General features: G+C 40.4%; 61 protein-coding genes and 1 riboswitch (1 of these 62 running past the window's edge). Of the genes, 19 read left to right on the forward strand and 42 right to left on the reverse strand.

What is annotated here, in order from left to right:
• Positions 1 to 209 precede the first annotated feature (209 nt).
• The 14 genes from AC1TPB_RS19545 to ftsY all read right to left on the reverse strand — a co-directional run bounded on the left by AC1TPB_RS19545 (position 210) and on the right by ftsY (position 10,038).
• Entirely contained in the window at positions 210 to 851 is a 642-nt protein-coding gene (locus AC1TPB_RS19545) for a ribonuclease HII (RefSeq protein WP_482078070.1), read from the reverse strand.
• Complete coding sequence (gene ylqF, locus AC1TPB_RS19550; protein ID WP_482078071.1) at positions 852 to 1,748, reverse strand: ribosome biogenesis GTPase YlqF; 897 nt, start codon at positions 1,746 to 1,748, stop codon at positions 852 to 854.
• Between the two features lie 14 nt (positions 1,749 to 1,762).
• Complete coding sequence (lepB, locus tag AC1TPB_RS19555) at positions 1,763 to 2,476, reverse strand: signal peptidase I (RefSeq protein ID WP_482078072.1); 714 nt, start codon at positions 2,474 to 2,476, stop codon at positions 1,763 to 1,765.
• An 83-nt stretch (positions 2,477 to 2,559) separates the two neighbouring features.
• Positions 2,560 to 2,901 (reverse strand): 50S ribosomal protein L19, encoded by a 342-nt coding sequence (gene rplS / locus AC1TPB_RS19560; RefSeq protein WP_482061071.1) that lies wholly within the window; start codon positions 2,899 to 2,901, stop codon positions 2,560 to 2,562.
• A 324-nt stretch (positions 2,902 to 3,225) separates the two neighbouring features.
• On the reverse strand, positions 3,226 to 3,993 hold the full coding sequence (trmD, locus tag AC1TPB_RS19565; protein ID WP_482078073.1) for a tRNA (guanosine(37)-N1)-methyltransferase TrmD: 768 nt from the start codon (positions 3,991 to 3,993) through the stop codon (positions 3,226 to 3,228).
• A 1-nt stretch (position 3,994) separates the two neighbouring features.
• A complete protein-coding gene (gene rimM, locus AC1TPB_RS19570) occupies positions 3,995 to 4,519 on the reverse strand; it encodes a ribosome maturation factor RimM (RefSeq protein ID WP_482078074.1) in 525 nt (174 codons plus the stop codon).
• A gap of 91 nt (positions 4,520 to 4,610) precedes the next feature.
• On the reverse strand, positions 4,611 to 4,838 hold the full coding sequence (locus AC1TPB_RS19575) for a KH domain-containing protein (protein WP_258199625.1): 228 nt from the start codon (positions 4,836 to 4,838) through the stop codon (positions 4,611 to 4,613).
• 42 nt (positions 4,839 to 4,880) lie between these two features.
• Positions 4,881 to 5,153 carry a 30S ribosomal protein S16 gene (gene rpsP / locus AC1TPB_RS19580; RefSeq protein WP_482078075.1) on the reverse strand — a complete coding sequence of 91 codons (273 nt, stop codon included), beginning with the start codon at positions 5,151 to 5,153 and terminating at the stop codon, positions 4,881 to 4,883.
• Positions 5,154 to 5,210: 57 nt separating this feature from the next.
• Complete coding sequence (ffh, locus tag AC1TPB_RS19585; RefSeq protein WP_482078076.1) at positions 5,211 to 6,608, reverse strand: signal recognition particle protein; 1,398 nt, start codon at positions 6,606 to 6,608, stop codon at positions 5,211 to 5,213.
• Positions 6,595 to 6,996: a YlxM family DNA-binding protein gene (gene ylxM / locus AC1TPB_RS19590; RefSeq protein ID WP_482078077.1), complete on the reverse strand. Its 402-nt coding sequence runs from the start codon at positions 6,994 to 6,996 to the stop codon at positions 6,595 to 6,597. The genes ffh and ylxM overlap by 14 nt, the downstream gene beginning before the upstream one ends.
• 204 nt (positions 6,997 to 7,200) lie before the next feature.
• Positions 7,201 to 7,848, reverse strand: a complete 648-nt coding sequence (locus tag AC1TPB_RS19595) for a DUF6036 family nucleotidyltransferase (protein WP_482078078.1) — start codon at positions 7,846 to 7,848, stop codon at positions 7,201 to 7,203.
• Positions 7,832 to 8,056 carry a hypothetical protein gene (locus tag AC1TPB_RS19600; RefSeq protein WP_482078079.1) on the reverse strand — a complete coding sequence of 75 codons (225 nt, stop codon included), beginning with the start codon at positions 8,054 to 8,056 and terminating at the stop codon, positions 7,832 to 7,834. Before AC1TPB_RS19600 ends, AC1TPB_RS19595 begins: the two co-directional genes overlap by 17 nt.
• Before the next feature lie 288 nt (positions 8,057 to 8,344).
• The gene (locus tag AC1TPB_RS19605; RefSeq protein WP_482078080.1) at positions 8,345 to 8,875 is read right to left on the reverse strand and encodes a hypothetical protein; all 531 of its coding nucleotides are present in this window, start codon (positions 8,873 to 8,875) and stop codon (positions 8,345 to 8,347) included.
• A gap of 164 nt (positions 8,876 to 9,039) precedes the next feature.
• Positions 9,040 to 10,038: a signal recognition particle-docking protein FtsY gene (ftsY, locus tag AC1TPB_RS19610; protein WP_482078081.1), complete on the reverse strand. Its 999-nt coding sequence runs from the start codon at positions 10,036 to 10,038 to the stop codon at positions 9,040 to 9,042.
• A 168-nt stretch (positions 10,039 to 10,206) separates the two neighbouring features.
• Between ftsY and AC1TPB_RS19615 the strand changes: the two genes are divergently transcribed.
• Positions 10,207 to 10,350 (forward strand): hypothetical protein, encoded by a 144-nt coding sequence (locus tag AC1TPB_RS19615; protein WP_482078082.1) that lies wholly within the window; start codon positions 10,207 to 10,209, stop codon positions 10,348 to 10,350.
• Here AC1TPB_RS19615 and smc read toward each other — a convergent pair.
• From smc to AC1TPB_RS19635, 4 genes are all read right to left on the reverse strand, one after another.
• Complete coding sequence (smc, locus tag AC1TPB_RS19620) at positions 10,347 to 13,931, reverse strand: chromosome segregation protein SMC (RefSeq protein WP_482078083.1); 3,585 nt, start codon at positions 13,929 to 13,931, stop codon at positions 10,347 to 10,349. The genes AC1TPB_RS19615 and smc overlap by 4 nt on opposite strands.
• A gap of 153 nt (positions 13,932 to 14,084) precedes the next feature.
• Positions 14,085 to 14,798 carry a ribonuclease III gene (gene rnc, locus AC1TPB_RS19625; RefSeq protein ID WP_482061080.1) on the reverse strand — a complete coding sequence of 238 codons (714 nt, stop codon included), beginning with the start codon at positions 14,796 to 14,798 and terminating at the stop codon, positions 14,085 to 14,087.
• Complete coding sequence (gene fabF / locus AC1TPB_RS19630) at positions 14,788 to 16,029, reverse strand: beta-ketoacyl-ACP synthase II (protein WP_482078084.1); 1,242 nt, start codon at positions 16,027 to 16,029, stop codon at positions 14,788 to 14,790. Before fabF ends, rnc begins: the two co-directional genes overlap by 11 nt.
• Before the next feature lie 145 nt (positions 16,030 to 16,174).
• A complete protein-coding gene (locus tag AC1TPB_RS19635) occupies positions 16,175 to 16,408 on the reverse strand; it encodes an acyl carrier protein (protein WP_482061082.1) in 234 nt (77 codons plus the stop codon).
• Positions 16,409 to 16,583: 175 nt separating this feature from the next.
• Here AC1TPB_RS19635 and AC1TPB_RS19640 point away from each other — a divergent pair, with 175 nt between their 5' ends.
• A complete protein-coding gene (locus AC1TPB_RS19640) occupies positions 16,584 to 16,823 on the forward strand; it encodes a hypothetical protein (protein WP_482078085.1) in 240 nt (79 codons plus the stop codon).
• A 6-nt stretch (positions 16,824 to 16,829) separates the two neighbouring features.
• Here AC1TPB_RS19640 and fabG read toward each other — a convergent pair whose 3' ends face one another.
• Positions 16,830 to 17,579, reverse strand: coding sequence for a 3-oxoacyl-[acyl-carrier-protein] reductase (gene fabG / locus AC1TPB_RS19645; protein WP_482078086.1), 750 nt, complete (start codon positions 17,577 to 17,579; stop codon positions 16,830 to 16,832).
• Between the two features lie 160 nt (positions 17,580 to 17,739).
• Between fabG and AC1TPB_RS19650 the strand changes: the two genes are divergently transcribed.
• A complete protein-coding gene (locus AC1TPB_RS19650; RefSeq protein ID WP_482078087.1) occupies positions 17,740 to 17,886 on the forward strand; it encodes a hypothetical protein in 147 nt (48 codons plus the stop codon).
• Between the two features lie 8 nt (positions 17,887 to 17,894).
• Here the strand turns inward: AC1TPB_RS19650 and fabD are convergent, their stop codons facing one another.
• From fabD to AC1TPB_RS19680, 6 genes are all read right to left on the reverse strand, one after another.
• Positions 17,895 to 18,839 (reverse strand): ACP S-malonyltransferase, encoded by a 945-nt coding sequence (fabD, locus tag AC1TPB_RS19655; RefSeq protein WP_482078088.1) that lies wholly within the window; start codon positions 18,837 to 18,839, stop codon positions 17,895 to 17,897.
• Between the two features lie 487 nt (positions 18,840 to 19,326).
• Entirely contained in the window at positions 19,327 to 20,310 is a 984-nt protein-coding gene (locus AC1TPB_RS19660) for a beta-ketoacyl-ACP synthase III (protein WP_482061085.1), read from the reverse strand.
• 8 nt (positions 20,311 to 20,318) lie between these two features.
• Positions 20,319 to 21,308, reverse strand: coding sequence for a phosphate acyltransferase PlsX (gene plsX, locus AC1TPB_RS19665; RefSeq protein ID WP_482078089.1), 990 nt, complete (start codon positions 21,306 to 21,308; stop codon positions 20,319 to 20,321).
• Between the two features lie 14 nt (positions 21,309 to 21,322).
• On the reverse strand, positions 21,323 to 21,895 hold the full coding sequence (gene fapR, locus AC1TPB_RS19670; RefSeq protein WP_482061087.1) for a transcription factor FapR: 573 nt from the start codon (positions 21,893 to 21,895) through the stop codon (positions 21,323 to 21,325).
• Between the two features lie 202 nt (positions 21,896 to 22,097).
• Entirely contained in the window at positions 22,098 to 22,271 is a 174-nt protein-coding gene (gene rpmF, locus AC1TPB_RS19675; RefSeq protein ID WP_482061088.1) for a 50S ribosomal protein L32, read from the reverse strand.
• A gap of 32 nt (positions 22,272 to 22,303) precedes the next feature.
• Positions 22,304 to 22,822 (reverse strand): YceD family protein, encoded by a 519-nt coding sequence (locus AC1TPB_RS19680; protein WP_482078090.1) that lies wholly within the window; start codon positions 22,820 to 22,822, stop codon positions 22,304 to 22,306.
• 161 nt (positions 22,823 to 22,983) lie between these two features.
• Here AC1TPB_RS19680 and AC1TPB_RS19685 point away from each other — a divergent pair, with 161 nt between their 5' ends.
• On the forward strand, positions 22,984 to 24,237 hold the full coding sequence (locus tag AC1TPB_RS19685) for a nucleotidyltransferase (RefSeq protein WP_482078091.1): 1,254 nt from the start codon (positions 22,984 to 22,986) through the stop codon (positions 24,235 to 24,237).
• Here the strand turns inward: AC1TPB_RS19685 and AC1TPB_RS19690 are convergent.
• A complete protein-coding gene (locus AC1TPB_RS19690) occupies positions 24,224 to 25,333 on the reverse strand; it encodes a S16 family serine protease (RefSeq protein WP_482078092.1) in 1,110 nt (369 codons plus the stop codon). The genes AC1TPB_RS19685 and AC1TPB_RS19690 overlap by 14 nt on opposite strands.
• Positions 25,334 to 25,429: 96 nt before the next feature.
• Between AC1TPB_RS19690 and AC1TPB_RS19695 the strand changes: the two genes are divergently transcribed.
• Positions 25,430 to 26,620, forward strand: a complete 1,191-nt coding sequence (locus AC1TPB_RS19695) for a hypothetical protein (protein ID WP_482078093.1) — start codon at positions 25,430 to 25,432, stop codon at positions 26,618 to 26,620.
• A gap of 40 nt (positions 26,621 to 26,660) precedes the next feature.
• Here AC1TPB_RS19695 and coaD read toward each other — a convergent pair whose 3' ends face one another.
• The 10 genes from coaD to AC1TPB_RS19745 all read right to left on the reverse strand — a co-directional run bounded on the left by coaD (position 26,661) and on the right by AC1TPB_RS19745 (position 34,194).
• Positions 26,661 to 27,173 carry a pantetheine-phosphate adenylyltransferase gene (gene coaD, locus AC1TPB_RS19700; protein WP_482061093.1) on the reverse strand — a complete coding sequence of 171 codons (513 nt, stop codon included), beginning with the start codon at positions 27,171 to 27,173 and terminating at the stop codon, positions 26,661 to 26,663.
• A gap of 86 nt (positions 27,174 to 27,259) precedes the next feature.
• The gene (gene rsmD / locus AC1TPB_RS19705; protein WP_482078094.1) at positions 27,260 to 27,832 is read right to left on the reverse strand and encodes a 16S rRNA (guanine(966)-N(2))-methyltransferase RsmD; all 573 of its coding nucleotides are present in this window, start codon (positions 27,830 to 27,832) and stop codon (positions 27,260 to 27,262) included.
• A 381-nt stretch (positions 27,833 to 28,213) separates the two neighbouring features.
• Positions 28,214 to 28,384 carry a hypothetical protein gene (locus AC1TPB_RS19710; RefSeq protein ID WP_482078095.1) on the reverse strand — a complete coding sequence of 57 codons (171 nt, stop codon included), beginning with the start codon at positions 28,382 to 28,384 and terminating at the stop codon, positions 28,214 to 28,216.
• Positions 28,385 to 28,666: 282 nt separating this feature from the next.
• A complete protein-coding gene (locus AC1TPB_RS19715; RefSeq protein ID WP_482078096.1) occupies positions 28,667 to 29,473 on the reverse strand; it encodes a peptidoglycan recognition protein family protein in 807 nt (268 codons plus the stop codon).
• Positions 29,448 to 30,218 carry a glucosaminidase domain-containing protein gene (locus AC1TPB_RS19720; protein WP_482078097.1) on the reverse strand — a complete coding sequence of 257 codons (771 nt, stop codon included), beginning with the start codon at positions 30,216 to 30,218 and terminating at the stop codon, positions 29,448 to 29,450. Before AC1TPB_RS19720 ends, AC1TPB_RS19715 begins: the two co-directional genes overlap by 26 nt.
• A 137-nt stretch (positions 30,219 to 30,355) precedes the next feature.
• On the reverse strand, positions 30,356 to 31,189 hold the full coding sequence (locus AC1TPB_RS19725; protein WP_482078098.1) for a TatD family hydrolase: 834 nt from the start codon (positions 31,187 to 31,189) through the stop codon (positions 30,356 to 30,358).
• A gap of 134 nt (positions 31,190 to 31,323) precedes the next feature.
• Entirely contained in the window at positions 31,324 to 32,076 is a 753-nt protein-coding gene (locus AC1TPB_RS19730) for an ABC transporter ATP-binding protein (RefSeq protein WP_482078099.1), read from the reverse strand.
• On the reverse strand, positions 32,076 to 32,852 hold the full coding sequence (locus tag AC1TPB_RS19735) for an ABC transporter permease (protein ID WP_482078100.1): 777 nt from the start codon (positions 32,850 to 32,852) through the stop codon (positions 32,076 to 32,078). Before AC1TPB_RS19735 ends, AC1TPB_RS19730 begins: the two co-directional genes overlap by 1 nt.
• Positions 32,842 to 33,144: an MTH1187 family thiamine-binding protein gene (locus AC1TPB_RS19740; protein WP_482078101.1), complete on the reverse strand. Its 303-nt coding sequence runs from the start codon at positions 33,142 to 33,144 to the stop codon at positions 32,842 to 32,844. The genes AC1TPB_RS19735 and AC1TPB_RS19740 overlap by 11 nt, the downstream gene beginning before the upstream one ends.
• Positions 33,145 to 33,168: 24 nt before the next feature.
• Positions 33,169 to 34,194, reverse strand: a complete 1,026-nt coding sequence (locus tag AC1TPB_RS19745; RefSeq protein ID WP_482078102.1) for an ABC transporter substrate-binding protein — start codon at positions 34,192 to 34,194, stop codon at positions 33,169 to 33,171.
• A 171-nt stretch (positions 34,195 to 34,365) separates the two neighbouring features.
• A riboswitch (TPP riboswitch) is annotated at positions 34,366 to 34,472 on the reverse strand.
• A 79-nt stretch (positions 34,473 to 34,551) separates the two neighbouring features.
• Here AC1TPB_RS19745 and AC1TPB_RS19750 point away from each other — a divergent pair.
• On the forward strand, positions 34,552 to 35,631 hold the full coding sequence (locus AC1TPB_RS19750) for a glycosyltransferase family 2 protein (RefSeq protein ID WP_482078103.1): 1,080 nt from the start codon (positions 34,552 to 34,554) through the stop codon (positions 35,629 to 35,631).
• Between the two features lie 104 nt (positions 35,632 to 35,735).
• Here the strand turns inward: AC1TPB_RS19750 and AC1TPB_RS19755 are convergent, their stop codons facing one another.
• Positions 35,736 to 36,752 carry a S66 family peptidase gene (locus AC1TPB_RS19755; protein WP_482078104.1) on the reverse strand — a complete coding sequence of 339 codons (1,017 nt, stop codon included), beginning with the start codon at positions 36,750 to 36,752 and terminating at the stop codon, positions 35,736 to 35,738.
• Between the two features lie 14 nt (positions 36,753 to 36,766).
• Positions 36,767 to 37,762, reverse strand: coding sequence for an NADPH:quinone oxidoreductase family protein (locus tag AC1TPB_RS19760; protein WP_482078105.1), 996 nt, complete (start codon positions 37,760 to 37,762; stop codon positions 36,767 to 36,769).
• Between the two features lie 267 nt (positions 37,763 to 38,029).
• Here AC1TPB_RS19760 and AC1TPB_RS19765 point away from each other — a divergent pair, with 267 nt between their 5' ends.
• A complete protein-coding gene (locus tag AC1TPB_RS19765) occupies positions 38,030 to 38,158 on the forward strand; it encodes a hypothetical protein (RefSeq protein WP_482078106.1) in 129 nt (42 codons plus the stop codon).
• Positions 38,159 to 38,172: 14 nt separating this feature from the next.
• On the opposite strand, the gene AC1TPB_RS19770 is transcribed toward AC1TPB_RS19765, so the two are convergent.
• Positions 38,173 to 39,867: a glycosyl hydrolase family 18 protein gene (locus AC1TPB_RS19770; RefSeq protein WP_482078107.1), complete on the reverse strand. Its 1,695-nt coding sequence runs from the start codon at positions 39,865 to 39,867 to the stop codon at positions 38,173 to 38,175.
• Between the two features lie 213 nt (positions 39,868 to 40,080).
• Here AC1TPB_RS19770 and AC1TPB_RS19775 point away from each other — a divergent pair, with 213 nt between their 5' ends.
• Positions 40,081 to 40,587, forward strand: coding sequence for a hypothetical protein (locus AC1TPB_RS19775; RefSeq protein WP_482078108.1), 507 nt, complete (start codon positions 40,081 to 40,083; stop codon positions 40,585 to 40,587).
• A 118-nt stretch (positions 40,588 to 40,705) separates the two neighbouring features.
• Here the strand turns inward: AC1TPB_RS19775 and AC1TPB_RS19780 are convergent, their stop codons facing one another.
• Complete coding sequence (locus tag AC1TPB_RS19780; protein WP_482078109.1) at positions 40,706 to 41,725, reverse strand: HAAS signaling domain-containing protein; 1,020 nt, start codon at positions 41,723 to 41,725, stop codon at positions 40,706 to 40,708.
• A 14-nt stretch (positions 41,726 to 41,739) separates the two neighbouring features.
• Positions 41,740 to 42,072, reverse strand: coding sequence for a PadR family transcriptional regulator (locus AC1TPB_RS19785; RefSeq protein ID WP_482078110.1), 333 nt, complete (start codon positions 42,070 to 42,072; stop codon positions 41,740 to 41,742).
• Positions 42,073 to 42,320: 248 nt separating this feature from the next.
• Between AC1TPB_RS19785 and AC1TPB_RS19790 the strand changes: the two genes are divergently transcribed.
• From AC1TPB_RS19790 to AC1TPB_RS19815, 6 genes are all read left to right on the forward strand, one after another.
• Positions 42,321 to 43,028 (forward strand): response regulator transcription factor, encoded by a 708-nt coding sequence (locus tag AC1TPB_RS19790; RefSeq protein WP_482078147.1) that lies wholly within the window; start codon positions 42,321 to 42,323, stop codon positions 43,026 to 43,028.
• The gene (locus AC1TPB_RS19795; protein ID WP_482078111.1) at positions 43,022 to 44,293 is read left to right on the forward strand and encodes a sensor histidine kinase; all 1,272 of its coding nucleotides are present in this window, start codon (positions 43,022 to 43,024) and stop codon (positions 44,291 to 44,293) included. Before AC1TPB_RS19790 ends, AC1TPB_RS19795 begins: the two co-directional genes overlap by 7 nt.
• Before the next feature lie 151 nt (positions 44,294 to 44,444).
• Complete coding sequence (locus tag AC1TPB_RS19800; protein WP_482078112.1) at positions 44,445 to 45,128, forward strand: ABC transporter ATP-binding protein; 684 nt, start codon at positions 44,445 to 44,447, stop codon at positions 45,126 to 45,128.
• Entirely contained in the window at positions 45,125 to 47,596 is a 2,472-nt protein-coding gene (locus AC1TPB_RS19805) for an FtsX-like permease family protein (protein WP_482078113.1), read from the forward strand. The genes AC1TPB_RS19800 and AC1TPB_RS19805 overlap by 4 nt, the downstream gene beginning before the upstream one ends.
• Positions 47,597 to 47,705: 109 nt before the next feature.
• A complete protein-coding gene (locus tag AC1TPB_RS19810; RefSeq protein ID WP_482078114.1) occupies positions 47,706 to 48,296 on the forward strand; it encodes a TetR/AcrR family transcriptional regulator in 591 nt (196 codons plus the stop codon).
• Positions 48,297 to 48,321: 25 nt separating this feature from the next.
• Entirely contained in the window at positions 48,322 to 49,524 is a 1,203-nt protein-coding gene (locus AC1TPB_RS19815; RefSeq protein ID WP_482078115.1) for an MFS transporter, read from the forward strand.
• Positions 49,525 to 49,678: 154 nt separating this feature from the next.
• Here AC1TPB_RS19815 and AC1TPB_RS19820 read toward each other — a convergent pair whose 3' ends face one another.
• On the reverse strand, positions 49,679 to 50,710 hold the full coding sequence (locus AC1TPB_RS19820) for a LacI family DNA-binding transcriptional regulator (RefSeq protein ID WP_482078116.1): 1,032 nt from the start codon (positions 50,708 to 50,710) through the stop codon (positions 49,679 to 49,681).
• Positions 50,711 to 50,985: 275 nt separating this feature from the next.
• On the opposite strand from AC1TPB_RS19820, the gene AC1TPB_RS19825 reads away from it, so the two are divergent.
• From AC1TPB_RS19825 to AC1TPB_RS19845, 5 genes are all read left to right on the forward strand, one after another.
• The gene (locus tag AC1TPB_RS19825; RefSeq protein WP_482078117.1) at positions 50,986 to 53,058 is read left to right on the forward strand and encodes a sugar-binding protein; all 2,073 of its coding nucleotides are present in this window, start codon (positions 50,986 to 50,988) and stop codon (positions 53,056 to 53,058) included.
• 436 nt (positions 53,059 to 53,494) lie between these two features.
• A complete protein-coding gene (locus AC1TPB_RS19830; protein ID WP_482078118.1) occupies positions 53,495 to 54,394 on the forward strand; it encodes an ABC transporter permease subunit in 900 nt (299 codons plus the stop codon).
• Positions 54,391 to 55,296, forward strand: coding sequence for a carbohydrate ABC transporter permease (locus AC1TPB_RS19835; RefSeq protein WP_482078119.1), 906 nt, complete (start codon positions 54,391 to 54,393; stop codon positions 55,294 to 55,296). The genes AC1TPB_RS19830 and AC1TPB_RS19835 overlap by 4 nt, the downstream gene beginning before the upstream one ends.
• Before the next feature lie 41 nt (positions 55,297 to 55,337).
• Positions 55,338 to 57,089, forward strand: coding sequence for a type 2 periplasmic-binding domain-containing protein (locus AC1TPB_RS19840; protein WP_482078120.1), 1,752 nt, complete (start codon positions 55,338 to 55,340; stop codon positions 57,087 to 57,089).
• A gap of 115 nt (positions 57,090 to 57,204) precedes the next feature.
• A protein-coding gene (locus AC1TPB_RS19845; protein WP_482078121.1) for a carboxylesterase/lipase family protein crosses the window boundary here: on the forward strand, positions 57,205 to 57,671 show its 5' portion. It continues 1,051 nt past the right edge of the window; only the first 467 of its 1,518 coding nucleotides appear in the window; its start codon is at positions 57,205 to 57,207; its stop codon lies off the right edge, out of view.

The raw sequence follows: 57,671 nt of genomic DNA on the forward strand, positions 1-57,671 counted from the left end.
TCGATACGCTTCTACGCACAGATTTCGCCATACGCAGGTATCCCAGCTACGAAGGTGGCTTGGTCCCTCCTTCGGTTGGACTTTCACCAACTAGATAATGCGTGCCTCTGGGCACGCCTCATATAAAAAGCGACCTGCATCCCATCCATTAAGTTAGGGCACACGTCGCTTCTATTATTTATACTATACATTTAATCATTGCTAGTTAATTATTGCTTGGGCCAAACACTCTCTAACTGATCACCAAGTAGCTTCTTCAAAAATGTTTTACGATGCATAATTGTAGGTCCATATTGTAAAATTGCGGCATTATGTACTTTAGTACCATAGCCTTTATGCTTAGATAATTCATATTGCGGATATAAGTCATTCCACTCTTGTTCGCAAAGACGATCACGAGTGACTTTCGCTAATATTGATGCGGCTCCGATCGATTGACTACGAGCATCACCTTTCACAATACCTTCTTGCGGAATATCGAGATCAATGACCTCGGCATCGACGAGTAAAAATTGCGCGGCAACCTGTAGACCTTCAATTGCTTGCTTCATCGCTAGACGCGAAGCTTGCTTAATATTCAGTTCATCAATGATTGGTGCTGGAATGCGCGCGATGCAATAAGCTACTGCTTGTTCAGTAATCTCTGAATATAACAGCTCACGTTTCTTTTCCGTAAGTTTTTTGGAATCATTGATCCCGTCGATGATGCAACCAGGCGGTAAGATGACCGCTGCGGCAACGACATCACCGAACAGACAGCCTCTACCTACCTCGTCCACACCAGCAATATGTTCAATCCCCTGTGACCATAACGCCTTTTCAAAAGCTAACAAATCGATGACATCAGACATCTATTTCTTAACCTCTCTTATAGGCATATCATCAAATGGAGCTTCTAACGTAATCCGTCCTAACTTCGCAGCACGAAGATCACGTAATATAACGCCCGATGCTTTATCAAGATCAACTCGATTACCACTCATCAAGCAACCACGTTTGCGGCCGATTTCCTCCATAACACGAACGATCTCTTCGTTGTCATTAAGATCTTTCGGAGCTTCGATCGTTAAGCTGTAACGTTCAGCAATCGTATCCCAGTATCTGCCTGCCAATGTTTTAATAGCATAATAGCCGACCTCATCAATATTCAATATTTGCTCACGAATCGCACCAGTCATCGCTAGACGATATCCGACAACTTGATCATCGAATCTCGGCCATAATATCCCTGGAGTATCTAGTAGTTCTAGCTCGCCACCCGCTTTAATCCATTGTTGCCCTTTCGTAACCCCTGGCTTGTCACCAGTGATCGCAATATTACGGCCAGCAAGTCGATTAATTAGTGTGGATTTCCCTACGTTCGGAATACCGACAATCAGTCCTCGATTCGCGCGTGGATTCATGCCTTTAGCAATTTGTCGATCGATCTTAGCTTTCAATATTTGCTTCGTCAAAATCGGAATTTCATTGACCCGCGTACCTGTATTAGAATCTACAATAGCAACGGTATGACCTTCGTTCTCAAAATATTGCTTCCATTGCTCATTCATTACGGGATCAGCCAAATCAGATTTATTCAAAATAATGAGTCTTGGCTTGCCTTGCAAAATATCATCGATCATTGGATTACGACTAGAAATTGGTACTCGTGCATCTAGCAGTTCAATCGCAATATCAATTAATTTCAGCTTTTCTTGTATTTGACGCTTGGCACGGGTCATATGCCCCGGGAACCATTGAATCGCCATATAAGTCACCTCATCTAGTTGTAATGCTTAACCAACTCTAATTTATTTAATGGCCACATTACGACATCAGCACGTCCAATAATTTCGTCCTCTGATACGTAACCTATAGCTCTACTATCCTTACTATAACCTCGATTGTCGCCCATCACATAATACATTCCTTCAGGGACAACATTATCTGGGTATCTTTCATTAGGGAAACTGAACGAATCTCCAATCCCATTATATGTTAATCCGTCAGCCATACTCTCTGCAATAACTTTTGTAAGATAAGGCTCAATAATCAATTGATCATTAATATACAATTGATCACCTTCAACTTTTATAGTGTCACCTGGTACACCAATAATACGCTTAATGAAACGTCTATCCTCTTCAGGTACATCGAATACGACAACATCACCATATTCAGGCTTGCTAATATTATATATAAGTAAATTTACAATAACACGTTCATGAGTATGAAAGTTCGGTTCCATTGAATCACCATCAACAATAAACGGTGAAAACAGAAAAATACGTACAATGGCAACAAGTATAATAGCGATCGCAATCGACTTAATCCAATCGATAATCTCTTTGTAAGTCTTATCTTTTTGTTGTTTCCTACTTGATCTTGTAGAGCCGGATGCCAATACACTATCTTCATTTTGAGAGCTTCCATTCTGCTCAGCTACGTCTTCTGTCGAAGCTTTTGGTTGATCGAGTAACTCATCTTTAGGTTCCATTGTACAGCCCTCCTCTTGACTCTAGCAGATGTAAAAAAAACGAAAAGGAGCTTGATAGAACAAGCTCCTCTTGATGATTCATTTTAGCGAATTTCTTTAATTCTCGCAGCTTTACCACGAAGGTCACGAAGGTAGTACAACTTAGCGCGGCGAACTTTACCACGACGAGCTACTTCGATTTTTTCAAGCTTTGGTGAATTAAGAGGGAAAGTTCTTTCCACACCAACACCATAAGAAATTTTACGTACAGTAAAAGTTTCACTAATTCCGCCACCGCGACGTTTAATTACTACGCCTTCGAATAACTGAACACGTTCACGAGTTCCCTCGATTACTTTTACATATACTTTTAGCGTGTCACCAGGACGGAAATTAGGTGTGTCTTGGCGAAGATTTTCCTGAGCAATTGCTTGTAGGATATTCAAAATATTCAACTCCTTTCACCATAGATGTTCTTATAAACTTCCTATTCCTCTGAATAGATCATCATTTATAGCGGACCACCCGTTATACGAACAACATTTACTATTTTATCATATAAAGAGTACCAATACAATGATAACTTATAGGCTTGTCTTAATTGTTCATTTCTAAATACAAGTTCAAAAAGCGGACTTTCAGAATCGAGAAGATGACGCGTTAGTTGAGAAAGGCGGAAGCGCAAGTGTACGTGGTTGGTACACGCGAACCGTACTTTCCAAGTTCGCTTCATATTCGATGCCGACTAAGCTCCATGCATTACTTCGTTATCAAAGTCCGCTTTTTGAACAACCTCTTTTGTTACTCAACAATTTGCGCTGCTGGTCTAGCCATTGCTTCTCTTTTTTGGACAACTCAATATGCTCAAGCAGATCCGGTCGACGTTGTAGTGTACGTAATAGCGATTGTTCACGTCTCCACTTCTCGATATTAGCATGATGCCCAGATAACAATTCATCTGGAACCGACCATTCGCGGAATTGAGCGGGTCTTGTATAGTGAGGATATTCCAGTAATCCAGTACTGAAAGAATCCGTAATTGCACTTGTCTCATTGCCAAGTACACCTGGCAATAGCCTTACCACACTATCGATCACCGTCATCGCAGGAATTTCTCCACCTGTGAGCACATAATCGCCTACAGATATTTCATCTGTAACTAGATGCTGACGAATACGCTCATCATAACCCTCATAATGACCGCAAATGAAAACGAGATGACTAGACGTACTTAATTCCTCTGCTTTACGCTGTGTGAAACTTTCCCCTTGCGGACACATCAATATGACACGTGGCGGTTCTATCGCCTGAGCTTGTAATTCCTCGACAGCAGAAAATACAGGTTCAGCCTTCAAGACCATACCACCGCCACCACCGTAAGGATAATCGTCTACTGTATTATGCTTATTATTGGCATATTTACGAAAATTAATCGCGTTAAGCTCAACAATTCCTTTTTGGTGAGCTTTTCCCAAAATGCTACTATTAAATACACCAGTAAACATCTCGGGAAATAAAGTTAACACATCAATTTTCATATTAGACCAATCCTTCTAGCAAATGAACAGTAATTCGCTTACTTACCACATCAACATTAAGCACGACAGGATCAATAACTGGCAATAAAATCTGCTTACCTTTGCCTTTTTCCGGTTCTACAACCCACACATCATTCGCACCTGGAGATAGAATTTCTGTCACTACGCCAAGCATTTCATTCGCATCGCTGTATACTTCACAGCCGATAATTTGATGATAAAAATATTCGCCATCATCTAATGAGCCTTGATCTTCTGCAGCTACTTTAATAAGCCAACCCTTAAATTTCTCGACTTCATTAATGTCGTTATAACCTTTTAACTTAATAAAGTACATTCCCTTTTGCTCACGTGAGTTCACAACCTCAATATTTTGAGACTGACCTGTTTCTTCATTGAACATAACGAGCTTGCTACCTACAGCAAAGCGCTCCTCTGGGAAGTCTGTACGTGACATTACTTTCAGGTCACCTTTTAGCCCGTGTGTATTCACAATTTGACCAACGTTATACCAAGTTCCACTCATTTTATCATCCCTTACTTAGCAATCTTTTTCGCATTTCCATGCCAAAAGAGGGTCAGGATTTTCATCCTAACCCTCCTGACGGCGCATTCACTTATGATTGAATGTTAACGATCACACGCTCGTTAGACTTAGTTGCAGCCGAGTTCACCACAGTTCGTATCGCCTTCGCAATACGACCTTGCTTACCGATAATTTTACCGACATCAGATGGATGAACCGAAAGCTCGTAAATCGTACTGCGTTCATCTTTAACATGAACGCGCACATCTTCCGGATGATCCACTAAAGCCTTCGCTATGACAAGAATTAATTCCTTCATCAACAAAGCCCTCCGCTTCTCAACAGTATTAGCTAAAAGCTATTACTTCTGTTGTTTAAGCTCATGGAATTTTTTCATTACACCTGCTCTTGAAAGCAAGTCACGAACTGTATCAGATGCTTGAGCACCTGTTTGTAGCCATTTCAACGCTTTTTCTTCGTTGATAGATACTACTGCAGGTTGCGCAATTGGATTATAAGTACCGATTTCTTCAATAAAACGACCATCACGTGGAGAACGAGAATCAGATACTACTACACGGTAGAATGGAGCTTTATGAGCACCCACACGTTTCAAACGAATACGAACTGCCATTAGAAATTCACCTCCTTCGATAAATCAAACTATGTTTTGCTTCAGTACTACTTATAGTTAGAATGGAAACTTCATATTTTTGCCTAGAAGCCCTTTCATACCCTTCATACCTTTTTTGCCACCTTTAAGACCTTTAGGTCCATTCGGGCCCATCATCGAACTAAATTGCTTCATCATTTTACGCATATCATCAAACTGCTTGATCAGTCGATTAACTTCAACAATAGAAGCACCACTACCAGTAGCAATACGTTTACGACGGCTATGATTAAGCAATTCTGGCTTTTGCTTTTCTTCCTTTGTCATCGATTTGACAATGGCTTCCACGCGATCCAGTTGCTTTTCATCAACCTTCATATCTTTCATATTACCTTTCATCTTACCCATGCCTGGCAACATATCCATAATTTGATCCAAAGGACCCATTTTCTTGACTTGCTCCATTTGCTCTAGGAAATCATCAAAGGTAAATTCCGCATTACGCATTTTCCGTTCCATCTCAGCAGCTTTATCTGCATCGATTCCCGATTGCGCCTTCTCGATTAGAGAAAGCATATCACCCATACCAAGGATACGAGAGGCCATACGTTCAGGATGGAATGGCTCCAAAGAATCAATCTTCTCGCCCATTGCCGCGAACTTGATAGGTTGTCCAGTTACAGCTTTTACAGAAAGAGCCGCACCACCACGTGTATCCCCATCGAGCTTAGTTAGAACGACACCTGTAAGTTCCAATTGTTCATGGAAGCTTTGTGCGACGTTAACTGCATCCTGTCCAGTCATTGCATCAACGACTAAGAGCACTTCATCAGGCTTAACAATGGCATGAATATCTTTCAACTCACCCATTAAAGCTTCATCGATATGTAATCGACCAGCTGTATCGAAAATAACATAATCATTACCGTTATCTTTGGCTTGTTGCAAACCGTTACGAGCAATTTCAACAGGAGATACTTGATCACCCATTGCAAATACTGGCGCATTGATCTGCTCACCTAGAACTTGAAGTTGTTTAATCGCCGCAGGACGGTAAATATCACAAGCAACAAGTAATGGTTTATGGTTTCCCTTTTGCAATAACCTTGCAAGCTTACCAGAGGATGTTGTTTTACCTGCCCCCTGTAAACCGACCATCATAATAACTGTTGGAGGTTTATTAGCTTTTGCAAGCTTTGCTTGAGTTCCGCCCATAAGCTCAGTAAGTTCTTTATTAACAATATCAATAATGACCATGCCTGGCGTAAAGCTTTTTGATACATCGAGTCCAATAGCTTGCTCTTTCACCTTGGCTATAAAGTCTTTCACGACTTTGAAGTTAACGTCCGCCTCAAGTAGAGCAAGTCGTACTTCGCGCATCGCTTCAGCGACATCATTTTCAGAAACTTTTCCTTTGCCCTTTAGCTTGCTAAAAACATTTTGCAGCCGACTAGACAAACTCTCAAATGCTGCCATCCTTTATCGCCTCCATTTGTGTCATAATTTCTATAGAACGTAGCTGTTCAACGACAGTTTGTAAATGTTGTCGTTGCTCTAGCGGAAGCTGTAGTTGATCCAACTGATCTTCTAATTGCTCCGTCAGGTGAACTGTTTGCTCATGTCGAGTTAGCAGTCCTAACTTTCGTTCATACGATTCCAGCGACTGCTGGGCACGTTTTATATTATCATACACTGCTTGGCGACTAATGCCAAATTCAGTAGCGATTTCACCCAATGAAAAATCATCATGGTAATAATAGATTACAATAGTACGTTGCTTATCTGTTAATAACTCTTCATAGAAATCTAACAGCAAATTAATGCGTGTTGTTTTGGCTAGGGCATCTGGCTCTATATGTTGCATTCCATTCCCCTCCATTACTTCCTTTGAAGCATGTACCAATAGGCTTTCACTGTAAAGTAGATTACCTTTACACCTGGCAACGAATATTATCATAACGCAATCACATTCATGTGTCAAGTAGTTTTACTTGTCACTTGTTCTTTAGATTAATCCAGATCGAAAATCGTACTGGGCTTCTTAATATGCGAATGATATCTTCTAGTCTTAAAATAGTTTAAGGTAAACTCCAGGAGTATTATCATTATTGTCCTCAAGGAACTTTTCAAAATCCTTACGCATCCGTTTTACCTTCTTTTGAAACTCAACCGTAGGTTCGCCTATACCTCTCCTATGGGCTTCACCTTGTAAATATGAGAAGTCGATCATATCATACGAAGCCAATAGTAACCTCTGCGCCCATTCCTTGCTCCTAGAATCATTTGTAGAGAAATGAGACTCCAGTCTATCCAGTATCAGATCTTCCAACCCAATTATATAAACATTAAGATTAGTTTCCTCGCACCGATAAGAAACTATTCTACTTCTATCCCCGGACAAAGGCCCTGTTGGAAACTCCGTAAGAGAATCAGTACCTTTATGATATAAGTTCTTTCCGAGTCTAACAAAACCTAACTCCTCTACTACCTCATATTCTTGTCCACTCAAATCATTAACAAAATCAATATCAGAAGTGGTATAGTTTCCCGCAGTATATATCTCCACCGCAGAACCGCCTACAAGAATAGGATAAGGTAACCCTTTTTTAACAAAGGCTTCTGTAATAATACTAGCTACAGCAATACGCTTACTCAAAAGCTCCGTTATATTATTACACTCATCCAACATCAGTTTCAAATCACTTTGTTCTCTCACCTCTTACCCTCCCTATCGGCTTACCCGTAGTAACTCTAACCAACTTGCTAGGGTCTACCTGCTTGTAAATCTTCACTGAATCCGTAATAACTAGAACTCTTCTTGAGTTTGGATCTCTAAGCTTCAGATCCGCCCCCGCTTCAATCTTTCCCCATAATTCAATATTTTTTACATTCCCTCTGATTTTTTTTATATCTAGGCGTCTCACTCGAAAGCACTTCCTTCCTATTCGTATGTTATGTATTGTAATTAATATCCACAATGTGCTTAATTCCCGCAATAGCCCACTAACCAAAGTTAATGAGCTATAACTGAGTTATATATTATGCTGTATGATCAAAAATTCGTTAATTAATACGGTCTATTGTTGAATTCTAAGGCTGTCATTCCCCTTCGAACTATCATATCTTCATTATAGAAATATAAGAGATTAATGTCTAGAGCTCTGCTAATGTTACATTATTTTTTCAGAAATGATATTTTTGATTTTATACATCTATATAAAAATCTTCTCTAGTTGATCAATGCCCCGCTTCGCACGAATATTAAGTGACTTCTTATCCGTTAATTGATGAAGATTCAATTCATGACCAGGGTCAACGACTAATTGCCCCTTCATTACATTATCAAATAGTAGTAGCGTCTTCTTGATCGCATCAATCAGCTGCTCCTTCGTTAATACGTCTTTCAATACAATAATAATATGACTCATATATTCTGCATATTTGAGCTTAACAATACTATCAGCGCTGTTCAAATGTTTTGAAGAAAACAACAAAATATTTGTAATAATAGTACTATCCTTATAATTGTTTGCGATTACGTCTAGATGATGCACAGCATCCCAATCTCGAATAGATAATTGAGCCGAATAGTGGTCAATTAATTGTTTAATCCACTCAGTCTCTTGCTCTAGTGCAATATTGTAATCTTTGTATTCATCAAGTTGACCTTCACGGAACATTTGTAGCTTATTCCCATAATGATGATCAAACAGTTCTTTCGCTCGTAACTGTTCTTCTAGCATAACATCACCTTCTATTTCTCATTACTGTATGCAGCTTTGTAATCAACCAACCATATTGTGTTCGTCGTATGAAGAAAAGCCACCTAGCAGAACATGTAATCCGGAATCCCAGACAACACCTCTTCTAGGTGGCTTTCTATCTTATATAGTAGTTAATTAATTTTCTACGCTTCTTCTAGATCTGCTTCCTTCTGAATGAGACCAGCGAATAACGCATGTACAAACTGATCGGAATCGAATTCTTGAAGATCGCCCATTTTTTCGCCTAGACCAACCAGCTTCACTGGAATATTCAATTCATTGCGAATCGCAATAACAATACCACCTTTAGCTGTACCATCAAGCTTCGTTAGGACAAGTCCCGTTACGCCACTTTTTTCACCGAACAATTTTGCTTGGCTAAGCGCATTTTGACCCGTCGTAGCATCAAGCACTAGTAGTACTTCATGAGGAGCTGTCGGCAATTCACGCTGAATAACACGGAATATTTTATTCAATTCTTCCATTAAATTCGATTTATTTTGCAAGCGACCAGCAGTATCACAGATCAACACATCTACTTGACGTTGCTTTGCAGCTTGAACGGCATCAAAGATTACAGCAGCAGGATCAGAACCAGGAGATTGCTTGATTACATCAACACCAACACGTTCTCCCCATACTTCAAGCTGTTCAATCGCCCCAGCACGGAATGTATCGCCGGCAGCTAGTAATACGTTTTTACCTTCGCTTTTCAGCTTATGTGCTAGCTTACCGATCGTCGTTGTTTTACCTACCCCATTAACACCGACAAATAGGTACACCGTAATTTCTCCAGCAGGTGCAACGTTTAGATATGAAATTTCATCACCTTTAAGCATCCCCACAAGCTTCTCAGATAATATAGGTTGCAACTCTGCAGCACTTTCGATTTTACGCTTCTTCACTTCCTCACGTAGCTCATCGATTAATTGCATAACTGTAGTTACACCTACATCAGCGCCGATTAGAATCTCTTCAAGCTCCTCATAGAACTCTTCATCGATTTTTTTTCGGCGAGTAATTAGTTCTTCAACCTTCTCCACAAGAGCTGTTCTAGTTTTAGCCAGCCCTTCCTTAAATACATTAGTTACCGCTTCTGTTTTCGAAGCAATCGTTTCTTTCAACTTTTTGAAAAAACTCATAATTGTATACATCCTCTCAAAACTTTTCATGACATACTCGATTGACTTCCTCGCTGATGAAAAGCTACGTTAGCATACCCATCGCTATCAAAGTCCGCTGTTCGAAGCATCCTATTACAATCGAGGTTCAATAAGCGGGCTTTCAGAACCGAGCAGGTGATACGTTACTTGAGAAAGGCGGAAGCGCAAGTGTACGTAGTTGGTACACGCGAACCGCACTTTCCAAGTTCGCTTCAGATGCGATGCCGACTAAGCTACAACGCACCACATCGTTATCAAAGTCCGCTTATTGAAGCTTCCTCTCAAACTTAAGCAGTTACACCGTCTAGCTCACGACTCTCTTCAAGACGAACAGAGACTAGCTTAGATACGCCGCCTTCCTCCATCGTCACACCATACAGCACATCAGCTTCTTCCATTGTACCTTTACGATGTGTTACGACAATGAATTGCGTCAGCTCAGAAAATTCACGTAAGTACTGAGCAAAGCGTGATACGTTAGCTTCATCAAGCGCTGCTTCTACCTCATCCAATACGCAGAATGGAACAGGCTTCACTTGTAAAATTGCGAATAAAAGTGCAATAGCAGTTAAAGCACGCTCTCCACCAGAAAGCAATTGTAAATTTTGCAGCTTTTTACCTGGTGGCTGAGCAACGATATCGATCCCTGTCTCCAAAATATTGCTAGTGTCAACTAGAATGAGATCCGCGCGACCGCCGCCGAATAATTTACTAAACACAACGATAAAATGTTTACGAATTTCATCAAATGTCGATTTGAACCGTTTCGACATTTCATCATCCATCTCTTTAATGACTTCATATAATGTAGTTTTGGCTTCCATCAGATCATCCTTTTGTTCCGATAAGAAGTCAAAACGCTCTTTTACTCGCTCATATTCTTCGATTGCACCTAGATTAATATCACCTAATGAGCTAATTTGACGTTTCAGATCTTTCACATCAAGCTGCATCGGGGCGATCTCTTCTGGTGGAGGATATTGTTCTTTCGCCATTTCATAGCTATAGCTATATTCCTCACTTAGCTTACGAATCGTATGATCTAATTCAACATCTTGGCGGTTAAGCACGATTTCTGTTTGACGCATTTGCTCTTCAATATTACGAAGACTGATGCGTTGATCCTTCGTCTCGCTTTCCCCTTGTTCCAAGCCTGTTGATTTTTGAGATCGTTGCATACGATAATGATCGGTCTTTTCGCTACATTGCAGCTTAGCATCTTTCAAATTAACAAGTTGCCCTGCCTGTTCAATAGCTTCATGATCCAAATTAGCTCGAGCTTCAGTTAGTTGAGTCTCCTGTTGTTGCTGTTGACGAAGCTCATGCTTAGTCCGAGCGATCTCATCTCTAAGACGACCAGCTTGATCCTCATAATTACTATACTCTTGATCAAGCTTAGCAACAGCAATTTTCAGATCAGTCAGTTGAACTTGCAGTTCTTCTTTCTGACTTTCATTCACTTTACGCGTCTGTTCAGCAAGTCTAATCGCTTCTTGCAGTATTTTATCCCGCATCGATAATTGCTCTAACTGTTGCTCTGCAACCTTAATTGACTGTTCGGCAGCTACACTCTCGGAAGTTTGAGAATTTTTATCGGAGGAAGATAATGCTTGCTGCTCATTCAAAAACTTCATCTCTTGCTGGAGCTGTTGAAGTTCACCTTTAAGCTGCTGCTCTTCGACTCGTTTCTGCTCAAGCTTCTCACGCGCTTGCTCAGCATTTTGTGTGCGAATTGATATTTCTTTGCGATTGTCTACGATTTGCGCGCGCAATTGCTCTATTTGTTGTTTCGTTTGTGCAATGACTTCATCGAGCTGTTCGATCTGACGATGTCTACCGAGTAAGCTTGCGCCTTTCTTCTGCTGACTACCACCTGTCATCGAACCACCAGCATTAACAACATCGCCTTCGAGCGTTACGATACGATAGCGATACTGACAGCGTGAAGCAATGCGGTTTGCTTGTTCCAAATTCTCAGCTAAAAGCACATTACCTAATAGGCTATAGACAATCTCCTCATACTGCCCCTCACTTTTTACTAGATCAGCAGCAATACCAACAAATCCTTCGAGTTCATTGATCATACGCTTATCAGATTCATTCAAGCGTCGACCACGAATAACATCAAGTGGTAAAAATGTTGCACGACCTAGTTGACGCTGCTTCAAATATGCAATAGCAGTACGCGCACTTCGCTCATCTTGCATAACGATATGTTGCAGCGCTCCACCTAATGCTGTTTCTATAGCTGTTTCAATACGCTGTGGTACTTGTATCAGCTCTGCAACAGCACCATGTACGCCGCTAACACCTGATTGCTGACTGCGAGATGCTTTCAAAATTTCTTTGACACCATGCATGAAACCATCCATTGCATCTTGCATTTCTTTCATCGTATCTCTACGAGATAAGTCACTATCTATTTTTTGTTCTAATTTTCGTAAATTAGCACTTTCTTGCTCAAGTGAAACATTCAACTTACGAGCTTCGTCAGCTTCCGTAAGCATTTTCGTACGTAGCTTATTAATATCAGCAACAACGACAGCTAATGACTGATTCAGCTCGTACTCCTTCGCTTCTAACGTACGTTGCTGCCCAGTCCATTTCACTTCATCTTCTTGGATACGTTCCATTCGGCGCTGTAATGATTGTTGCTGTTGCTGTGTATAACGCACTTCATTACGAAGCTGTGCCATTGAGCTGAAAACGTCCAGTAATTCACCTTTCAAACGTTCTTCTTCATCTTGGGCACTACCACTCGTCACGCCTTGCATCCGAATTTCTTCAGCAGCTAGCTTAATCCGATAATCATTCAATTGTTCTTCGATCTCAGCTGCCTTACTGCGAAGAGAAACTTCCTCTTGCGATAAGGACATAATTTTCGCATCCGTTACTTGAATAGATTGAGTTACCGTCAGCTTTGTTGCCTCGTTATGAAGAATTCGTTCTTTAATAATCTCGCCATAGCTTTCGCATTTTTCAACATCTTCACTAATTTGTAGCATCGCTTGATGCAGTTCATCGAGCTGAGCTTCTATTTCACGTAATTGCAAGCGATCACTTTCTAATACAGCGTCATGCTTACTTACGACAGATGACAGTTTAAGTTGTTCTTCTTGTAGCTTTTCTAACTTATTCGTCGAGTCAGACCATGCACTATGTAGCGTTTCAATCTGATGCACATAAAGCGAAATCTCTTTGGATTTCAATTGTTCTTTAAGCTGCTTGAAATGAATAGCTACTTCAGATTGCTTGCGCAGCGGCTCTACTTGATCCTCAAGCTCCGTTACTAGATCGTGAATACGTAACAAGTTTTGCTCCGTATCGTCTAACTTGCGTTTTGCTTCTTTTTTGCGAGACTTATACTTTACAATACCTGATGCTTCTTCAAATATCCCCCGTCGATCTTCAGAACGAGTACTTAATATTTCCTCGATACGGCCTTGTCCTATAATCGAGTAAGCTTCTTTACCGATTCCTGTGTCCATGAACAACTCTGTAATATCCTTTAAGCGACAAGCTTGCTTATTGATCATATACTCGCTATCACCACTACGATGAACACGACGTGTAACGGTTACTTCATTATATTCGAGCGGTAGCGCACCATCGGAGTTATCCAGCGTTAAGCTAACTTCTCCATAGTTCACTGCACGCCTGGCATCGCTACCTGCAAAGATGATATCTTCCATCTTGCCACCACGGAGACTTTTCGCGCTTTGCTCCCCAAGAACCCAACGGATTCCATCTGATATATTACTTTTACCAGATCCATTAGGTCCAACAACGGCTGTAATACCGTTCACAAATTCTAACTCGGTTTTGTCAGCGAAAGATTTAAATCCCGCTAATTCGATTCTTTTCAAGAACATAGTTTGGCTTTCACCTCCCGAATATTGTACCACATTTTAAGCTGTCTCGATATGACATTGCTAGAAATTCACCACATACAAAAAGCATCCCTTTGGACAATCCAGTCCACCGGAATGCTTTTTGTATGTACGAGCTCTAAGATGTTACCAGCCTTACGCGTTTCTCATTTCCTGCTCAGCTAGTTTACTCCATGCCTCTGCAGCTGCACGTTGTTCGGCCTCTTTCTTAGAACGCCCAACACCTACACCATAACATGTATCATCTAGTACAACTTCGATTACAAATTCACGATCATGCGCTGGTCCACGTTCTTCGATAATGCGATAATCGATTGCTCCAAGACCAATATGTTGTGCACGCTCTTGTAATTTCGATTTTGCATCTTTCATTAGCAAACCATAATTATTCGAATCAATGTAAGGGAACATATACTGTTCTAGAAATTGCTTTGTCACTTCAATTCCTGCATCCAAATACAATGAACCAACAAATGATTCAAATAGATCAGCTAGTAACGCTTGACGCTGACGACCACCAAGCTGTTCTTCCCCGCGTCCCAACAATACATATCTACCAAAATCTAATCGTTCTGCAAAATGAGCTAATGACGGCTCACAAACAACGGAGGCACGCATACGCGTTAATTCGCCTTCAGGTCGTTTGGTGTACGTTTTGTACAAGTATTCAGATACGAGTAATTGCAATACCGCATCACCCAAAAATTCAAGCCGCTCATTATCCTGGACTGAGCCGCGCTTGTGTTCGTTCACATAAGAAGTATGTGTAAATGCTTGGCGTAGAAGTTTCACCCTTGTAAAATTGAGCTGCAGTTTAAGCTGCAGCTCATCAAATAAATCATGCTTCATATTTTCTCATCATGATGGATGCATTATGTCCACCAAAACCGAATGAGTTAGATAATGCGACCTTAACATCCGCTTTACGAGGCGTATTAGGCACATAATCAAGATCAAGTGCTGGATCTTGATTATCAAGATTGATTGTTGGAATAATTATTCCATTTTGCAGGGTTAGGGCTAATATTACGGCTTCTACACCGCCAGCTGCACCAAGTAAATGACCAGTCATTGACTTCGTAGAGCTTACTGCTAATTTATAAGCGTGATCACCAAATGTCATTTTCACAGCTGTTGATTCAGAAATATCACCAACTGGAGTAGACGTACCGTGTGCGTTAATATAATCCACTTCAGAGGGATCAATACCAGCATCTTTCACCGCATTCGTCATACAACGAGAGGCACCAGATGGATCTGGCTCAGTCATATGATGAGCATCTCCACTCATTCCATAACCGATCACTTCAGCATAAATTTTCGCACCACGTGCCTCTGCATGTTCAAGCGATTCAAGAATTAGAATGCCTGATCCTTCGCCCATTACAAATCCATCACGATCTACATCGAAAGGACGACTTGCTTTTTCAGGCTCATCGTTACGGGTAGACATTGCTCTCATCGAGCAGAATCCTGCCATACCAGTCGGACGAATCGTTGCTTCTGCTCCACCAGCGATCATAACTTCAGCATCGCCTTGTTGAATTAGTCGGAACGAATCACCAATCGAATGTGTACCTGAAGCACACGCTGTCACTGATGTAGAGTTAGGTCCTTTTGCTCCAGTAATCATGGAAACTTGACCAGAAGCCATATTGGCAATCATCATCGGAATAAAGAATGGATTAACACGCTTTGGTCCTTTTTCTAGAAGAATCTTATGCTGATCCTCAAAAGTTCCAAGACCACCGATACCAGAACCGACAATTACACCCATGCGCTCTGCATCGACATTTTCACCGATTTTCAAGCCGGAATCTTCAATTGCTTTCAAGGTTGCTGCAACAGCGAATTGTACGAAACGATCCATACGACGAGCTTCTTTCTTTTCTATACCATAGGTTTCAAGATCAAAGTCTTTGACCTCAGCAGCAATACGCGTTGGATATTCCGAGCAATCAAATTGCTCAACTAACGACACACCTGACTTTCCTTCCATCAGGTTGCCCCAAAACTGATCTATTTCGGAACCTAATGAAGTTAAAATACCCATTCCAGTTACTACAACTCTGCGTTTCATATTGTTCACCCCTAGTACTATTGAATTACCTTTATCTATATCAAAAAGAATTGATTGTCATCAGTTCTCATTTTCGTCTGTTAAGATCACATTTGTGAGGGAGATGGAGTTAAGTCCCGTTAATATTAACGGGACTCGTCCAAACCTAGGTATGAGATTGTATGTAACTTAATACATCTCCTACCGTAGAAATTTTTTCAGCATCTTCATCAGAAATTTCAATGTTGAACTCGTCTTCAAGCTCCATAATAAGTTCAACTACATCTAGTGAGTCAGCATTTAAATCTTCTTTGAAAGAAGCTTCAGCTACTACTTTATCTTGCTCTACACCTAAGCGATCAACAATAATGTTGGTTACGCGTTCTTGTACATCGGACATCCGATTCACCTCCTTATCGTATTATACGAAAACCGATAATAAAATGCTATCTTTCCGTAAAAGTTCTTACAATTTTCTCACGCCAAACGATGAAACCAAGCCCAGCAACGTGTACGGTACGAGTACACAAGCGGTCAATTGCTCGAGACTTCAAATAGAGGTTCAAAACCAAACTTTGAAACAAAGCCCAGCAACGTGTACGGTACGAGTACACAAGCGGGTCAATTGCTCGAAACTTCAAATAGAGGCTCAAAAAGCGGGCGTTCAGAACCGAGCAGGTGGAGCGTTACTTGAGAAAGGCGGAAGCGCAAGTGTACGTGGTTGGTACACGCGAACCGTACTTTCCAAGTTCGCTCCAGATGCGATGCCGAATATGCTACAACGCTACACTTCGTTATCAACGTCCGCTTTTTGAGCTACCTTACATGTACATGCCGCCATCTACGTGGATCGTCTGGCCCGTCATATACGAAGCTTCGTTTGAAGCCAAGAAGCGAACGGCATTGGCAATATCTTCGACATTTCCAAGCTTAGCAAGTGGTATTTGAACTTCCAATGCTTGCTTCATTTCTTCTGGTAATTTATCCGTCATTTCTGTTTGGATAAATCCTGGTGCGATGCAGTTAACTGTAATGTTACGAGACGCTAGTTCTTTGGCACTTGCCTTCGTTAAGCCGATAACACCAGCTTTCGCCGCAACATAATTTGCTTGACCAGGGTTACCTAACACACCAACTACAGATGAAATATTAATTATCCGACCAAAACGTTGTTTCATCATTGGACGAGTCACCGCTTTAATCCCATTGAACACGCCTTTTAGATTCGTTTCGATGACTTGATCAAATTCTTCTTCCTTCATGCGCATAATTAGATTATCACGAGTAATGCCTGCATTATTGACTAAAATATCGATAGTACCAAATTGTTCAACAACTTGCTTCACCATATTGTCAAATTCAGCAACAATACCAACATTTGCTTTAATCAAAATCGCTTCACGACCAAGCGCGCGAACTGCTTCTGCCGTCTGTGCTGCAGCCTCTTCGCTACCTGAGTAGTTAATCGCAACATCCGCGCCAGCTTCCGCTAAAGAAATAGCGATTGCACGGCCAATACCACGAGATGCACCAGTAACTAATGCTTTCTTACCTTCTAAGCTAGCAAACATAGTATACCTCCTACAACTTTTTGTAGCTTCGAGATTGACTTCTTAGTAACAAAAAGTCACTTCGAAAGCATAATCCAAACTTTTCATTTCAACCACTTGATACACTTCTTGGAAATGAAAAGTATATCGAAAGCATATTTTCTACGAAGAAACTGTTAAAGTGTACGTTCAAAAAGTAGGATTTCAGAACCGAGAAGATGAAACGCTACTTGTGAAAGGTGGAAGCGCAAGTGTACGTTATTGGTACACGCGAACCGCACTTTCCAAGTTCGTTTCATATTCGATGTCGACTCTGCTTCATGCATGACTTCGTTATCAAAGTCTGCTTTTTGAACTTCCCCTTAAAGACTCTAATGCCTCTAACTTGTTAATCGTAATCACTTGAACACTACGATCAATTTTCTTAATTAAACCTGTTAGCACAGAACCTGAACCTATTTCAACAAATGTATCTACACCAAGCTCAATTAATTTCAATACCGTATCTTCCCAAAGCACTGAAGCGCATACTTGACGTTCAAGTAATGATTTAATCTCCACTGCATCAACAACAGGCTCAGCCGTTACATTTGCAATAACTGGAATTTGCGCGTCTTGCATCGCTACATTAGCAAGTTCAGCTGCAAGCATCGTTGCTGCATTACCCATTAAAGAAGAATGGAATGGACCACTCACTTCAAGAGGAATAACACGTTTCGCGCCAATCTCTTTGCCACGAGCAACAACTTCATTCACACCAGCAACTGAACCAGATACAACAATTTGTCCTGGGCAGTTAACGTTAGCAAGCTCAACCGCATGACCTTCAGCAGTAACAGCTTCACATAGCCGTTGAAGCGCTACACGTTCCGCACCTAACACCGCTGCCATAGCACCTTGACCACTTGGTACAGCTTGTTCCATATATTGACCACGTGAACGAACCGTACGTACAGCATCTTCAAAGTTAATTGCGCCAGCAGCTACAAGAGCGCTATATTCACCAAGGCTATGCCCTGCAACATAATCAGCTTTCAATCCTGCTTTCTCAACTAATTTCAAGAACGCTGTGCTAACCGTTAGCAGTGCTGGTTGCGTATTTACCGTTTGTTTCAAGTCACTATCTGGACCCTCAAAGATTAAGTTGCTTAACGAAAAACCAAGCGCCGCATCCGCTTGCTCAAAAATCAAGCGTGCATCTGCATCATGCTCATAAATATCTTTCCCCATTCCAACAACCTGAGCACCTTGCCCAGGAAACACGAAAGCTATTTTGCCCACCTAATAACCTCCTAAAACTTTTTGTTAACTTCTCGATCAGCCTCTTAGCAACAAAAAGTCACATCGAAAGCATATACAGTCAATTTATTACTTATCCAATTAGCTCCAAGGATATCGCAGAAGACATCCAGCGAGTAGCACAACGTACATGAAATGTACGTAAGCACGATACTAATCAATGAATGTGATCTTTAACGTCGACTAAGCTACGTCAGCGTTACATCGTGATCACAGTCCTACATTTTAATAACCTCTTCCAATCAAAATTCAAAATATTCGGCTGTCAGAACCGAGAAGATGGAGCTAATTTTCGAAAGACGGAAGCGCAAGTGTACGTTCCTGGTACACGCGAACCTACAATGTTTCTGCAAGAAACATACATCGGAAGCTTATGCTATACTTTCCAAATTCGCTTCATATTCGACGCCGACTACGCTACGTTAGCATACTCATCGTTATCACAGTCGGATATTTTGAATCTCCCCTATTACCAGACGATTACAGTGGCTCCCCATGTGAGCCCCCCACCAAACCCAACCAAACAAAGTTTGTCGCCCTCTTTGACTCTACCTTGCTCAACTGCTTCTGCTAAAGCGACTGGAATCGACGCTGCAGACATATTACCGTATTTATCTAAGTTGATCATCGCTTTATCTTCTGACAATTCCAATCGATTAAGTGATGATTGAATAATACGAATGTTCGCTTGATGCGGAACAAGTAGATCGATATCAGCCTTCGTCAATCCAGCTTTCGCAATCGCTTCTTCAGCTGCATTCCCCATAATACGAACTGCAAACTTAAACACTTCATTGCCCGCCATATAGATAGAATGCTCTTTATTCGCAATAGTCTCAGCAGATGCTGGGTTGCGAGAACCACCAGCGCTTACTTTCAACAATTCGCCACCAGTGCCATCTGCTCCAATTTCAAACGATTGGAAGCCACGACCCGCCGGAACTTCGCCGATAACTACTGCACCCGCTCCATCTCCGAATAAAATACAAGTGTTGCGATCGGTATAATCTGTAATGCGAGACAATGTCTCTGCTCCAACAATAAGTATACGACGATACATTCCACTTTGAATTAATGCATTCCCTGTTACTAAGCTATAAATGAATCCTGAGCAAGCAGCTGATAAGTCAAATGCTGGACATTTCGCACCGAGTCGCGCTTGTACTAGACACGCCGTTGATGGAAATGACATATCAGGAGTAACCGTTGCAATAATAATTAGATCAATATCGTCCACTGTAAGCCCTGCATTAGCAATAGCTTGCTCTGCTGCTTTGAAGGCAAGATCAGAAGTAGCCTCGTCGCTCGCAGCAATGCGACGTTCTTTAATACCTGTACGCGTTACAATCCATTCATCATTTGTATCGACCATTTGTTCTAATTGCTGATTTGTTAATACTTGTTCAGGTACATATTTACCCGTACCAAGAATACCTACTGGAATAGCATTCATAACTACGATCACTCCTTATTGATTTCTGCTTTTATTGATGTAATAAGTCCACTGCTTACTGCTGTTTTCGCTTGCTTCACTGCTGCTTGAACTGCTCTTGAATCCGAAGATCCATGAATTTTCAGCACTAACCCATTAAGACCTAACAATGGTGCACCACCAAATTCATTCGGATCAAGTGTCTTTTTCAAGCCTTTAAGCTTAGGTAACATAATAGCCGCAGCTAGTTTCGTTAAGAAATTCAATTTAAATGCCTTTTTCAATTCATCAAAAATGGTAGATGCTGCACCTTCATACGATTTCAACATAATATTTCCTGAGAAACCATCACATACAAGTACGTCGCATTCGCGATTAAGAATCGCCTTCGACTCCACATTACCAATAAAGTTCAGATTGCTCTCTTTAATAAGTGAGTATGCAGCCTTCGTGACTTCATTCCCCTTCATTTCTTCCGAACCAATGTTCAATAAGCCAATTCGAGGATTTTTCAGTCCTTCTACTTTTTCGCGATAGATGCTGCCCATCACAGCATATTGCCTAAGCTGCTCAGCAGTAGCGTCCATATTCGCACCGAGATCTAGAGCAAGCATTCCAACTTTATCAAGTGTCGGTAATAGCGGTGCTAAGGCAGGACGTTCAATACCAGCAATTCTACCTACAACAAGTAGTCCTGTTGTCATTAACGCTCCCGTATTTCCAGCTGATAGCATCGCATCAGCTTCACCATCTTTCACTAGCTTCCCTGCCATAACCATCGAAGAATTCTTCTTACGACGAACAGCTTTTACAGGTTCGTCATCAGCTTCAATGACTTCATCAGCATGAATAACTGACAGATTACTTAGTTTTAGATCACCAATTAGAGCGTTAATAACTTGCTCATTACCCACTAGAACAAGTTCAATATCTTGATTTTCTTGTGCTGCTGCAATAGCGCCCGCAACAATTTCTTTCGGGGCATTATCACCGCCCATAGCATCAATTGCAATTTTCATAATCATTCTCCTCCTCAGCTGCTTGTCACATCTGAACGATAGATCACGAAGGTACCTTGAAACACCAATTCATCGCTCACATAGGTGTTAAGTTCTACTTTTGACTTGCTTCGTTCTTCATTATTTAAGCGAACATAAGCCTTCGCTATACATTTTTCCCCAAGCTTCACTGGTCTAACAAATCGTATGTCTGATGTAGCAGTAAGTGCGATTGGACAATCAATAACTGCAACAGCTAATGAATTAGCTTGTGCGAATAAGTGATGTCCCCTAGCAATTCCTGTTCGAGAAAATACATGCTCTTCTCGAATTTCAAAAATAGATATTCCACTACGATCAAGCTGCAGATCTACGATATCGCCAATAACTTCATCAAGTGGTAAAGATCGAATTGAATCATGGGAACGTTCAGCCATTTCTTTCATACGCTCACGCAATTCCGGAATTCCTAATTCCAAACGATCAAGTCGAATCGTCTGAATACTAACTTTCAACACCTTCGTTAATTCACGATCAGTCACAAACGGATTATCCACTATATATTGAGTCAGCAGTTGATGCCGTTCACGTTTTGTTAATTTCGCCATGTCGGCACCACTCTCCTGTCATATTGATTCATTACGTAAAACTCTTTTTACCTTTAGTATCAAATTTTAATACCTGGTACTAAAATAGTATAATTGAGATTTATGCGAAGTGCAATCTATTTATTCACAGCCAAACTCTTGGACCATCCTTTAAAAACAAAATAGCACCTTATCCGAAGATAAAGTGCTATTAGGAAAAAAATTATTGAGAAATAATCTCTTTTGTTTTGTAATATCCACAAACTTTACATACGTGGTGACCTAGTTTTAGCTCTCCACATTGCTCACATTTCACCATACCTGGAACAACTAGTTTAAAATGCGTACGACGTTTATCACGGCGAGTCTTAGATGTTCTACGTTGAGGTACTGCCATATTTCCCACCTCCTTCACAAATTTAAGGAATATTATTCCTTAAAGAAATCTTTCAACGACTCTAGTCGAGGATCGATTCTCTCTTTACTACATGTACATTGATTTTCATTAAGATTACTACCACATTGCGCACATAAGCCTTGACATTCGGTTTTACATAACGGAGCAAAAGGCATAAATAATTGCAAATACTCCTCCACAAATGGCTGCAAATCTAATCGTTCAGTGGCAATCTCAATAAGATCACTTTCTTCGTCTTCACCTGCACTGTTCTTGTCATCAGGTGAAACGGGCTTGAATTGCTCAGCGAATGGAATACTTGAGTGAGTATGAGTCGACTCAAGACAACGAGAGCAAGCTAATTCCATATCTATTTCAAGATTTCCCTCAACGATAACGATTTCACCTTCCGGTTTAACTGTTAATTGAATATGTAAAGGGCCAGTAGAAATTACATCCTGACGATTACGAAATAGCTCTGTTACATCTAGTTGTGTATTCACGATCTCAGTTTGATCTTTTGCTAACAATTCTTTCAAACGAAACTGCATAATATCACCCCAAACAGACAAAGTTTATTATATCCATCTAGCTCATGTTTTGTCAAGAATATCACGATCTATTTCTTCTGTCGAATGTCAACTTTGTCCACTAGTTCACCATTGTGCTATATTAACATTATAAGAGATCGTTTAGAAAGGAAATTTAAGCCATGAATGCAGTCGGCCTAATCGTTGAATACAATCCTTTTCATAATGGACATCTGCATCACCTACAACAATCAAAGCAGATCGCGCAGCGTGACGCTGTCGTAGCTGTGATGAGCGGACATTTTTTGCAGCGCGGTGAACCTGCACTACTCGATAAATGGACACGCACCAAAATGGCATTAGAAGGCGGTTGTGACCTCGTAATCGAGTTACCTGTTGCCTATGCTACATCATCCGCAGAATGGTTTGCACATGGTGCTATCGCTTTACTACAAGCTACAGGAGTAGTAGACAGCTTCTGCTTCGGCACAGAGAGTGGTCAACTGACACCTCTATTGCAAGCAGCTAAGCTTGTCTCAGAAGAATCGCCACAATTCAAACAACAGCTCGAATCCTATCTTACGCTTGGATTAAGTTATCCGCAAGCCTATAGCTCTGCGCTCCATCAGTTATATGATCAACAGTCGTCTGTCGATGACGCTCACCAAGATGAGCCATTTCGCTTCGACTTACCTAATCATACACTAGGTCTTCATTATCTGATTGCCAAGGAACGTATGAAAAGTTCAATGACTCCTTATACAATCATTCGTGAAAAAGCACAATATCATGATGAGCTACCTACTGACCTTGCCATTGCTAGCGCTACAGCGATTCGCAAACTATTATTGGAGCATTCCTCGCTGGATATGATTAAGCCATATATGCCAAGCAGTACATACGAGCTACTAATAGAGCAGCAACAACAAGGTATTTCACCTATGCACTGGGAGTCTTTCGCTACACCATTATTCCATACGCTTGCCGTTAGCTCTAGCGATCACTTAGCGACTCATCGTGAAATTGCAGAAGGATTACAACATCGCATTAAATATTGTTTACGTTCATTGCCACACTATACTTTAGAGCAGTTACTCTTGCAATTGAAAACAAAGCGTTACACGAGAACTAAGCTACAAAGAGCGTTATTAGCTATCTTACTGCAACACCAGAAGCAGCATTTTCAGCGTGATCAGCTTGCAAGCGGTATTCAATATATCCGTGTATTAGGTTTTACGGAGCGTGGTCAATCCTTACTCAAGCAGATGAAGCAAACAGCAACCGTTCCTGTCATTCACTCCCCCGCTGCTGTCGCTAAGCCTTCTACTTATCTTGAACTGGATATTGCAGCTACTGCTGCTTACATGCTTGCAAGATCACCAGACCAACCAGAACTAAGTCTTCTCGATTACACACAGCCACCTATTCGGTTATAGAAGCGATGACATCCATCGCTTCTTCTAATGTTGAAACTGCGATAATTTCCATCTCACTTCGTAATTTACTTACTTTCTCGCTGGCCTCATCTTGGTTTCCTTGTGGGACGATAAAAATTTCGGCACCTTGCTCATCTGTGGAGAATACCTTTTGCTTAATCCCCCCAATTGCGCCAACATAACCTTCGGCATCAATTGTGCCTGTTACAGCAATTGTACGCCCTTTCGTTAGATCACCGTCTGTCAGCTGATCGATAATCGTCAACGTCAGGACAAGCCCTGCTGACGGCCCTCCGATCGAACTTGAGTCAAACTCTATTTTATACTTGTCCTCTTCAGGAACAATATTGCTTATTTGCATAAAACCATCGATAGCTAGCCCCTTAGCAATGGTTACGTCATCCCAATTGTGTCCATTATTATCTAATGTTATAACTATCCGAAGCAACTCAGATATTCGCTCAACCTGTAACTCGATCGATGCAGCTTCTTCATGTTCATTCAACCATACAGCTATATCCTCAACTGACTTTACTGGCAGAATACCCTCATCACTAAATATGCCATCGATACGATCACCCGATAGGAGCTGATCACTCGAATTGGATTCTATTAAAGATGATGCTGTATTGACAAAAAGTTGTTGAGGTTCATTGTGGTAAGCAATATTTAAGTAACGATAAGCTGCTTCTAGTGCCTGATCATACGATCCTTGCATCATTGTCATCGCGCGCTTTGCATATTGCCCAGCAGACTCTCCACCTAACACTTCATACTTCCACATTACAGTTCTATTCGCTTGAAAAACGGATAACAATGAATCCCATATATTAGGTGTTTGCATCAAAACCGCAGTCAACAGAAATGTACCTCGCTTCTGCTGCTCTAACTCCGACGAAGAATCCATTGGGGCTGAATTGGTATCATTACTTCCATCTATAACGGTTACAAATGAATGTGATGAAACGGCAAGTCCTGGCTTAAGTACGACGAAAGGTGAAGGTGCGTATAGTAAAATCGCCATCGCTACAATCGTAATAAGTGCTGTTTTCACCATCGTTTTATATTGTATTTCAAAATTGTTCTTCTTCAACATAACATCTCCTTACATATAAAGGTCTATTCTGACAAGCTCTCGCGTAAAAATAAGTGATGAATAAACCATTCACATGTTTGTAAAGGAGGGATTCGCTTGCATAAAACATTCATTATCGCTGGATTATTATTAACTATTGTACTCTCCGTCGTGTTATCTCCCCATATTGCACTACAAGCTTCACTTGGTGGATTGAATATATGGTGGAAATTAGTTTTCCCTGGTTTACTACCATTTTTAATATTATACGAAATCATATTAGCATTTGGCTTAATTCACGGTATTCAAGCAGTATTATCACCATTCACTTCAAAACTATTGAAAATGCCACGAGTAGCAAGTCTGCCATTCATTATGAGTCTGCTAAGTGGATTTCCTGCCGGTGTAGAACCTACATTGAAGCTATTACAAGATAACCAACTATCCAAGCAACAAGCACAGCGTCTACTAGGCTATATGCATTTTCCTAATCCCATTTTCGTTACCGTAATTATCGGTGCTGGCTTTTTCCACGCACCAATTATTGGACTAATTATAATTAGCACTATCTGGATTTCAGCATTTATTCTGATGACCGCACATAGTTATCTTGCTACGCGAAAATCCAAAGCTCAGTCTGATGTCAACAACTACCAGCATGCTCAAGTTAACTTCGCAGCTAGTATGGAGCTTGGTCGTAAGCTTGATGGGCGCGGACTAGGAAAAGTGCTCGGTGATAGTGTAGCTGTAAGTGTGCAAAAGCTTTTTATGATCGGAGGCTTCATCATTTTCGCTTCTGTCATTGCCGCTTTCGCCACTTCTTTGCTCGACGTGATTCGTTTACAGCTGCCATTTTTGTCACAAGCAATACTTGAATTACATATTGGAAGTTACGCCATTAGTTCATGGACGATGAGCCAACAGTCCGTCTTACTCGGCTGCGCGCTGCTCGTTGCTTGTCTTACCTTCAGTGGACTTAGCGGCATTTTGCAAGTTAGTTTCTATACTGCTGGTCAGGCACTACATATGTTTCCATTCATTAAATACCGATTCATCCATGCCATCTTCGGTTTTTTCATGACGTATATATTATGGAAGCCACTTAGCTGGGTATTTAGCAAGTGGCTTCGTATCGAATATCAAACTGTATTTTTTACTTCAGCAGAAAGTTACGTCCCTGCATCCTATCAAGCACAACAGCTTCCATTTATATGGAAGGAAAGTCTCGTAATATGTAGTCTGTTCATTATCGTCATAACGGTTATTACGTTATGGAGAAAGCTTTATGTGAAGGATCACTTGTTCTAATCTTGTTAACGAAGCTACCATTCATTCGTTGTTGAACAATTTACGGGCGCTGTGGGCCGCATTTTTCGCGTAATCGTTGCTCCACCTTTGGCGGTACCAATTGTGAAACATCACCTTGGAATTGGGCAATTTCTTTGACAATGCTTGAACTAAGATACGAGTATTTCGGATTAGTCATCATAAATACAGTATCGATACCATCATCAAGCATATAGTTCGTTGATGCTAGCTGTAACTCATATTCAAAATCAGTTACGGAACGAATGCCACGTACGATAACACTTGCTTGCTTCAAGCGCATAAATCTAACGAGCAGATCACGGAAGCTATCTATCTCGACATTTGGAAAATCCTTGGTCGCTTCAGCTAGTAGTTCTTTGCGTTCATCGACTGTAAATAATGGGTTTTTACTTGAATTATTCAGTACCGCCACAATTAGACGATCATATTGACGTGCTGATCGTTGAATGATATCTAAGTGACCATATGTAACAGGATCGAAAGTTCCGGGATATACGGCAACTCTTTCGGGACGCTGTAGTGTATTGCTCATCCTTTTCACTCCTAAAACTTTTTGTTAGCTTCTTGATTTTCCACTTTCCAACAAAAAGTAGCTTCATAAGCATTATATTGTATAAATTATTCGGTAGTTTTCATTGCAGCTACATGTCGATAAATCGTTACAGCGATATCGCCATACTGATTGGTACGTAGTTGTTCAAAGCCATTCAATTGATGTGAATATTGCATTTTGACATCATGCTCCACAACGATCGTTGCATCTTCCGCCACTAAGCCCATCTCCACCATTTGCAACATCCATGCATCCATATCAACGATGCGATAAGGCGGATCGAGAAATATTAGATCGAATTGTATGTCGCGTTTCGCTAGTACCTTCATCGCTCTAGCTGCATCATTACGATAGATTTCGATCGCTTCACCGGCACCAACTAGTTGAACATTACTACGAATAATATCAACGCTTACCTTTTCTTTATCAACACATATAACCTGTTCAATACCTCGACTCCACGCTTCAATCCCTAGTCCGCCAGTTCCTGCGAATAAATCAAGCGCTTTACCTCCGTCAAAGTATGGTCCGATCATACTGAATATTGCTTCCTTCACCTTATCGGTAGTCGGTCTAGTACCTTGGCCTGGTACGGCCTGCAATGCTCTTCCCTTTGCTTTACCAGCAATTACTCTCACCGTATGTCCCTCCCTAATGCAAGTCTTATTAATCGTACCATACAACGATTATCGATGAAAGATTACTCTTCCGTATTTTTTTTGAATCACAAGTATATTTTCGAATGATCTTGTCCACAATATAATTATCGGCGTCTAAGATGTCGTAGATAACCGCGGAGAAGGCTTACGTTTCCCCATAAGTTCTTCATCCGGTTTCTCCTCTCCCATTTTTTTGGATAGAGGCCCTATTTATAGGGCCTCGCTATTTTTATTTTAAACTATGCTGCATCAATAATTAGTAAGTCCGAAGCAGCTGTTCTTGAGAAATCAGGCGCTTTAATACGATAAATGTAATTGTAAACTAAAATAAGTCACTTTCTCAACATTCGAGAAAGTGACTTATTGATCGTAATATCTCATTACCAATTCTCCATCAAAGCGTTCATTATATTCCTTAACCTTTTCAGCGGCATGATTTTTCATGAATTTTTCATTTTTCTTCGCATTCAACAAAAATCTTTCCAAATCCTTACCTTGTAATTTGGGTCTTTCTCTCATGCTTACTGCCATCTTCTTCACTCTCCTCTATTTTTCCATGAAATATTGACAAACCATGGATAAAATAAATGCCATTGTATATTAAATAATAGGGACGACTGTCACTATTACTCGAATACCTCTACCATCGTGTTTTTATTCATTCTTTTTCCCTAATATTAGCATTTTTTGTTGGAGACTATCAATCCAAATTTCAAAATTTTCTGTCCAATTTAAAGATCAAGCTGTCTTTCAATCATTGGTTCAATGACTGAAGACAGCCTATTATCTATCCAACTAGCGAATTTTGCTAGCTTAACTACTAGCAGGTTTTTGACCACTAGCTTTACGTAGCTCATTGGCTAATCGATTAAACTCACTACGCGCTTCTTTGTTTTCAGTAGCGAAATATGCTGCGCTTAAAAACTTTATTACTTTATTTGCATCTTCAATACTCATCTTGTGAGCCTCACTTTCTACTGACCCATTTCCATGTTCATCGTTATCCGTATCAGTACCTTTGGGTGGTTCGCTACTATTTTCTTGCTTCAACAATTGTAGCTTTTCATTAACTTTATCAACAAATGCCGTCCAACCAGACCATTTACCATCTGCATTCATAAGTCTTGGACAGTTTTTCCCGCTCCAATCATAATGACGGCGTAAGCGATCTATCCCCCAGCTACGCTCATATAGCATTTTAGCTACTAGCTCAATGGCATGATTGAGCGTGATACTATAGTTACCACTTTCACAGATCTCGATTCCAATGGATGTACGATTTCCACTTTTCACACCACTGCCATCGCCAGCATGCCATGCTACCTCATTCAGCGGTAACACTTCAATTGCTTCTTTCTCGTCAATAACGATATGAAAAGATGCTACCCGAGTATTTGAAGTATTTGTAAGCCATGCACGCTCATTTTTCGCCGTACTTGAAGGATTTCCAGTGTTGTGAATCGTAATGGTCGTTGGTTCTAATGCAAGTGATGGTCTTCGGTTATGTGGAGTAGTTTGCGGAATATAATCTCGTCTGTACTCGTAGTTCATTAAAAAATCACTTTCCTCATCACAAATTTTGAACTCCACATAATTAATTGATAAATAGAACTTTTGCATAGTTGTCCCACTCTAATCTGATTTTTAATAGACTCATAACATCCCTCGGTTTAACAAAGCTAGTTGAGCCGCCTAGCCGTGTTTCTACAAGCTCTCCATTGACGTAGACCTGCTTACTTTTCCAATCTACTTTAGCACCATATAATTCAGCAATTTTACGAACAGGGATATACGTAATTCCTCTTTCCAAATAAGCAGCACAATATAATAGCTGATCGACCATTACAGGTACAAGGCTTGCCTTTTCAAACCCACTTTGCGGCTTGAATTTGACCGTAGCCGAATCAAATGGTCCTAGATTGTATTTGGTAATAAGCGACATAATTTTAGCTGAATAGTTCGGGTCTGTTGCATAACCCGCTAACCGAATTTGCTCGGCTTGTTCTATTGCCGTTTTGGCCTCCAGCACTTTAGCGTACCTTGTATTGTTGAACAACTCATCCTGGTCCTTATAATAATGATATAATGTGCGATATGCTCGAAATGCAGCTTTCTCCTTCACTTCTTGACCGCCGATAAATTCCCATGTCCCTTTTGTTACTGCATCTCCGCGCCAATATGGAGTTAGCTTTCCACCACCTACTTTAATACCGCCAAGATTATTCCAGGCGTGAAGAACTCCACCCGTTTCTAATAAGCTTTGTGCTAATCTAACCGAAGGTAATATGGGAGAACCTTGCTGACGAATCAATACAATTGTAGGTGCTATTGCAGCAAAAAACTGTTGTCTCGTTAACTCGCTCAAGTTCTCATTCACTCCCTTTTTGCTCATAGTTTGAATTCTAGTAATTCTATTATTTATGCTTTAAATGAGTAGAAGGAAACGGCTATTTATCCAATGGACAAATATTCGTTTCCTTCTACTGATTCTAGCGATTGCTTCTAAAGGTATAATCGTAATGTATTGTTGTAAACAGCCTCTGCCACAATCTGCGGAGAAATCCCTTTCAAACGAGCAATCTCATTAACGACATCAATAACCATCGTTGGTTCCGTCATCTTCCCTGCAAATGGACCTTCGAACGGCCATGGTCCATCGGTCTCTACCATCATTTGACCCAATGGGTATATGCGAACAAGTTCACGAATTTCCTCTTCGACAAATACATCAGGTGTGATGGATATATAATAACCATTCTCAATCATTCTCTTAATTGTATCCATCGGTCCCTTGAACCAATGAAAATGAACCTTTTCGATTTGATGCTTTTCGAGCAGGTCACATGTGATGCTCGCATCTTCATATACAGCATGTAATACTACCGGACGATCCAGTATTTTGGCAAATGCAAGCATTCGATCAAGAAATGCAATGTAAGGTTCTGTTGCAAATTCCCTTCCCTTCTCCCTCGCTTCAAGCGCACTATAATAAGGTAAGCCGATTTCGCCAACTGCAAATCGTTGCTTCGCATTATGGCATTCCAGCATCCAGTTCATCAGTTGCTGCTCTTCTTGCAATGTTGGCAATGGCTGCTCAGGGTGATATCCATAAGCCGGAAAAATAACCTCACCATACTTTTGAATAAGCTCATACGTCCGTTTAGATGAGAAGAGATCCATCGAAACCGCTACAATATGGTTGACTGATTGTTGCAACGAACGTTCAATGATCGCTTCACATTGTTGTTCATTATATTGCTCTAAATGAATATGCGCATCGATATACTTCAAATTTCCATTAGCCATCGTAACGTCTCCCCAAACTTTTTGTAACATCTCGAAGAACTTCTTGTAAACAAAAAGTAGCATCGAAAGCATAAGCTATTGCTTTCGAATATAACAAAACAGTATATTAACGGAAGTACGCCCCAATAGTTAGTGGAACCTAACCATTGGGGCGCACTGCCTAACTAGCTGTTCGTATGAAGTTGATCATAAATACGCTGCTTCAATTCATTAAAAGTTGGTGTACTCCATAAGTCACTTGCTCTAGGTCTGGCAAATGGCACGATGATTTCATCAACAATTGTAGCAGGCGAAGCTGACAACACTATAATGCGATCTGACAGCAATAAAGCTTCCTCGATACTATGCGTGACGAGCAATACCGAACGACGATTTTCTTCCCAGATGGAAAGTAACCATTGCTGCATATGTAGTCTAGTTAAGGCATCCAATGCACCAAACGGCTCGTCAAGTAGCATTAAAGTCTGAGGTGATAACAATGCCCGTAGAAACGAGACACGTTGGCTCATTCCTCCTGAAAGCATATGAGGATAAGCATCCGCATACTCCGCTAATCCGACTTTTTGCAGCCATTCATTCGCTTGCGTCTGCGCTTGCTGTTTACTAACACCTGCTACCTGTAGCGCCAGCGCTATATTACGTTTCACACTATACCATGGCATTAACGATGCTTGCTGTGGCATATAGGCAACATGACCGCGCTGCCCCGTTGTCTGCTGCCCATTGATCCAAACTTCACCTTCATTAATTGGCTCTAACCCACCAATAATTTGAAATAGCGTTGTTTTCCCGCTTCCCGAAGGACCAATAACAGATACAAACTCCCCTTCGTCTACACGCAGACTAATGTTTTGCAGAATTTGTTTGTCTTGTTTTTTATGTGTAAATGACTTAGAAACCCCGTTCAATTCAAGCATTAGCCTTCACTTCCTTTCTTCGGACGCCAATGAACAAAGCGCGACTCAATAAAGGAGATAATCCAAAATAGGAAAAGGCTTAGTAGTACAATTAAGAGCACCGAAGCGAACACTCGATCCGGCATATATCCTCTGGAAGATAAGATCAAGTAACTACCTAAACCAACTTTTGGTGATAACCATTCCGCTACGACTGCACTTAGTACACTATACGAAACAGCAATTCTCAAGCCACTGAATAAATTAGTAAGCGCACTCGGTAGCTCCAAATGAATAAACAGATGCCATTTCGATGCTCCGATCATACTCAAATAATTTTTAAGCTGATGATCTGCTTGAGCGAGTCCTCCCAGTGTAGCAATACATATTGGGAAGAAACAAACTAAAATAATAAGAAATATTTTCGGCATCATTCCATATCCAAGTAGCATCGTAAGAATAGGAGCAATAACAATGACAGGAATCGTTTGTGATAAGATCAATACCGGATAAAACCCTTTCCTAACAATAGGAAGAAAATGTAGCACTGCTGCAAGCACGAACCCGGCGATAGCTCCACCTGCAAAGCCAATAAGCGATAACTTAGTTGTAGCAGCAAAATGCTCCATCAAGCGTGACCAATCCGCGATCATACCTTGAAATACACCAATTGGAGAAGGAATAAGCCAACTATAGACAAGCTCCATCCTTACAATTAACTCCCAGACGATGCCAATAAATAAAAGTGTCACCACTGGGGGCCATATATTACTCCAACGAGATTGCTTATTTGCCATCCGGATATTTCTCCAGCAATCTATCCATCGATGCTCCAGCAATTGGATTATATGAAATTTTGATTTGTGATAAAGCGCCTGGACAACCAACTTCAATCATTGCCTCGTGCATACGTTGGACAATTTGCAATAGCTCTGGAAGATCACCTTCCATTGTCGTTTCCATTGGTGCAACACGGTAAGGTAGACCAGATTGCTTAATAATTGCAATCGCTTGATCTACATATGGAATGACACTTTCGCCATTATGTGTTTTCGGAATCATCTGAATACTTAATAATGCATTAGCCATTTGTAATATCCCCTTAGTATTGGTTTATTGTGGTAAAAACTCATTTGTAAATGCTGCTTCTGCATCTAGCTCGCCGTTTAACAATTCATTGCTATACATCCAATCGGCATAGCCTTTCCATACCGACAACTTCTGTTCACCAAAGCGGGGTGCATCATCCTGATATTTCGGGCTTAACCATTGTTGACTCGCTCTTACAAGCTCCGCATTCAAATCTGGCTCAGCAGCAATTAATACTTCCGCCGCATCCGCTGGATTGTCAATACTATATTGATAACCTTTCGCAACTGCCGCGAGGAATGAACGAACTAGCTCAGGATCTTCTTTAACGAGTTTTTCACCTGTTACAACAACTGGCGTATAGTAATCTAAGTTCTCATTGTATTCGTTCATATACACCATATTCAAATCGACACCACGCAGCTCAGCTTCAATACCTGTCCAAGCATAGAAAATCCATGCGAAATCAACATCGCGCTCAACTGCTGTGAAGAAGTCGCTATCACCCATGTTTACAATTTCTAATTTATCAAAATCTGCATTATCCGTTCTCATTAAAGAATCAATGATTGACGTTTCAATTGGGGAACCCCAACCGCCATAACGCATACCTTCGAATTTATTAGGTGAATCAATGCCTTTGTCCTTCTTAGATGCAAATCCCGATGTATTATGTTGAATGATCGCCGCCAATGACACAACAGGAACACCCGCTACTCTTGCTACCGTTACATTCTCTTGATAACTAATACCAAATTCAACATTGTTTGAGCCTACTGCTGCATCTGCTCCGCCTTGTACTGGAGAAATAATTTCAACTTCAAGACCTTGCTGGGCAAAATAGCCTTTATCACGCGCCACATATAACCCGGTATGATTCGTGTTCGGTGTGTAATCAAGTACGAGCTGAACCTTTCGAAGCGTCTCTGTTTTGTCGCCTGCGCCAGTCGTCCCAGCTTGATTACCTTCCTTCACCTGTTCATTGCCACATGCCGTTACTACATACAATAATGCGATAACTAATAACCATTTCAATCCATTTACTTTCATGTCTTCCTCTCCCATTCATCTCTCTAATTATGATCGTCCAAGAAGAACACGCTGATTTACATAGGTAAATAAAAAGACGCCCTTCTATAAATTAGGAAGGGCGCCGTCAATTTCGGCTGTTACTTCGCATAGAATAGATTATGTATAGTTTTCCACTATAACTTCATCTCATGCAAAAGTATGCTCTCATTCCTACGCTGGCATTATCCAGATCAGGTCACGGGTCGGAATTGGTTCATTCCCTCTCAGCCAGCTTACTAGCTCCCCAAAGCGTATTCACTTGGTCAATCTATTGGTCATTATAGCAAAGTCATTTCTCTTTGACTACCCCTTTTCATAAAATCAAAAAAAGGATGGATGAATGTGTTTACAATAAGTCTATGTATGATTGTCAAAAATGAAGAAAATGTACTTGCTCGTTGTCTTGCTAGCGTACAACAAGCAGTAGATGAAATCATCATCGTTGATACAGGATCAACAGATCGTACAAAGGAAATTGCCGCTAGTTTTGATGCAAAAGTATATGATTTTGCATGGATTAATCACTTTGCAGATGCACGTAATTATAGCTTTGAGCAAGCAACCTCTAATTATATTATGTGGCTTGATGCCGATGATGTTATTCAACCAGCAGATCTAGAACGTCTACTGCAATTAAAACAAACACCAGATTTCAATTACGATACGGTAACGATGAAATACCATCTTTCTTTTGACGATAATGGTAACCCAACATACAGTTACCGTCGCAATCGTCTTGTAAAACGAAGTAATAACTTTCGCTGGATCGGTGCCGTTCATGAGTACTTGGCAGTATCAGGTGCAAGTTTTAGCTCCGAAGTTGCCGTTACGCACCGCAAAGAGCGTCAATCTAGTGATCGTAACTTGAATATTTATTTGGCACGACATGAAGCTAGGGAACAGTTTTCTCCACGCGATCAATTCTATTTCGCTAACGAATTGCGTGATCATCAAAGATACGAGGAAGCGATTCAATGGTATGACACTTTCCTTGAAGATAATGGGGGTTGGGTTGAAGATAATGTTGCCGCTTGCTCACGTAAAGCTCATTGTTATGAAGCACTTGGTCAACGTAATCTAGCTATTATTCATCTGCTTCGTACATTGCAATATATTCCAGCTCGCCCGGACTTCTGCTGCCAGCTTGGTGCGCTTTTTGTTAATGATAGCAAATTTCAACAAGCGATTTACTGGTACGAGCAAGCGCTCTTAACTTCCCAATATACATCCGATATGAGCTTCCATAATCCAGCAACTGCGACATGGTTACCTCAACTGCAATTAACGGTATGTTATGATCGTCTAGGGAATTTGCAAAAGGCAGTTGAACATCATCGACTTGCTATGGCTATTAATCCGAATCATCCAAGTATGAAATATAATGAGAACTACTACAAGGGATTAGGGTTATTGTAGTAATTGCGAATTTCACATCATAGCAAACAGCCTTGTTTTTTCATCAAAGCAAGGCTGTTTTTGTTATTTCCAACTAGTGTATTGCTAGATCAAACTTCAATTAATTACTGCATAAAATATTGCTTTAATGACCCTCTGCCGCCCTCTACTTCTATCTCAGCATATGCTCCATTGATCAATGTTATTTGTGGTGGCATATGTCCACAATCAATATCATAAATAATTGGTATTTGTAATTCATCAGAAAGCTCTTTATACACATCTTCGATCGTATAATTGTCAAATGGTTGATTGGCGTTACTTCTGCCGAACATAACACCTGTACAATGATCAAACCATCCTGCTAACTTCATTTGAACTAATGATCTACGTACATCGGTTGTTACCAACTCACAGTTTTCTAAATACCATATGATCGGTTCATTTTCTATGTACTGGCTTTGAAAATGTTGAACATCACCGAACGGAGTACCAATCAAATGCCTTACCACATCTATACATCCACCAAGTAAACGACCTTGTAATTTAACTGAGTTATCAGAAATGACTTTCCAATAAGTTGGTTCTGTTAACTGATAAACCTCTGTGGAAGAATCCAACTGTTTCCATTCCTTTTGATAATTTGAGGATGAATGTTGCAAAATTGATTCTCCACTTCTAGTTGATAAGACAGATTGCCATTTTGCTGTCGTCTTGTCTAGAACTTCTCCTCTCAGATCAATGAAACTCGTTCCATGAGCAGTTGCAATTCCTGTTTTCAATGTAATAGCAAGTAACAATACACTTATATCAGAATACCCCATAATCCATTTACAATTAAAATTATCAAAATCAATATGTTCTAGTATCTCGATTAATAATTCTCCACCCCAAGGTGGCATTATAATGTCAATAGTAGCATCACTCATCATTTTATTGAATTCATCTGCTCGAACTTTAGCTGGTGCTGATTTTGCTTTATTTTGTGTCCAGATCGTTTCCCCACAATTAACCTTAAATCCTCTCAAACTCATACGACTACATGAAAGTTTAAGTATATCATGTAGCTCTTCTCTGACTCCTGAAGAAGGTGCGGTTATCCCAATGGTTGCTGATGCTTCTAAAACTGGATATTGGATCATCTAGACACCCCTACTTAACATAGTTTTACAAGAATTCTTCCTCGTGCTTGCCCTTTAAGTAAGGTAGGAAGCATATCCGGAAGTTGCTCTAGTGTGACCTCCTGCTGAATTAGCTCCTCTAAATTCGCTAATTTGAAGTCTGTCGCCAAGCGATTCCACACACTAAGTCGGGTGTCCATCGGGCAATATACAGAGTCGATACCAAGTAAATTAATGCCTCTTAGTATGAATGGGAGTACGGTTGTTGGTATGCTCACTCCACCAGTTAATCCACTAACAGCTACGGCTCCTCCATACTGAAGTTTACTTAGGAGTGCTGCAAGCTGCTCGCCTCCAACTGGATCGATAGCTGCTGCCCACTTTTGTTTGTCTAATGTTCTCACTTCTCCATTATAAACATCTGTACGCGATACTATTGTATTTGCTCCGATTTTTTGCAAATATTCATGTTCCGATTCTTTACCAGTACTAGCTTCAACCTCGTAACCAAGTTTAGACAAAATAGCGACGGCAAAGCTTCCAACACCACCTGTAGCACCTGTAACAAGTACTTTACCATTCTCAGGAGATACTTTATTATCTTCTAGTCGTTGAATGGATAATGCTGCAGTAAAACCAGCAGTACCAATAATCATTGCTTCTTTCAGCGTAAGACCGGTCGGAAGTGGAACAATCCAATCTGCGGAGATACGAGCAAATTCACTGTAACCTCCAAAATGTGAAACACCGATAGCATAACTAGTGGCGATCACTTCATCCCCAGCTTGAAATCTAACATCTTCAGATGAAACAACTACTCCCGCCAGGTCAATGCCAGGAACAAATGGATAAGTATTCACAATGTTACCGTTAGGAATAGTGGCTAAGCTATCTTTATAATTAACTCCAGAATAGTGAACGCGAATCAGCACTTCTCCTTGTGGCAACTCATCAAATGTTAGTGTTTTAATATCTATAGAAAATTGATCCTCTTGCTTGTTCACAACTAGTGCTTGGAATGATTGTGTCATGTTTGCACTCCTTTTAATATGTAGTCAGCAGGAGCAATACAAGATCCATTCTTGTCACATACTCAATCTGCAGTTTTTCTTTTAAGCATATCAAAAAAACTCTTGAAATGGCAACACCAATCATCAGGATGAGATTTAATAGTACTAACAACCGTTCATTACCTTTGAGCTGAAAATATGAATAAGGGAGAGGCAGCGTAATTATTATGCATACCTCTCCCTCTATTAGTTTACTTTTGAACTTCATCTTACAATAAGGTTCAAACAGTGGGCTTTCAGAACCGAGAAGATGGTGCGCTACTTGAGGGAGGAGGAAACGCAAATGTACGTTATTGGTACATGCGTACCGGACTTCCCAAGTTCGCTTCATATTCGACGCCGACTAAGCTTCGATAGCATAATCATCGTTATCAAAGTCCTCTGTTTGAACTTCCCTTACTTGATTGCTCACCAATTAACTCCCAATCTGTTGCAGTATAACTCCCCATTTGCCATAAAGAAACGCCCTTCAATTCATAAAACTTAGCAAGCCATATTTTTTTGTCAATGCTTTGCGTATCCTCATAGTACATTACATGACTGCCACGCTCATCTGCAAATTCAGCTTTCGTTAGAAAATACGGCATCGTCCATGTCTTAACGACGCTTTGCATCGCTAGTCTTTTCTCTACATCTACAATCGCTGGAATAACTGGAGATGCGGTTACGCCATTGGAAGTAATCCATTGATTAGCCTGCTTCGAAATACCTAGTACAAGCTTTTCTTTGGGAATCACTTGAAGTGCCGTTACTATCGTATCGTTCACAAGCGGCAATGGGGCTGACGGAAGCTGGCTATCGGTAAAGTCATGGGCCATCAGAATAACTGTATCCGCAAGTTTACCTATTTCCTTCAAATCATAACCTTTATAGTAATAAATCGGCGGAACAGCAACTGACAATGTATACGCACCTAACTGCTTCTTCAAATCTTGCAGAAATGCAACATAATCAGCGGAACTGTCCTCTTTCAACAATCCTTCAAAATCTATACTTACCCCCGTGAACGAGTAAGTTGGATCATTTAAAGTAGATACTAACGACTCGATAAATGCAGTCTTAGCTATTTTATCTTTAAGAAAGTCTTTCAAATTGCTATTGTCGTAAAATACCATCAGTTCCTTCGTTAATTGAGCAGAGTCGGCAGCAGTAAGAGCCTCCACATAACCACTTGGAATGACATTTACTGTTTTACTAGTCTTTGAATTTGTTTTCAAAGTTGCAACTCCAGCGCTACTATATTCCAAATGAGACCATCCGAGGATAACATCGGTAAGCTTATTCATCTGATTGATCGCACCATAGGATGAAATGGCATAAAAACCTGTAAAATCAACTTTTTCTTCCGAAACTCGCTTATCAATTAAGCGATAAATAACGGCTGCAGCCTGTTTGCGAATTAACGACTCTTTCGGCTTAAAGCCCGCTTGATCGCCTTCCATAATACCGCGACTAGCTGCGTAGTAAACATATGGTTGCATATCCATATCAATTGCAGATTGATCCTTGAAAGCCCGAACATCCCGCTCCCTCTTCCAATCTGTTGCAAGCCATTGCTGACGTACTTCTTCCTTTTCCGAATCTAGCAACGCTTTCCCTACTAGCATTGCAACCTCTTGTCTAGTAATCGTTTGCGCTGGATTGAATGATCCCTTCTGATCTAGTAAACTATCAATCCACTTATGTTCAAAGGCAACAGAAATAAACTTCGCTGACCAGCGATCCTCGGCTACCCCCGCAGGAATAGTTCCAACGGTTGCTGTTTCTAGCTGACTCGCCATAACAAGTAACTTAATAAAAGCCTCTCGGGATAGGTCAGCATTCGGACGATATGTTCGATCCTCATAACCATTAATAATTCCTAATGCAGACAATGTATAAATCGGATCTCGTGCATAATCGTTCTCCTCATCCTTGAATGGTTGCAGCTGAACATTATACGCAAAAGCACTACTTGCAAATAACATAGATAGTATTATTACCAGAAAACTCACTTTTTTCAACATAATAACCTCTTCACACTTCCTTCCTTTTTGTCCAATAGAGTTTATTCCATGTTTATTCATCCAAAATAATAGACGCAGAAAGGTAGCTCTTTGTTTCAGAAATGCTAGACCTATATTGAGTTGATAGGCTACAAGTTACATTTTCGCAACTTTACATATGATGGGATTGGTTACTTAACACCGTAGAAATCACTTTTTCTGGTGTGTTAGCAACATAATATGATGAGAATGCGTCAACTTAGAATGAAGAATTATGAATAGGAGGTTAATAGTATGAAACGTTATTTATCGGTATGCTTATTCGTTGTCATCATGACTCTGGTTGGATGCTCAAATAGTACCGTCACAACACCTGACGCCGGCATGTTCAACATTATTGTTGATACATCTACAGATTTACAAGCGGGGGAGTCCATCTTACTAACTGGGAAGCTAGTTAATCATTCCGACAGTTCTTGGGAACTTGAACATGGTGCAGCTATGTTTACTTATGATGTTTATGACAGTAATGGTGATCGTGTCTCACAAGGTGTTGAGTCACTCATAGTTGATGGGAATAAAGTTCGCATGGTTAACGATATTGGATTTATGAAATCATTACAGCCAAAGGAGCAATATAGCAATGACGGTGAAGGTCATGTTTACCCCAAAAACAATGAATATATATTACCAGCCGGAAGCTACACTATCGTTTCAAAAGCAAAGTTCAGAATCAAACATGATAGTACAGGCTATGAGTTTGAGATTGAATCCGAGCCGCTTAGTATCAAAGTTACATAATCAAAAAACCAGTCGCCGAAAAAAAATCGGCAACTGGTTTTTTTGATTGCGTATGGATCCCTTCCTCATTATCTAGAGGTCAGTTTCTAACCTTCTTATTCAATTATTGCATCTGTTATCACTTATTATTTCTCATACCGTACGCCTTCATACCAATGACAACTGTTTCAATGATTACCACGAGCGCCGCAATATAAATTAGTATTTCAGTCCAATACTGCCACATTTCACTACTCGTCTGGAATATATCACTTCCAACGAACACAAGACCAGCTTGCATCAATTCATCAAGGAATGTCATATTCCATAACGATTGATCCATCAACATAATCAATGCTAATAGGAACCACACCAGATTGAATAGAATCTGCATTAATATTATCATCTTTGTCCATCTGCCCGTTACGAGTTTGATACCCTCTTTCAATATACTGAACACTGCAAGAATCCACATAAAAGGTAGGTAACTTTGAAGGACCTCAACATTGAAGAAAGAAATTACTTTCGTCGTCTCATCGTTCAGTCTGATAATGCCAATGTATTGAGCCGAAAACGTAAACAACAACACAAATAGAATCGTAAAAATTATAGTTGTTATCGGTTGACTGCGCTTAATACGAGTTTTCTCCGTTGGAAGTGGGGGTAGATCAGCTAGCTTCCACTCCTTCTTAATTCCAGCAAGCTCCTTACGGACAGATTTGTTGCCTTTATGTTCAATGAAGAGGAAGATTAACGTGACCCAGGCAAACCCTTGCGCATATGCTGAGCTCAAAGAAGCAAAAAAGCTAATAAATGTCTCCAACCCTTCAAATGGATCCATAAAAATCTCGATAGCGAGCACACACGTCAAGCCGATCGTAATCGCGAACAATACGACTTTAAGCACAACCAGATATGATTCAATCCATTCGGGGCCAATTAAATATCTCTTGTAGCCTCTATACCCTGCTGCGAGTTCATATGGCGAACCAAGCTCATTAAGTACAGCCTCAATAATCTCCTTTTCCGTTTGTCCCTCCGACGCATGATCCTCCCGCATATCTTCAATTAATCCACGCAACTCTTTCTCAATTTCAACCCTTTGCTGCTGTGGCACCCGTTGGATAACCGCGTAAACATAGCGATCAATAATCTCCATCTTCCATCTCTCCCTTACGAATCAATTAAGCTATGCATGCTTTGTGTCAAGTTTTTCCACTCCACACATAACTGCTCGTAAACTTCCTTACCAGCCTGACTAAGAAGATAGTACTTACGGGGACGAGATTCATTCGTGTCCCATTGACTTACAAGTAGTTCTTGCTTTTCCAATCTGCGTAGGAGGGGATACAATGTTCCGGGATCAATGCTGATACCTTTCTCGTCCAATACAGAAACGAGCGAGTAACCATATTGCGGCTCAGATAATTGGCTTAGTACACTAATAATGAGCGTGCCGCGTCTTAGTTCATGCGTTAATCCATTTATTGTTTCTTGAATATTCATCAAGCGATCAACTCCTATTTTCATTATACTGTATGACACACACTATTGTGAATACCTTATTATTAAATTTTCTAAATAATTACAATAATGAGGTGTTGCTAAAGTCATAACGTAGATTACGCCTATTTCAACAACATTTTTTAATAAGAACACTTGTCGTTTTATGTCTGAAAATATACATCTAAGAGAGATGTATTAAAACAGCCGCCCCTGTTATAATAGTTCCATAATTTACTATTTTTTTGAGGGTGGTATATCTGAATTTAACCTTATTAGTTGTCGAAGACGACGAGTTTCTAGGTACTGGTCTACAATTTACGTTGGAGAAGGAGAACTGGAATGTACGATTAGCAACAAATTTGAATGAAGCCAACTATATATTTCAATCCGAATCCATTGATTTAATCCTTTTAGACAATCATCTCCCCGATGGAACGGGATTTGAATTTTGCACCAAAATCCGGAAATCATCAGATGTACCAATCATTTTTCTGAGCGCTGCGGATGAAGAGATTAACATTGTACAAGGACTCGATATTGGAGGAAATGATTACATTACTAAGCCATTTCGACTACAAGAACTGAAATCTAGAATTCGTGCCAACCTAAGAACTCGAACTGAAAATGAACTGGCTCGAACTATGGTTCGTTCAGACGCTGTTACACTAGATTTAGTGAAACTTAAAGTTTTCGTATCCAACGAGGAAGTTAGGCTTTCTACCCTCGAATTCAAGTTATTAAGCACGTTCATGATTAATCCCAAAAGAATACTTGAAAGAAATCTTCTGCTTGACAAATTATGCGACTTCGGAGGCGAGTTCGTAGACGACAATACCCTTTCAGTTTACATCCGAAGGCTGCGAGAGAAAATTGAAGAAAATCCATCAGTTCCACGCTTCATCGTTACCGTTCGTTCAATTGGATATAAATGGGATCAGGAGTGCAGCCAATGTTGAACTCTTCAATATGGCGCAACAAAGAATACCGAGTTGTAGTCATTAGCCTTATTATTGTGTTCACTGGATTCATTGGGATAAGCATAGTTATCAATTGCTTCCAGTGGGTAAACTTGCATAATGAATTAATTACCGAGCGTTTGTCCTTGATTGGAAAAATACTACATAGTCACCCAGAGTTAGAATCGACGGTTATCCCCCACATCTCCGATCATTTGACGGAGGCGGACTTGAATGAGGGAATTAAGACAGCGCAAAAATATGGATATTCCAAAAATTCACTTTTAATGGCAGAAGATAAATTTTATAGTTTTTATCAAAAAAATCTCATCCTGATGATTGGTGTTGCCATTCTGATACTCCTATGCAGTCTTAGTATTGTATGGTTTGCGTTTAGTCAGCTTTACGGATTCATTCGTTCGGTTTCATTGGGATTAGATCAAATCATGAGAGGTTCATATGAAACGAGTTTCGGAGAAAGTAAGGAAGGTGACCTTTCGATTCTTGGATTACAAATTAATCAGATGTCAATGCGACTTCAACTGAGTTTTAAACAGCTTCATCTTGAGCAAGAGAGACTTCGAAATTTGATTCCTGATATCTCACATCAACTCAAAACTCCACTAAGTTCGCTTAGTATGCACAATGAACTTCTTCTAAGCGGAGAATTAAGTACTAGCGAAACTCAAGCTTTTTTAGATAAAAATCATATTATTATTGAACGTATGGAATGGCTAACCCAATCATTAATATCTTTATCTAGGTTGGAATCTGGTGCAGTTCAAATGCAACAGAGGACACATGATTTAAACGATATCTTAATCAAGTCAATAGCATCACTGGAGAACCGAGCAGTAACTAAGAAACAATCACTCCTCTGCAATTTACCAGATAAACCCATAATCATGTCATACGACCGCCGTTGGCTGCAAGAGGCCATTGACAATATCATTCAGAATGCGATTCATTATACACCAGAGGAAGGTCTCATTTCCGTGAGTTTGACAGAAAGTGAGCTACTCGTAACGATCACAGTTCAAGATTCAGGTGTCGGTATTCCTGAAGAAGATTTGCCCTATATCTTCAAACGTTTTTTCAGAAGCACCGCAGTTGTTGGCAGTATGGAGATTGGCAGCGGAATCGGGCTATCACTTGCAAAACTCATTATTGATAAGCATGAGGGGCAGATTGAGGTACGCAGCACACTGGGACAAGGATCTCGTTTTACTGTCATTTTACCTAAGTCATATATTATCAACAAATAACGCCCTGCTCCAACCTAATTGGTTCGGAGATGGCGTTATTTTATTTATCCAACTATATATTCAATCTTACTAAACTGTAAGCTTTGAAGTCATAGAAGTGTAAGTTTAGGATGATATTATGGTATTAATTGATACGTATTGGAGGATTTTTATGGAATTGATTAGAATGAACCACATTAACAAAGTATTCGGAAGCGGACCAACTGAAGTCCACGCTCTAAATGACATATCCATAACCATTAACCAAGGTGAATTTGTTGCTATTGTAGGAACAAGTGGATCTGGGAAGAGTACATTATTAAATTTACTCGGAACCTTAGATAAACCAACCTCAGGAGATATTTATTTAGAAAATAAACGACTATTCTCTATGTCTCCTGATGAGTTGGCAATTCTAAGGAGAAGAAAATTCGGTTTTATCTTTCAGTATTACAATCTAATTCCTGTCTTGACCGCACAAGAAAATATTGAACTACCACTGGTATTGGACGGAAAGTCCATTGATAAACCCTACATCGAAGAACTACTACAGTGGCTTGGGCTCGACCAACGAAAAAATCATCTTCCAGATGCATTATCAGGTGGGCAGCAACAAAGAGTTGCGATTGCACGTGCACTAGCTTGCAAGCCATCCATTATTTTTGCAGACGAGCCAACCGGAAACCTTGATATGAATACTAGTAACGAAGTATTGAGCTTACTACGCTTATCCATCAATAAATATCATCAAACGTTAATCATGATTACCCACGACCACTCCATTGCAGAAAGAGCTGACCGAGTGCTAACCATTGAAGATGGAAAAATCGTTAGTGATAGGACGGTAAAAACATGAAGAGATATACAGGATTAATACCTAGGTCTATTCGAAAACAGTGGAAACATTCCTTACTGGTAGTAATCGGTATAATTTTATCAGTGACTCTGATGACCTTTATATTAACATTCATGCATAATTTGAAAGAATATAAACTTGAATCAACTGCTCAATCAGCAGGCAATTATCATGTTCAATTTACAAATCTAACGTTAGAACAGCGCGATATTATTCAATATCATCAAGCGATTATGCGTACGGGAACTGCACAATCCGTTTATGTAAAAATGCATGCTAAGGAATTGGAATCGAGACTCATGGTTGCAGATTCCACTGTGAACGATATTTTTAATATTCAACTCCTCTCAGGGAGAATGCCTGAAAGAGATAACGAAATAGTTTTGGAAAGTTGGATATTTGCCTATCTTCAACTTGAGGAAAGTATTGCTCAAACTATCATTATTAAGAAGATCCCCTTCCAGATAGTCGGTATTCTAAACAATCAAAAGTTCACTAAAAGCGCAGGCATTACATTTGGACTTATTTCGAAAGGCTCTCTAGACTTATTATCTGACGATAAAACAAATGTTGAGGATAGCTTATATGCGACATTCAACCCTATTTTCGCAAAAAAATCCGAGGACATAGAACAAATAACGACTGACATTGAAGAACAATTTGGTATACCAAGAGACAAAATTCAATATAACCAGGTTCTGTTAGCTTCTCTTGATGATTACCATCGTAAAGATTATTCCACTTTTCTTGTTATCCTTCTTAATTCTATTGCGACAATCTTTGCAATCTACAACGTTCTACATATCTCGGTAGTTGAGAAAACCCGTTATTATGGCATACTTCGATCGATAGGAACAACATCCAAGCAAACCAAAATACTTGTACTAGGGGAAGCTCTGCTGTTAAGCATTGTGTCGATTCCATTAGGGATAATTTTTGGACTTGCTGCTGTCAATTTTGCTTATCGTATGTCTTTTACATATAATGTTGAGCACATATTTGTAATTCCTTTTGATGCCATTGCGATCACTATATTCTCTAGTTTAGCTACTATTCTAGCAGCGGCAATTTGGCCTGCAAGATATGCAAGTAGAGTTTCGCCACTAGAAGCAATGAAGACTACCTTCACTCAAATTAAGCCATTAACCAAAGAACGAAGAGATACGGATGGCAAGTTTAAGAAGATTTTTGGAATGAGTAGCCATATGGCATATCAAAATATAGCCCGTAACCGAAAAGTGTTTATTCTTACCATACTTTCCATGTCAATAGGAATTGTTTTGTTTATCGTCAATGGCTACTATGTAACTAATCAGAATGTAACCTCTTTGATTGATGACCAGTTCATCTATAAATCTGACTTCTACATTAAGGCTGGTAGCCGAATCGGGTTATCCGATGAAGCTATTGCACAAATCACACAAATCCCGGGTGTAAACAATGTCATCCAAACGCGATTTACTTATGGATATTCTTATTTAAAAAAGAACCAAATCACCGAATCCTTTTATAGTTATTTACTTGCTAAACAAGATAAGTTTGACGTTGAATTTTCACAACCAAACAATGTTTTAACAAACCTCGAAATTTATGGTTATGATACAGAAACACTCTTAAATGCAAAACCTTTTTTAATAGATGGCACAATCAACCCCGAACGGTTGAGTAGAGGTGAAGAAGTCATTCTTTTTATCTCGACATCGGATAGAAAAACAGCTCTACGTGTCGGTGATGTGCTAGAAATCGGTAATAATCCTTATATTAATGCTGTCACCAGTTCCGAACGTAAATTTCACAAAGGTACCACTTCTCTTCGAATTGGCGGAATTATTGAAGACTTTTATGCTTCCAGCGATCATTATCAGGGAATTCGAATTGTTATGCATGAAGCCTTTTTTAAAGATTTCTCAGGACTCACGAATACTACAAAGGTGGATATCATTTCTTCTAAAAATGCAGACTTAGAATTAGTCGAGAGCAAGCTAAAAGACTTCGCTAAACAATCACGTTCAGGTTTCACCTCTTATAAGGTATTAAAGCAAACTATTAATAGCGAAATTAAACAAGTTACGACTGTACTCTACTACTTCATTGGAATCATTACGTTAATTGGCGTTCTTGGCATTGTCAATTCAATTACAACCAGTCTGCTCCTTCGAGTTAGAGAGTTTGGCATACTTAGGGCAATCGGCATGACAGATAAACAGTTGAAACAAATGGTGTGGACAGAAGGATTATTGTATGGTGCGATCAGCTCTATTTGTGGGATTGTGGCTGGTGTCATCCTATCCTATATTTTGTACAGAATCGTGGATAGTACAATACATCAGATGACATGGCAAATACCTTGGCTCTTTATCGCAATTTCAGGCCTATCCACCATTTTGATATCCGTATTGTCTACCATCATGCCATTGAAGCGAGTTAGAAACATCCCTATTATAAACGCTGTAAAAAGTATTGATTAAAATGCTATAGAATAATATATGTGTTAAACGATATCGAATAATTCAAATTTCATTTGCATATAAAAAATAAATTTGATAGAATAACTGACGAACGTTCGTTAAAACAGAGGTGATTCTATTGAAAAGTAAAGAGATTAAAGACGTAGCGTTAAAGTATTTCACAATTCATGGATATGAAGGAGCATCACTGTCCCAAATTGCCGATCATGTCGGTTTGAGGAAACAGTCTCTCTATTCTCATTTCAAAGGGAAAGATGATTTATTTCTACAAGTTCTACAAGATGCCAAAGAAACTGAAATCTCTTCGAAACTAGAATATCTAAGTAAAGTGGATACCCAAAATCCAAAAGCGGATTTATTAGGTTATCTACAATTGGTTATTGATTTGTTTCAACAAAGCGAACAATTAAAGTTTTGGCTGCGCATGTCTTTTTTTCCACCTCTCCATCTTGCAGCCGCGATTGATGAGGAAGTCATCGATACGGAAGAAAAAATCCAAACCGTACTTGAAAGCAAATTTCAAGATTGGATCGATGCCAACGCCATCATAAATGATACAGCCTCCATACCTACGCTTGCCTTCTTAGGTATCGTTGATTCGATCATGCTAGAGCTTGTTTATGGAAATAATGAACAACGTTTAAATGATAAACTAAATGCCTCATGGACCGTATTTTGGAGAGGTATTTCACAGCTATGATTTTACAAAAGAGAGGTATTTCTTCATGACGAAACCATTAAATCAACAAAAAACAGTTTTACTCATCCTATTAAGTAATATATTCATTGTTTTTCTAGGAGTCGGACTTATCGTCCCTGTTATGCCATCCTTTATGAATATGATGAATTTATCAGGTCAATCGATGGGGTATCTTATGGCGGCCTTTGCGTTCGCACAATTACTTATGTCTCCCCTCGCAGGACGATGGATTGACACTTATGGTAGAAAGAAAATGATCATCATCGGCTTATTCCTCTTCGCTATTTCGGAGGTGATTTTTGGTATAGGTACACATGTATCTGTTCTTTATTTTTCCAGAATTCTAGGAGGTATTAGTGGTGCATTTATTATGCCTGCCGTAACTGCCTTTGTTGCAGATATTACTTCAGTAGAGGAAAGACCGAAAGCGATGGGCTATATTTCTGCAGCCATTAGTACCGGTTTTATTATTGGCCCAGGTATTGGAGGATTTATTGCTGAGCTAGGTGTACGTGCCCCATTCTACTTTGCCGCTGGCTTCGCATTAATAACAGGTATTTCATCGCTATTTATTCTCAAAGAGCCACTAACTAAACAGCAGCTTTTGGAAATCAGTCGGCTTAAAAAAGATACAAACTTGGTAGGTGATCTCAAACGTTCACTTCAACCACTATACATTATTGCCTTTATTATTGTATTTGTACTAGCCTTTGGTTTATCTGCATATGAAACTGTGTTCAGCCTATATTCTGATCATAAATTCGGTTTTACTGCACAAGATATTGCTACCATTATTACAATAAGCGCAATCTTCGGCGTTGCCGTTCAGGTGTTTATGTTCGGTAAAATGGTCGATAAACTCGGCGAAAAGAAACTCATCCAAATATGCTTAATTGCTGGTGTAGGATTAGCAGTGGCATCCACGATGGTCTCTAGCTATTTAGCCGTTTTGCTAATTACTTGTTTCATCTTTCTCGCATTTGACCTGCTACGCCCAGCGTTAACGACCTATTTATCAAAATCTGCCGAACAAGAACAAGGATTTATCGCTGGAATGAACTCAACATATACAAGCCTCGGCACAATCGTCGGGCCCGCGTCAGCCGGTATATTATTTGATGTCAACATCAACTACCCGTATCTCTTTTCAGCTGTCATTATGTTCATTGGTCTTATCATTACGATGATGTGGAAAGAAAAACAATTCGTTAATCACTTGGAAAAATAATATGAAGAACAACCTACTTAAGCTGTCGAGAAATTCTCGACAGCTTTTTTATGCCTTATTATTTAACATGACACTGTATTAATACACAAAATATCTCAATAAGTTGTCCAATGGAGGACGGGTTGGTTAGAGAGGCTTTCGGCGGAAATACTTGTCATAACTCGTTCCCAAATCCTCCGCAGGACTCACGAAAGATGAACGGCGTCTCGAACACGAGTGATTTCGGTTCGGACGAAGTATCGTGAATCCTCTCCATGACCAAGCGGATACATGCGGCAGCCATTTCCTCAACGGGTAGCTTCACTGTCGAAAGGGACGGAATGCTGTATTTCTCTGCATCATGGTCGCCGTACGTCAAGATTTCCATCATGTCAGGCATTCGGATACCTGCACGATGGAATTCAGGAAGTGCTCCGACAGCCATGAGCCCTAGCGGGAAGAATATCGCTGTTGGTAGGTCGCCGCCTCCCTTCACAATCTTTTTGGCTGCCGAATTCCCGCCCTCCATCGTCATCGGAGCAATTTGGATATGCCGCTCCTCCAGTTCGAGTCCATACTTCATGCACGACTCGACGAATCCTGTGAAGCGCAGATTGTTTTCCGAATTCACAAGATGATCTGGTACAATCGTACCGACCTTTTTATGCCCGCGGACCGCGAATAGTTCAGCTGATTTGCGACCAATCTCGTACGTATCTACATGTGCGCAGCTGTAGCTACTGCTCTGGCGATTAAACATTACGGTCGGCAAGCTTAAAGGATGTTCTTCCAGGTAACGTTGCTCCTCTGCAGAGATACCTGTCAATATCGCTCCATGATAGCTGCCTTGATCGCAAATCTCCTTAATTCTGTGAATCTGCTTCCGCTTGTATGGCTGGATGGTCATCTCGAATTCAAATTCTTGTTCGAGAATCGAGCTCTGAGCTCCCACAAAGAACCGCCCCAACAACTCCGACGAAAGATCGGAAGGCCAAAAGGTGGCAATGGCCGGAATGTTCCGGGCATTCGATTGTCTCAGTCTTCTTGCCGAGACGTTGGGCAAATACCCGATTCCCTGTGCAGCTTCCAAAATCCGCTGTTGCGTTTTTTTCGAGATCCTCATTTCATCACCGCGACCGTTAAGCACGATGGAAACAGTCCCTATAGAGAGGTTCGTTCGTTCTGCTATTTCTTTAATCGTTGACATTTTCATCCGTCCCATTCCAAGTCGTAATACTTTATTAATACGGAATGGAACCGATATTGTCAAGCTTACGATTATTACTAATAATATATTGACTTTTTTCACAATTGGCGTTACGATTCACGCGTAAGCTAAAACGAAATTGCAACTCTGAGAATGCTACTATGAAAGGTGTGATTGATGGCAGAGAAAATCCGATCTAATATCGTTTGTGGGAAGATAATTTGAGATTTTGAAGAATGGTGTCTGACTCTGAAATTAATAAGGAGGAGAGCATTTTGAAAAAAGAAACAATAAAATTACTTAAACCCATTATGATGATGTTAACTGTTGTAGCCTTGGTATTCATGAATTCACTTGGTTCAATACCTGAGGTCTCTGCCGCTCCAGCCAAGGCCAAGCCGGCATTCAAACAGAAGGGCACTATCTCACTGTCAGTCGGCGAAGCCTATACGTTCGAAGTCGTAAATAAGCCAAAGGGTGCCGAGTATCAATGGAATAGCGACAAAAAGTCCGTCGCTGTTGTGGATGACAACGGACGCGTTGAAGCTGTTGGAGCCGGTTCGGCAACGATTACCTATGTTTATACAGTCAACAAAAAGAAGGAAGTCATCGCAGCAAAAGTCAACGTTAAGGAGAGACCTATGAAACATGATCCTAAAAAAATAATCGTGGATAAGAATGGTTTCGATTCCAGCGGAAGAATGGTAGCCTATTTCGGTTCACCGACCATTGACGGCAATGTAGATCCTATGTGGAATGAGGCACAGGTAGTCTTGCCGCAGCATATATCAAGCAATATCGATACATCGGCTACGTTCAAAGCGTTATGGGATGATCGTGCGCTTTATATTCTAACAGAAGTCAAAGATAAAAACCTATCCGTCCAATCCGGAACACCGTACATGCAAGATTCGGTGGAAATATTCCTTGACGAGAACAACGACAAGACTAAAGAATATGGTGCAGACGATTTACATTTCCGCGTCAATTACGAAAATGCCTTATCCGTGGACAACGGAGATGCCGACATGTATTATACGTCCGCAAGAAGAGTGAAAGACGGTTATGTTATCGAATCGAGAATTGCTCTGAAAACTACACCGGCAAATGGCACGGTACTTGGCATCGAATTGCAGATTAACGAAGCCATAGGAACGGAGCGATTGGGTAGCATTAATGTGTTTGACGCAACAGGTAACGCATGGAATGATCCGACCAAATTCGGCGAAGTCTTGCTTACCGGAAAGTCAAAAGGTGATGTCAGTGGTCTGAATCCCTATGATCTCATGAACTTGATCAAGAGTACGCTGAAGCTTGATTTCAAACTTTATAAAAATGCCAATATCGTAACGGATGCCATTGTTAGCGTTGTTTCTGAAAGCGTACTCAACGGCAATAAAGTCAATCAGAAGCAAATTGATGAACATTATGCCACGATTAAAACTGCAATTAGCAAGTTAGAAATGACCGAGGAAGCGGCGAATGAGAAATACTTCAAGCCCCTTCCCAATGAATATCGAATGGAAAGCGACAAACCAGGTAAAATTGAAAGTTTATATTACCAAACGCCTAATTTGACGGAAGGAATAGATGACAAAAAATTACACGTCTACCTCCCTTACGGTTATGACCCCTCCGCAACGAATAAGAAATACAACGTTCTCTATCTAATGCATGGCGGCGGCGAGAACGAGGATCTCATCTTCGGCGGACCCGGACAGAGCAAAGAAATGATGAAAATCTTGGACAATATGATTGCAGCAGGCGACATTGAACCGCTTATCGTCGTGACGCCTACCGTCAATGGCGGCAAAAATGATGTCGCTCTCTTCCACGAGGAACTAATCGATACCATTGTTCCATTGGTGGAAAAAAAGTACAATACTTACGCCAAATCCGGAAGTTCGGAAGATTTGCAAACATCTAGAGAGCATCGGGCATTCGGCGGATTCTCTATGGGCTCTGTCACAACGTGGTATACCTTTATTCATGCCCTAGACTATTTCAAATATTATATACCGTTAAGTGGCGACAGCTGGGTAATCGAGCAGGGAGGTGGCGGACATCAGCCGAAGAAAACGGCGGAATACCTTGCGAATGTTGCAAAAGAGTCTGGTTATAAGCCACAGGACTATTACATCTTTAGTGCTACTGGTAACTTGGATATCGCGTATCCGAACTTGAAGCCTCAGGTCGATGCGATGAAGCAGTTAACGGATGTCTTTATCTATTCGTCAGATACGAAGAAGGGGAATTTCTACTTCCTTGATGCTGATGGCGGTACACATGCTTGGAATTGGCAGAACCAGTATATTTACAATATTTTGCCGGACCTGTTCAGTAACTAGGCAACCGAAATCACATATGGTTCATGCAAAACTTACTAACATTAGTAGCACAGACCAAGTCCTTGGTTTGTGCTACTTTTTTCATAGTAGAAGTATTCCATTCCACCACAGCCATTTCCGCGAAAAAGATGAACAAACTTCCGTTCCTCCCCCTCTTTCTTCTTCAGCATTATATAAGCCCTATTGCAGACTTTTCTCCACTTTTTCAACACTCTATATTAAGTCCGTTTTCAATATGCGGATAGGTCAATTATACATTTGTATATATCATTGTTTTACATTGTTTATTAACCTATGATTTTATTACTGGATCTGGGGTATATATTCGTGGCCTTTCTAAAATCCGGACTGATATAAATATCAATCAACGACTTATTGGAAGCGCTATCTTAAATGAGAAATGGGTGATCGTACTTTGAATGTTAAAGCAAACAACATGAGAAGAACTTCTTTTATCAAATTCTTATATGTCCTACCATTTATGTTGCTGCTCGCTACCTTTGCTTATTACCCGTTATATGGATGGGTTTATGCATTTTTTGATTTTAGCCCGCCAATCCCCCTATCCCAATCAGAGTTTGTAGGACTAAAGTGGTTTCGGTCTTTAGTTGAAAACCAAGTGAAGATTGATCAATTACTCCAGGTCATCAAGAACACGTTCGCAATGAGTGGCTTGCTTCTCATGTTCTCATGGCTCCCTATGATTTTTGCAATTTTCCTAAATGAGATTAAAGCAATCCGCTTTCGCAAGATCATTCAAACAGTAACCACACTTCCTAACTTTATTAGCTGGGTTTTGGTCTATTCACTCGCATTCTCCATGTTCTCTAGTGAAGGTATCATTAATGGTCTATTGAGGCAGCTCTCGTTAATCGATTCTCCGATTCTATTCCTTCAAAATACGGATAATGTCTGGATCACGATGTGGCTCTGGACAACTTGGAAAGTTCTAGGCTGGTCGGCCATCTTGTATATTGCAGCTATTATGGGAATTGATGATTCGTTATATGAAGCGGCCCGTGTAGATGGGGCGACACGAATGCAGATTATACGCCATATCATATTGCCAAGCCTGATACCTACCTACTTTGTACTGCTGTTGTTGCAAATTGCAAGCTTCTTGAACAATGGACTAGAACAATATTTTGTATTTCAGAATGCATTTAACAAGGATTATATACAGGTACTGGATCTCTATGTATATAACCTTGCTATGGGTGGCGGCAGTTATTCCGTTTCTGTTGCAATCAGCATGCTAAAGAGCTTGATTAGTGTAGTACTTCTCTTCTCTGTTAATGGTCTATCTAAATTACTGAGAGGAGAGAGCATTGTATGATGAAGGTCCAGCTCACTCTCACTGATAAGTTGATTTCAGTTCTGATTTATACCCTATTTATCTTATTTTCTCTAGTCTGTGTCTTCCCTTTCTATTCCATCATCATTAATACGATAAGCGCCAATGACATAAGTGCTAGAGGTGATATTATATTTTTTCCGAAGCAGATTCATTTTCAAAACTACATTGATGTGTTCAAAATCCCTGGACTGGGGAATGCAGCGATGATTTCAATCGGCAGAACCTTGATTGGAACTAGCTTGACAGTAGGTGCCTCAGCCTTTTTGGGATACATGTTCTCTCAGGAAGATATGTGGAAACGGAAATTTTGGTATCGCTTTACGATTATTACGATGTATTTTAATGCCGGCATTATCCCATGGTACCTGACCATGCGATCCTTGAATCTGACCAACAATTTCTTGGCTTATATTTTTCCAACCATTGTAGCACCATTTTTCATCATTCTAGTTAAGACCTTCATTGAATCAACGCCAAAGGAATTGCAGCATGCGGCAAGCATCGATGGTGCTGGGGTCATGACGATTTTCCTTCAGGTTATCTTGCCGATTAGTAGGCCTATCTTAGCTACAGTGGCGATATTCGCAGCGGTGGATCAGTGGAACGCCTTTCAGGATACGTTATTACTGGTCACTGACAACAGGTTATATAGTTTGCAGTTCATTCTCTACAACTATATTAATCAGGCGAGTTCACTATCAACGATGGTGAATCTGCAGAACTCAGGTTCACTAACGATGGCGACACTGGCGACAAAGCAAACGTCGACCTCGATCCGCATGACAGTGACAATGATCGTTGTTGCGCCGATTCTACTAGTGTATCCGTTTTTCCAAAGGTTCTTTGTAAAAGGAATTATGATCGGTGCAGTGAAAGGCTAACTAGCACCATTATAATATATTCATTTATTAAGGGGGTACTTATGAATAAACCTATTAAGGCAATTAAAAAAACTTCAGCAGTATTGTTTACATTAATGTTGACGATTTCAGTCGTTCTATCAGGTTGTACAGGTGCAACTAACAAGCAAGTGAATTCTAGCTTAACAAATGCTGGTACTAACCAAGATCCACTTACGATTACTGTCTTTAGCAACGCTGCAAATTATCAAGGAGAACAGACAGGTTGGTATGGCAAGCTTCTTACAGACAAGTTCAATATTACACTGAATATTTTATCTCCGCAGGTTGCTGGTGACCAGCTATACAAGACTAGAACTGCGGCTGGAGATTTGGGAGACTTGCTGGTCATCGATAACAGCCAATTTGAGGAATTAATACCTGCTGGTCTTATAATGGATATTACCGATATGGTGCAAGATACGAAATATCTATCCACCTATGTAAATGATCACTTTAAGCCGTTTAATGACGCATTTGCTGAGGTGAATCCAGATAAAAAAATTTATGGCATGCCGACATTTGTTGCTGGTACCTCTCCTACTACTTTCTCAGAGGATCTCCCCTATTCAAGCCCTATTTTGCCATGGGATTATTACAAGGGAGTGGGATCTCCAGAGCTGAAAAATTTGGATGATCTATTGAACGTACTAAAAGAGATGCAAGAGCAATACCCACAGACACCAGATGGAAAGTCGATTGTTCCAATTACCCTATGGAAGGATTGGGATGGCGGCGGCATGGAAAATGTACGGTGGATAAGCAACTGGTACGGGTATGAACAGCCGGATGGTACTTCTACAATCCAGTTGAATGCTAAAGGCGATATCGTACCGCTCACCGACGACAACAGTATGTACAAGAAAATTTTGCAATTCTTGTTTAATGCTAATCAAATGGGGCTAGTTGATCCTGACTCTGCTTCGCAGGATTGGAATAAGGTAGCTGAGAAGCTCACCAACAAACAGGTTCTACTCTTATGGTATACATGGCAAAGAGGCTTCTATAACAGTATCGAACGAGGTAAGAACGGTGATGGGAATGTTGCAGTTCCGATTGCTGACACTCGAATCATACAGACTAGTGATGCTTATTATGGTAACGGAAGAGTATTTGCTATTGGTTCAAAGGCAAAGGATCCCGCTAGAATAATAGAATTCCTGGATTGGTATGTTTCACCTGAAGGTCTTCGTCATTACACGAATGGATTTGAAGGCTTCAATTATGAGAAGTCCGCAGACGGCAAGTTTAAGCTGACCGAAGTAGGGCAAACTGCCTTCCAGCAAAACACCCCAGTTCCGGATGAATATGGAGGCGGCGGATACCAGGACGGGCAAAGCAAGATCAATAGTATGATTATGAGCGATTTTGTCATCGATCCAGATTCAGGAGAATTCTATAATTCCAATTACTGGAGCACTACGATTGAGGCGAATAAGACTACACTCACAAATGAGTGGCAGAATGCCTATGGCGCTAAGGATGCAACAGAATATTATCTTAAGCACGATATGATCGATATTGTACCGAATATCAACACAAGCTTAGGAAACGATTCATCTGACATCAAGAACAAACGAAGTCAAATATCGGATTACGTTAAGAACACTTCCTGGAAGCTGGTATTTGCAAAGAATCAAGCAGATTTTGATGAGTTATGGGCTAAGATGCAAAGCGATGTAGTTGGCCTCGGCTGGAATGATGTCGTTGAGTCAGATTCTATAAAAGCACAGAAAATTGTTCAATTGCGTGCAGATGCATTAGCTAGTAATTAAATATTACATTTTATAAGTTCTGAACAATGAGGGATATTATGTTTAAGTATATATCCCTCATTGTAACAATTATCTGATAAGCACCAAATCGACAAACAGAAGGGAGAAATGTAAGATGCTAAGAGTTGTACAGGTTGAAAATGGGACGATTAAAGGGCTGCCAGCAGCCGACCCACGGATTACAAGCTTCAAGGGAATACCTTTTGCGGCACCACCCATAGGAGAATATCGTTGGCGTGCTCCACAGCCTGCAAACAACTGGGAGGGTGTGCTTAAAGCTTACGAATTCGCACCTATTTCCATGCAGGTGAAACAAGAGATTAACGACAACAACATTTATACTCGGGAGTGGGCCGTAGAGCCCGATATCGCAATGGATGAGGATTGTCTCTACCTAAATATATGGACACCAGCCAAGATTGTTGATGAGCAATTGCCGGTATTTGTATGGTATTTTGGCGGCGGCTTGCAGGTTGGGCATACGGCCGAAATGGAGTTCGACGGCGAACGTATTGCTCGACGCGGCATTGTGGTCGTTACGATCAACTATCGTCTCAATGTCTTCGGATTTATGTGTCATCC

This window comes from Paenibacillus sp. Y951 (assembly GCF_056786395.1).

Coding starts and splice junctions, on each gene's coding strand:
- AC1TPB_RS19800 (WP_482078112.1), top strand. CDS start 44,445: ATGGAATTGATTAGAATGAACCACATTAACAAAGTATTCGGAAGCGGA.
- AC1TPB_RS19710 (WP_482078095.1), bottom strand. CDS start 28,384: ATGGCAGTAAGCATGAGAGAAAGACCCAAATTACAAGGTAAGGATTTG.
- AC1TPB_RS19760 (WP_482078105.1), bottom strand. CDS start 37,762: ATGACACAATCATTCCAAGCACTAGTTGTGAACAAGCAAGAGGATCAA.
- plsX (WP_482078089.1), bottom strand. CDS start 21,308: ATGAAAATTGCAATTGATGCTATGGGCGGTGATAATGCCCCGAAAGAA.
- rnc (WP_482061080.1), bottom strand. CDS start 14,798: ATGAAGCATGATTTATTTGATGAGCTGCAGCTTAAACTGCAGCTCAAT.
- rimM (WP_482078074.1), bottom strand. CDS start 4,519: ATGAGTGGAACTTGGTATAACGTTGGTCAAATTGTGAATACACACGGG.
- AC1TPB_RS19820 (WP_482078116.1), bottom strand. CDS start 50,710: ATGTCAACGATTAAAGAAATAGCAGAACGAACGAACCTCTCTATAGGG.
- AC1TPB_RS19830 (WP_482078118.1), top strand. CDS start 53,495: ATGAGAAGAACTTCTTTTATCAAATTCTTATATGTCCTACCATTTATG.
- AC1TPB_RS19795 (WP_482078111.1), top strand. CDS start 43,022: ATGTTGAACTCTTCAATATGGCGCAACAAAGAATACCGAGTTGTAGTC.
- lepB (WP_482078072.1), bottom strand. CDS start 2,476: ATGGAACCTAAAGATGAGTTACTCGATCAACCAAAAGCTTCGACAGAA.
- smc (WP_482078083.1), bottom strand. CDS start 13,931: ATGTTCTTGAAAAGAATCGAATTAGCGGGATTTAAATCTTTCGCTGAC.
- fabG (WP_482078086.1), bottom strand. CDS start 17,579: ATGTTTGCTAGCTTAGAAGGTAAGAAAGCATTAGTTACTGGTGCATCT.
- AC1TPB_RS19680 (WP_482078090.1), bottom strand. CDS start 22,822: ATGCAGTTTCGTTTGAAAGAATTGTTAGCAAAAGATCAAACTGAGATC.
- AC1TPB_RS19785 (WP_482078110.1), bottom strand. CDS start 42,072: ATGAATATTCAAGAAACAATAAATGGATTAACGCATGAACTAAGACGC.
- ftsY (WP_482078081.1), bottom strand. CDS start 10,038: ATGAGTTTTTTCAAAAAGTTGAAAGAAACGATTGCTTCGAAAACAGAA.
- fabF (WP_482078084.1), bottom strand. CDS start 16,029: ATGAAACGCAGAGTTGTAGTAACTGGAATGGGTATTTTAACTTCATTA.
- AC1TPB_RS19750 (WP_482078103.1), top strand. CDS start 34,552: ATGAATGTGTTTACAATAAGTCTATGTATGATTGTCAAAAATGAAGAA.
- AC1TPB_RS19725 (WP_482078098.1), bottom strand. CDS start 31,189: ATGTTACAAAAAGTTTGGGGAGACGTTACGATGGCTAATGGAAATTTG.
- AC1TPB_RS19840 (WP_482078120.1), top strand. CDS start 55,338: ATGAATAAACCTATTAAGGCAATTAAAAAAACTTCAGCAGTATTGTTT.
- AC1TPB_RS19755 (WP_482078104.1), bottom strand. CDS start 36,752: ATGATCCAATATCCAGTTTTAGAAGCATCAGCAACCATTGGGATAACC.
- AC1TPB_RS19715 (WP_482078096.1), bottom strand. CDS start 29,473: ATGCAAAAGTTCTATTTATCAATTAATTATGTGGAGTTCAAAATTTGT.
- AC1TPB_RS19745 (WP_482078102.1), bottom strand. CDS start 34,194: ATGAAAGTAAATGGATTGAAATGGTTATTAGTTATCGCATTATTGTAT.
- rpmF (WP_482061088.1), bottom strand. CDS start 22,271: ATGGCAGTACCTCAACGTAGAACATCTAAGACTCGCCGTGATAAACGT.
- AC1TPB_RS19815 (WP_482078115.1), top strand. CDS start 48,322: ATGACGAAACCATTAAATCAACAAAAAACAGTTTTACTCATCCTATTA.
- AC1TPB_RS19730 (WP_482078099.1), bottom strand. CDS start 32,076: ATGCTTGAATTGAACGGGGTTTCTAAGTCATTTACACATAAAAAACAA.
- coaD (WP_482061093.1), bottom strand. CDS start 27,173: ATGAGCAATACACTACAGCGTCCCGAAAGAGTTGCCGTATATCCCGGA.
- rpsP (WP_482078075.1), bottom strand. CDS start 5,153: ATGGCAGTTCGTATTCGTTTGAAACGTGTGGGTGCTCATAAAGCTCCA.
- AC1TPB_RS19635 (WP_482061082.1), bottom strand. CDS start 16,408: ATGTCCGATGTACAAGAACGCGTAACCAACATTATTGTTGATCGCTTA.
- AC1TPB_RS19735 (WP_482078100.1), bottom strand. CDS start 32,852: ATGGCAAATAAGCAATCTCGTTGGAGTAATATATGGCCCCCAGTGGTG.
- AC1TPB_RS19770 (WP_482078107.1), bottom strand. CDS start 39,867: ATGAATAAACATGGAATAAACTCTATTGGACAAAAAGGAAGGAAGTGT.
- AC1TPB_RS19685 (WP_482078091.1), top strand. CDS start 22,984: ATGAATGCAGTCGGCCTAATCGTTGAATACAATCCTTTTCATAATGGA.
- AC1TPB_RS19690 (WP_482078092.1), bottom strand. CDS start 25,333: ATGTTGAAGAAGAACAATTTTGAAATACAATATAAAACGATGGTGAAA.
- AC1TPB_RS19575 (WP_258199625.1), bottom strand. CDS start 4,838: ATGAAGGAATTAATTCTTGTCATAGCGAAGGCTTTAGTGGATCATCCG.
- trmD (WP_482078073.1), bottom strand. CDS start 3,993: ATGAAAATTGATGTGTTAACTTTATTTCCCGAGATGTTTACTGGTGTA.
- AC1TPB_RS19805 (WP_482078113.1), top strand. CDS start 45,125: ATGAAGAGATATACAGGATTAATACCTAGGTCTATTCGAAAACAGTGG.
- AC1TPB_RS19740 (WP_482078101.1), bottom strand. CDS start 33,144: ATGGCTAATGCATTATTAAGTATTCAGATGATTCCGAAAACACATAAT.
- AC1TPB_RS19605 (WP_482078080.1), bottom strand. CDS start 8,875: ATGCTAGAAGAACAGTTACGAGCGAAAGAACTGTTTGATCATCATTAT.
- ylxM (WP_482078077.1), bottom strand. CDS start 6,996: ATGCAACATATAGAGCCAGATGCCCTAGCCAAAACAACACGCATTAAT.
- AC1TPB_RS19660 (WP_482061085.1), bottom strand. CDS start 20,310: ATGAATGCTATTCCAGTAGGTATTCTTGGTACGGGTAAATATGTACCT.
- ffh (WP_482078076.1), bottom strand. CDS start 6,608: ATGGCAGCATTTGAGAGTTTGTCTAGTCGGCTGCAAAATGTTTTTAGC.
- AC1TPB_RS19545 (WP_482078070.1), bottom strand. CDS start 851: ATGTCTGATGTCATCGATTTGTTAGCTTTTGAAAAGGCGTTATGGTCA.
- fapR (WP_482061087.1), bottom strand. CDS start 21,895: ATGGCGAAATTAACAAAACGTGAACGGCATCAACTGCTGACTCAATAT.
- AC1TPB_RS19775 (WP_482078108.1), top strand. CDS start 40,081: ATGAAACGTTATTTATCGGTATGCTTATTCGTTGTCATCATGACTCTG.
- AC1TPB_RS19780 (WP_482078109.1), bottom strand. CDS start 41,725: ATGGAGATTATTGATCGCTATGTTTACGCGGTTATCCAACGGGTGCCA.
- ylqF (WP_482078071.1), bottom strand. CDS start 1,748: ATGGCGATTCAATGGTTCCCGGGGCATATGACCCGTGCCAAGCGTCAA.
- AC1TPB_RS19835 (WP_482078119.1), top strand. CDS start 54,391: ATGATGAAGGTCCAGCTCACTCTCACTGATAAGTTGATTTCAGTTCTG.